This window comes from Rhizobium sp. CNPSo 3670 (assembly GCF_057784555.1).
Genome location: NZ_JBXSOL010000028.1, coordinates 1 through 57671, shown reverse-complemented (window position 1 = coordinate 57671; position 57671 = coordinate 1). Strand labels below are relative to the sequence as shown.

The window sequence follows — 57671 nt, the reverse complement described above, 5'->3', positions numbered from 1 at the left end:
TCCGGATCGTGATTGAGCGTCGCGGCAATGTCTTTAGTCCAGGCGGAGACGGCCGGCACGCGAGAGCGGTCGACGCGATAGGCGAATTTCTTCGCCACGTCGACGATTTCGCCCAGCAGCCCGGCTTCCAGCGTGGTCGGTTCAAGGCCAAGGTCGAGGAACTTTTCGTTCCGGACGATCAGCTCGTTTTCGGCAGCCTCCTTGCGCGGGTTCGGCAGCCAGGCAATCTTGGCGCCGCTCATCCTGGCGATCATCTCGGCCAGGTCGCGCACCCGGTGGGTTTCCGTCATTTGATTGAAGATCTCAACGCGGGCGCCGCGGGCGGGCGGGTTCTTCAGCGCCAGCTCGATACAGCGCACCGAATCCTGGATGTGGATGAAGGCGCGGGTTTGCCCACCGGTGCCATGCACCGTCAGCGGATAACCGATCGCTGCCTGAATGAGGAAACGGTTCAGCACCGTGCCGTAATCGCCGTCGTAATCGAAACGGTTGATCAGCTGCGCGTGGCGGCGCGTCTGCTCGGTATGCGTGCCCCAGACGATGCCTTGGTGCAGGTCGGTGATCCGCAAGCCGTCGTTCTTGGCGTAGAATTGGAAGAGAAGCTGATCCAGGCACTTGGTCATGTGGTAGATCGAGCCCGGATTAGAGGGGTAGAGAATCTCCTGGCTGACCGTTTCGCCGTCCACGGTTTCAACGCCGACCGGCAGATAGCCTTCGGGGATGGCTGCACCGACCGTCGAATAGCCATAGACGCCCATAGTGCCGAGATGGATGAGGTGGGCGTCGAGATTGAGATCGGTCAGCGCGTTCAGGAGGTTGTGCGTGGCACTGACATTGTTGTTGACCGTGTAGTTCTTGTGGCGGTCGCTCTTCATCGAATAGGGCGCGGCCCGCTGTTCGGCAAAATGGATGATCGCGTCCGGCCGGTGTTCCGAAAGCCATTTCTTCAGAAGTTCGTAATCCCTAGCGAGATCGATCAGATTGAAGTGGATACGGCGTCCGGTTTCTGCGTGCCAGATGCGCGTGCGCTCCTGGATCGAATCCATCGGGGTGAGCGACTGCACGCCGAGTTCGGTGTCTATCCAGCGGCGCGAGAGATTGTCGAGGATATGGATGTCGTGACCGGCATCGGAAAGGTGGAGCGAGGTGGGCCAACCAATGAAACCGTCTCCGCCCATAACCGCAATCTTCATCGCATCATCTCCTGATCGGTCGCTATTATCGGGAATAGTTAGGAATTATGACAGTCATTCAATGCCTGCCGGCGGCGCATTCAATGCCGGACGGCCCAACATTCAATGCTTGCCTGCCGGCAAGCGTTGCGCCAAAGAGGGCACCTCACTTTGGAGAAAATTATGACCGAACGCCCTTTTTCCATTTCGGGAGAGCTGACGGAGGCCGGGCATCGCCTCGTTCAGCGGGTCTATTATGAAGATACGGATTTCTCCGGCCTCGTCTATCACGCCCGTTACCTGCATTTCCTCGAGCGCGGCCGCACCGATTATCTGCGCTGCCTCGGCGTCGAGCAGCGCGAGCTCGTCAGCGCCGATGAAGAAGGCCTCGTCTTCGTCGTCCACCGCATGGAGATCGACTTCAAGAGCCCCGCGCGCATGGATGACGTGCTGACGATCCTGACGCATACTGAAAAGGCCGGAGGCGCCAAGATGGTGCTCAACCAGCAGATCCGGTCAGGCGAAACTCTGCTGATTGCAGCCAAGGTGATCATCGCCGTCATCAACGCCAAGGGGCGGCCGCGGCGGCTGCCGGAAACACTGGCGGCAAAGTTCCTGGAAGGCAGCCGGCCGCTGTAGTTCCGAATCGGCCTTGTCAAAACTTGAACTTTATGTGAAGGAATTCCCGCGCCGCAGGATGAGCGCTCTTTCGGCAGCCGGACCATGCTCCGGTCAAGTAATCCATGGAACAAAACATTCCGAACACAGGCTTGCTGTCATCGTCCGGCACTAACGATCTATTAACCATAATAGTGTCTTACTGGGAAAGTCGGAGTTTGTGCGGTGCACGCCTTCCTTTGACCAAATTTGACGGCAAGAAGGCGGAAGAAGAGCTTGGAAGCTTGACCAGGGCTTTGGGCGGCGGTCCCGGACACTTCTTGCGAGATCATTTTGTGCCGCCCGGTCCAGCGCCGGGCGTTTGGATTCGGGGATTTTGGATCAATGGAACAAGTAGGATTGGCAGCAGCCACGACGGACGTCAGCCTCTGGTCGCTTTTCATGCAGGCCGGCATCGTCGTCAAGCTCGTCATGCTCGGGCTCATCGCGGCCTCGGTCTGGACGTGGGCGATCGTTATCGACAAGTATCTGGCCTATGGCCGCGCACGGCGCCAGTTCGATAAGTTCGAGCAGGTTTTCTGGTCGGGCCAGTCGCTGGAAGAGCTCTATCGTTCGCTGTCCGAACGCAACAATACCGGCCTGGCGTCGATTTTCGTCGCGGCCATGCGCGAATGGAAGAAGTCCTTCGAACGCGGCGCCCGCTCGCCGATCGGCCTGCAGATGCGTATCGACCGCGCCATGGACGTGACGCTCGCCCGTGAAACCGAATATCTCGGCGCCCGTTTGGGATCACTCGCCACCATCGGTTCAGCCGGCCCGTTCATCGGCCTCTTCGGCACGGTCGTCGGCATCATGACCTCGTTCCAGGCGATCGCTGGCTCGAAATCGACGAACCTCGCGGTGGTCGCACCCGGTATCGCTGAAGCATTGCTCGCCACCGCGATCGGCCTCGTCGCCGCTATTCCGGCCGTCATCGCCTACAACAAGTTCTCTGCCGATGCCGGCAAGCTCTCGGCGCGCATGGAGGGTTTCGCGGACGAATTCTCCGCCATCCTTTCGCGCCAGATCGACGAGAAGCTGCAGCCCCGCGCTGCCGCGCAGTAACCAACGGAGTATTCTCACATGGGTATGGCTGTTGGAGGCAATGGCGGCGGAGGCGGCGGACGCCGCCGTCGCGGCGGTCGGAACAAGGCCGTGATCTCCGAAATCAACGTGACGCCGCTTGTCGACGTCATGCTCGTGCTTTTGATCATCTTCATGGTCGCGGCACCGATGATGACCGTCGGCGTGCCGATTGACCTGCCGGAAACGCAGGCCAAGGCGCTGAATTCCGAGACGCAGCCGATCACGATTTCAGTCAAGAACAACGGCGAAGTCTACCTGCAGGAAACTCCGATCCCGGCCGCCGAGATCGCCGCCAAGCTCGAGGCGATCGCGACCACCGGCTACAATGAACGCATCTTCGTGCGCGGCGACGCAACGGCGCCTTATGGTGTCATCGCCGACGTCATGGCTCGCATCCAGGGGGCCGGTTTCAAGAATATCGGCCTCGTGACGCAGCAGAAGAAGGACCAATAGCGTTCAAGATGAAGACCAGCGTCGTCACATCTGCTGTTCTGCATTGCCTGGTGCTCACCTGGGCGATGGCGTCGCTGAGTGCGCCAGAGTCCTTCAAGGTCGAGGATTTCGAGGCGATGCCGGTCGATCTCGTGCCGGTGGAATCGATCACCCAGATGCAGCAGGGCGACAAGAAAGCTCCGAAGAAGGAGACGTCAGCGCCCGTGCCGACGACACGGCCGCCGATCGCGCAGCCGGCCGAGAATGCCGGCGACAACAATGTCGACCTGAAGACGCCGCCGGTTCCGAACGCGAAGCCGAGCAATACGGAAGCTGCGGCGGCGAATTCGAGCGAGAAACCACAGCCGAAGACCGATCCCAAGCCGAACGACGTCAAGGAAGTCAACAAAGAAGAGACTGAGGTCGAGCAGCCGAAGGAGGTCGCCTCTATTCCGCCGCCGAAGCCTGCCGAAATGACGCCGCCGAAGCCGGAGGAAAAGCCGCCGGAAGAGCAGGCCAAGCCTGAAGAGCCGCCGAAGCCGGATGCGGAAGCGCTACCGGATAAGGTGCCGACGCCTGTTGTCAAGCCGCAGGTAAAGCCGCCCGAGCCGCAGAAGGCTGCGGAAAAACTGCCGGAAAAGCCTGCGGACGAGCCGAAGACCGCCGAAAAGCCGACGGACAAGAAGAAGGCCGACAAGAAGCAGGAAATCGCTAAATCGGCTTCGTCGATGAAGAGCGACTTCAATGCGGATGAGATTTCCGCCTTGCTGAACAAAACCGACCCTTCCGCCGGCGGCGCCAAGCGCTCGACGCAGGAGGCATCGCTGGGAGCCAAGAAGAGCAATGGCGGTTCCAAGCTCTCCATGAGCGAGATGGACGCCCTGAAGAGCGCCATCGCCGGCAACTGGACTGTCATTCCCGGCATGGAAGGCATGAGCGACGTTCGCATCAAGGTCCACATGAACCTCGACCAGGATGGCAATATTGTCGGCGAGCCGGAGGTCGAGGCAGTCGGTGGTGATAACGAGTCGACGCGCCGGGCGCTCGCCGGCGGCGCCTATCGCGCCATCATGAAATCGGCACCTTTCTCCTCCCTTCCAAAAGACAAATACGATGCCTGGAGCGAAGTCGTCGTTAACTTCGACCCGAGTGATCTGGGAATTTAAATGCTGAAAGGCTTTTACTCCATGAACAAATGTTCTTTCTTCCGCGCGATCGCCGTCGCTGCCGGTCTCATGACCATTGCTGCGTTCGCGACACCGGCGAATGCGCTGGTCGAGATTAACATCAACAAGGGCAACGTCCAGCCATTGCCGATTGCTGTGACGGACTTCCTGCAGGGCGATATGGGCGCGCAGGTCTCGCAGGTGATTGCAGCCGACCTGCAGCGTTCCGGCCTCTTCGCGCCGATCAACAAGAGTGCCTTCATTGAGAAGATTTCCAATCCCGATGCCGCGCCGCGGTTCGAAGATTGGAAGGTCATCAACGCCCAGGCGCTGGTAACCGGACGTGTCACGCAGGAAGCGGATGGCCGCCTTCGCGCCGAATTCCGTCTCTGGGACACGTTCGCTGGCCAGCAGATGACCGGCCAGCAGTTCTACACGCAGCCGGAGAACTGGCGCCGTGTTGCCCACATCATTGCCGATGCAATCTATAAGCAGATCACCGGCGAAGAGGGCTATTTTGACACCCGCGTGGTCTTCGTCTCCGAATCCGGCACCAAGCAGCAGCGCAAGCGGCAGCTGGCGATCATGGATCAGGACGGCTTCAACGTGCGGACGCTGACCGACGGCAGCGATCTCGTGTTGACGCCGCGCTTCTCGCCGAGCCGGCAGGAAGTCACCTACATGTCCTTTGCCAACCAGCAGCCGCGCGTCTACCTGCTGCAGCTCGAAACCGGGCAGCGTGAAGTCGTTGGCAACTTTCCCGGCATGACCTTCTCGCCGCGTTTTTCGCCTGATGGCCAGAAGGTGATCATGAGCCTCCAGCAGGAAGGCAATTCCAACATCTATACGATGGACCTGCGCTCGCGCACGACTACGCGGCTGACCTCGACGGCGGCGATCGACACCTCGCCCTCCTATTCGCCTGACGGTGCCCGCATCAGCTTCGAAAGCGACCGAGGCGGCAAGCCGCAGATCTACGTGATGAACGCCGATGGCTCGGGCCAGACCCGCATTTCCTTCGGTGACGGCTCCTATTCGACGCCGGTCTGGTCGCCGCGCGGCGATCTCATCGCCTTCACCAAACAGTCCGGCGGCAAGTTCTCGATCGGCGTGATGAAGCCAGATGGCTCGGGCGAGCGCATCCTGACGTCCGGCTTCCACAATGAAGGCCCGACCTGGGCGCCGAACGGCCGTGTGCTGATGTTCTTCCGCCAAGCGGCAGGCGCGGGTGGCCCGCAACTCTATTCGATTGATCTGACTGGTTATAACGAGCAGCTGGTCAAGACGCCGAGCTATGCTTCCGACCCGGCCTGGTCGCCGCTGCTGGAGTAGCGAGTGCATCACCGCCTTTATGTCGCCTCAAAGTCGTGGAAACCGGGCGACACGGGACAAATCAGTAAACTGTTAACCATAATCTTTGAGGGGCGGTTAACCGAGTGCGGTTACTGTCCGGAAACCCTGATGAACTCGCAAGGAGACCGGCCATGAGCCGAATTCATACCCCGGCAATGAGCCGTATGCAGAATTTCGCCCGCAACCCTGTCATGATCGCGCTTCTGGCCGGTCTCGCGCTTGCAAGCTGCGCGAACAAGAAGAACGGCGGCATGCCGAACAGCGCCGGCGACATGGGTCTCGGCGCAGGCGCCGCGACGCCGGGCTCGACCCAGGACTTCACGGTCAATGTCGGTGACCGCATCTTCTTCGATACCGACTCCACGTCGATCCGCGCCGATGCCGCTCAGACGCTCGACCGTCAGGCACAGTGGCTCGGTCGTTACCCGAACTACCAGATCACCGTTGAAGGCCATGCCGACGAACGCGGCACCCGCGAATACAACCTCGCACTCGGCGCCCGTCGCGCTGCTGCCACCAAGGACTACCTCGCTTCGCGCGGCGTTCCGGCACAGCGCATGAAGACGATCTCCTACGGCAAGGAACGTCCGGTCGCCGTCTGCGACGATATTTCCTGCTGGTCGCAGAACCGCCGCGCGGTCACCGTGCTCGGCGGCGCCGGCATGTAATCTTCGGGATATAATTCGTTTTCGCAAAGGCGGTCCCGCAGCGGGCCGCCTTTCTTTTTGACCACACTTTGGCCAGACTCCGTTGCTTTTTGACAGCAATTGGAAAAATCTCCTGTTCGTGCCTCATGGCGCGAAGAATCACTGGGACAGGACGATACATATGAAGAAACTTGTCGTGGCAGGCATGCTGTGCCTGGCGGCTATCACCGGGAGCGAACGGACGGCTTATTCGGCCTCGTTCTTCGGGCTGCATCTCGGCGGCCGATCCGCGGAACAGCAGCCGGCCCCGCCCGTCGTCAAGGTGCAGAGCGGAGACGCGGAAATCCGCGTACAGCAGCTCGAAGAGCAGATGCGGCAGCTGAATGGCCGAATCGAGGAGATGAGCTTTCAGCTTCTGCAGATGCAGGAGACGATCCGAAAGCAGCAGGAAGACAATGAATTCCGCTTCCAGCAGCTCGAAAAAAACGGTAGCGGTGGCGGCGCCAAGGCTCCGGTCAAAAAGAGCGAGACCGATCCCGCTCCGGCAGCGTCCGGCAGCGACGACGTCGCCAGAGTGATTCAAGCACCGCAGGGGGCCGAAACGGCTCCCTCCACCGATGTGCCTGCCAATACCGGCCTGGGCCAGCCGCCGAAGCAGCTCGGCTCGATCGAGTTCGACCAGAACGGCAATGCGATCGGCGGAAGCGTCGATGAAAAAGCCACCATCGGTTCCGGCCCGGTTCCCACTGCCAACAGCGGCACGCCGCAGCAGACGGCCTCGCTCGGCGGCGAGGCGGATCAGTATAAGTCAGCATATGGCCACGTGCTCTCGGGCGATTACGGCACGGCCGAGCAGGAATTCAATCAGTACATCGCCCGTTACCCGAGCAGCGCACGCGCGGCGGACGCCAATTTCTGGCTCGGCGAAGCGCTCTATTCGCAGGGCAAATATAACGAGGCGGCCAAGACTTTCCTCAACGCACATCAGAAATACGGCAGCTCAGAAAAGGCGCCGGAAATGCTGTTGAAGCTTGGCATGTCGCTTGCTGCCCTTGACAACAAGGAAACCGCCTGCGCGACCCTGCGCGAAGTCTCGAAGCGTTATCCGAAGGCGTCACGCGCCGTCATAAGCAAGGTTGCGAGCGAACAGAAACGCCTCGCCTGCTGAGGTCTTCCGGAATGTCTCCGGACGCCGCATCGCCTCGACAGGCGATCCGCCAGTTTCTCGCATCGCTTCGAAGTCCTGCGCGCATTCTCGTCGCGATCTCTGGCGGCAGCGATTCCACCGGCCTGCTTCTCCTCCTCGATGAAGTCGTGAAGGCCGCGCCCCATCTTGAAATTTCCCTTTGTGCCGCGACCGTCGACCACGCGCTGCGTGCCGGTTCCGCAGACGAGGCGCGAGAGGTCGCAGCCCTCTGTGCAGCCCTCGGCATTCCCCATATGAGCGCCACATGGCGGGGCGAAAAACCGAAAACCGGCATCATGGCCGCGGCACGCGAGGCCCGTTACAGCCTGCTAGCCCAGGCAGCCGAAGCGCTCGGCGCCAACCTCATCGTCACCGGCCATACGCTGGACGACCAGCGCGAAACGCTTGCCATGCGTGGCATGCGAACGGAGCAGGTTTCGACCGGTATTGCCGATGCCGTGCTTTTCGACCGGCGATTCTGGATTTTGCGCCCGCTTCTATTTTCCACTCGGATGGATATCCGCTCTTTCCTGCGGTCGCGGGGCGTGCGGTGGATCGACGATCCGAGCAATGAGGATACGAATTACGAGCGTGTGCGGATGCGCCGGCAACTTTTAGCCCATACATCTGTGGAGAAGGATATACGCGCCGCCTGGGCGGAGCGGCTCACTCTCTCGTCTCGAGCCGCCGAATGGCTGGATCGCCATTTCCAGCTTCACGGCGGCGTGCTTGGGCAGGTGATGCTTGGCGGGTTGCGGCAGGACCGTGCGGTCCTCGACTATACGCTCGGCCGCCTGACGGCGGTATTCGGCGGGCAGCAATTCGCGCCGGGCAGGGTGAAGATGGAACGTATTCTCGCATTCGCCGCCGGTAGCAGCGCGCCGGGACGGATGACCGCCGGCAGAGTGGTGTTCGATCTGAGGCGCGACGGGCTTTATCTGGCGCGCGAGCACCGAGGGATGGTGCCGCTGGTATTACAGCCGGGGGAGACTGGGGTTTGGGACGGCAGGTTCCGTGTTGAAAACCGGTTAGGAACGACCATGAGGGTGGAAGCTCAGGCCGCGCGCTCCTCCCTCCTTCCTGTGCCCGTCACAGGAATCCAGCCACCGCGCGTCGGCGCGGTGAATGACTCACCGATGCGTAACGAGTCTTCTGCGTCCAAGGGCTTGGGCGCGCTGGATCCCTGTGACGAGCACAGGAATGAGGAAGGGCGCGGCAGGGAGCTTCCCACATCCGCATGGAAACGCGCAATCGCGTCGGCGCCTGCCTTATCCTCAGATGGAGCCTATTTATCTCCAGAATCCGCTTCAATGGTTGAACTGACGCCTTATTTCGCACCCTTCGACCGCTTTTTGACACGATTTGATTTCATCTTTGCCGACAGGCTTTCGGCGGTTTTCGCGATGGCGCCCTATGCGGGGCTGCCTTTAAGAAGTATTGACGGAAAAACCATCTGACTTGGGGGATTGCCTTGGCAATAGCGCGGGGCAACCCTATGTTAGAACCTAATAAGACGGTCGCCACGAGGCGGCTGTTGCAGTGCTGGGGAGTTCAATGAACCCTAACTTACGTAATTTCGCATTGTGGGCGATCATCGCGCTTTTGCTGATCGCCCTTTTCAGCATGTTTCAGACGGCGCCGGCGCAGACGGGCTCCCGCGATATCCCTTATTCGCAGTTTCTGCGTGAGGTTGATGCGGGCCGTGTGAAGGAAGTCGTGGTCACGGGCAACCGGGTTTCCGGAAGCTATGTTGAAAATGGCTCCACCTTCCAGACCTATTCGCCTGTCATCGACGACAGCCTGCTCGATCGCCTGCAGCAGAAGAATGTGCTGGTCTCCGCCCGTCCCGAAACGGATGGTTCTTCGGGTTTTTTGAGCTATCTCGGCACGTTGTTGCCGATGCTTCTCATTCTCGGCGTCTGGCTGTTTTTCATGCGGCAGATGCAGGGCGGCTCGCGCGGCGCGATGGGTTTCGGCAAATCCAAGGCCAAGCTCCTGACGGAAGCGCATGGCCGCGTTACCTTTGAAGACGTCGCCGGCGTCGACGAGGCCAAGCAGGATCTCGAGGAAATCGTCGAATTCCTGCGTGATCCGCAGAAGTTCCAGCGTCTCGGCGGCAAGATCCCGCGCGGTGTGCTGCTGGTCGGCCCTCCTGGCACCGGTAAGACGCTGCTCGCCCGCTCGGTCGCCGGCGAAGCCAACGTGCCCTTCTTCACCATTTCCGGTTCCGACTTCGTCGAGATGTTCGTCGGCGTCGGTGCAAGCCGTGTGCGCGACATGTTCGAGCAGGCGAAGAAGAATGCGCCCTGCATCATCTTCATCGACGAAATCGATGCCGTCGGCCGCCATCGCGGCGCCGGTCTCGGCGGCGGCAATGATGAACGCGAGCAGACGCTGAACCAGTTGCTCGTCGAAATGGACGGCTTCGAGGCGAATGAAGGCGTGATCCTGATCGCTGCCACCAACCGCCCTGACGTTCTCGATCCCGCGCTGCTGCGCCCCGGCCGTTTCGACCGCCAGGTCGTCGTGCCGAATCCCGACATCGTCGGCCGTGAGCGCATTCTCAAAGTGCATGCCCGCAACGTTCCGCTGGCGCCGAATGTCGATCTGAAGGTTCTCGCCCGCGGCACGCCCGGTTTCTCCGGCGCCGATCTGATGAACCTCGTCAACGAAGCCGCCCTGATGGCTGCCCGTCGCAACAAGCGCGTCGTCACCATGCAGGAGTTCGAGGACGCCAAGGACAAGATCATGATGGGCGCCGAGCGCCGTTCCTCGGCAATGACCGAAGCGGAGAAGAAGCTGACCGCCTATCACGAGGCCGGCCACGCCATCACCGCGCTGAACGTTGCTGTTGCCGATCCCTTGCACAAGGCGACGATCATTCCCCGCGGCCGTGCGCTCGGCATGGTCATGCAGCTTCCCGAGGGCGATCGCTACTCGATGAGCTACAAATGGATGGTCTCGCGCCTCTGCATCATGATGGGCGGGCGCGTCGCCGAGGAGCTCACCTTCGGCAAGGAGAACATAACATCGGGCGCCTCCTCCGACATCGAGCAGGCGACCAAGCTTGCCCGCGCCATGGTCACGCAGTGGGGCTTCTCCGACCAGCTCGGTCAGGTCGCCTATGGCGAGAACCAGCAGGAAGTCTTCCTCGGTCACTCGGTTTCGCAGTCGAAGAATGTTTCGGAAGCGACCGCGCAGAAGATCGACAATGAAGTGCGACGCCTGATCGACGAAGCCTACGACCAGGCCCGCACGATCCTAACGGAAAAGCACGATGAGTTTGTCGCGCTTGCCGAAGGCCTGCTTGAGTACGAGACGCTGACCGGCGATGAGATCAAGGCGCTGATCCGGGGCGAGAAGCCCTCCCGCGACCTCGGCGACGATTCTCCGCCGAGCCGCGGATCGGCCGTTCCGAAGGCTGGGGTGCGGCCAGCCACCAAGGGCGATGAGCCCGAAGGCGGCCTTGAACCGCAGCCGCATTGAGCTGCGACACGATCTCGAAAAAGGCCGGATTTCCGCGATGGGAGATCCGGCCTTTTTCATTGGTAACGGGATATAATCATTTTTCTCGCTAATTTACGTGCCGATTGCCACAATTTGTGGCATTCCGCTGAAGAGAAGCAAGCATGAATCACGCTCCTGGACTGACGACAATCCATTGAAGCCGGATTTGCTTGGAACGATGCGCTGCCTTGAATGGCGCGCCAAAGCGCAGGAGTGCAGATGAAAAGACGCTATTTCGGTACGGACGGTATTCGCGGTCAATCCAACGTCTTCCCGATGACGCCGGATCTTGCCATGCGGGTCGGCATCGCCGCCGGCACGATCTTCCGCCGGGGCAACCACCGTCATCGCGTCGTCATCGGTAAGGATACGCGCCTTTCCGGCTATATGCTTGAGAATGCGATGGTGGCAGGCTTTACGGCTGCGGGCCTCGACGCCTTCATTCTAGGCCCGATCCCGACGCCTGCCGTCGCCATGCTGACGCGTTCGCTGCGCTGCGATATCGGCGTAATGATCTCTGCTTCGCACAATCCTTATGAAGATAACGGCATCAAGCTGTTTGGTCCCGACGGTTACAAGCTGTCGGACGACATCGAGGCCGAGATCGAGGACCTGCTCGAAAAGGACCTGAACGCGCAGCTTGCCAAATCCGACGATATCGGCCGGGCCAAGCGCGTCGACGGCGTGCATGACCGTTATATCGAACATGCTAAGCGCACGCTGCCGCGCGACGTGACGCTGCAGGGACTGAGGGTGGCGATCGATTGCGCCAATGGTGCTGCCTACAAGGTGGCGCCCGCCGTGCTCTGGGAACTCGGCGCCGATGTCGTCACCATCGGCAACGAACCGAACGGCACCAATATCAATCTCAATTGCGGTTCCACCAGCCCCGTCGCATTGCAGAAGAAAGTCGACGAGGTTCGCGCCGATATCGGCATCGCGCTCGACGGCGACGCGGACCGCGTCATCATTATCGATGAGAACGGTTCGATCGTCGACGGCGACCAGCTGATGGCCGTCATCGCCGAGAGCTGGGCCGAGAGCCAGCAACTGCGCGGTAACGGCATCGTCGCCACCGTCATGTCCAATCTCGGCCTCGAGCGTTTCCTCGACGAACGCGGCATGGCGCTTGCCCGCACGAAGGTCGGCGACCGCTACGTTGTCGAGCATATGCGCCAGCACAATTACAATGTCGGCGGCGAGCAATCGGGCCATATCGTGCTTTCGGATTACGGGACGACGGGGGACGGTCTGGTCGCGGCGCTGCAGATCCTTGCCGCGGTCAAGCGCACCGGCCGCACTGTCAGTGAGGTCTGCCGCCGCTTCGAGCCGGTGCCGCAGCTCCTGCGCAATGTCCGCATCAGCGGTGGCAAGCCGCTGGAGGATATTCAGGTGCAGAAGGCGATCGCCGATGCCGAAGCCGAGCTCGCCAGAAACGGCCGCCTCGTCATCCGGCCTTCCGGCACCGAGCCGCTGATCCGCGTCATGGCCGAGGGCGACGACCGCGCCCAGATCGAGCGTATCGTCAACGAGCTGATCGGCACGATCTCCAATGTCCGGACCGCTGCCTGACCCTGCAAGAACAGACGATCAAAAGGCCGGTGCGTGAGCGCCGGCTTTTTTGTTGCGTACGCGGGTGGCATGTATCTCTGCGCAAATCATTTCACGACGCGGTCGATCTTCTGTTTCATGCGGCCGAGATGCTTGAAATCAAAGTAAACAAGCTTGGTTAAGCAGCTTTTAACGTTTCCCATTCATTATCCATGCAAAGCGTATCAGATTGGCAGCGACGGAGCTTGCCGACGCAACGGGATTTTGGAGTGGAATCCATGAAAAGAAGCTTATCCGGCATCTTCGCCGCATTTTTGATAGCGACAAATGCCTATTCTGCGGATCTCGCCCCTGCCGAGCCCATTCCGGAGCAGCCGCCGGAGGTGACCGTCAGCGAAGCGACCGGGTGGTATCTGCGCGGCGATGTCGGTTATGCTTTCACAGATCTGCGCGGCGCGCGCTATTTCCAAGGCAGCAACGCCACGGAGGTCAATTTTGACGACGCCGATCTCGATGACGCATGGACGGTTGGTGGCGGTGTCGGTTACCAGATCAACAGCTATCTGCGCACCGATCTGACTTTCGACTATCTCACCCAGGCGGATTTCAAGGGCTCGACATCCGGGCAGTGCGGCTTCCCGCTGGTGGATTGCACCTCGAGCGACCGCTCTTCGCTGACCGCCTATACGCTACTGGCCAACGCCTATGTCGATCTCGGCACCTACGGCTATGTGACGCCCTATGTCGGCGCCGGTATCGGCGGTTCTTACGTCAAGTGGAAAAACCTGCGCAACGTCGCCTGCGCCGATGACGGCAGCTTCTGCGACGATGAGGTGACCCATGGCGGCAAGGGCAACTGGCGCTTCACCTATGCGCTTATGGCCGGCGCCTCGATCGATGTGACCTGCAACATCAAGGCCGACGTCGGTTACCGCTATCTGCATATCGACGGCGGCAATATGTTCGGCTACGCCGATAATGGCGGCCCGGGCCGCGACAGGGGCCTCAACGCCCATGAAGCCCGCGTGGGCGCCCGCTACCTCTTCGGTGGCTGCGCTCAGCCGGTCGCCTACGAGCCGCCGGCAATCCCGCTGCAGCAGCCGGTCTACAAGTAGGCCGATCAACAATCGCATCAGAAAGCCGCCCTCGCGCCGGGCGGCTTTTTCATTTTTTCGCCACCCTGCCTGCGTCAAAATATCTACAGCTTGCGACACTTCGATCTTGACTATGACGCTTCCGATCCATACACACGGCGGCGGGACACCCTTCCCCAACGAAGGGCTTTCTATCTGAGAGGATAGCATCATGGCGAAGACCGCAAAGCCGGACATCCGTCCGCACAATACCCATTTTTCTTCTGGCCCCTGCTCGAAGCGCCCCGGTTGGTCGCTCGAAGCCCTTTCCGACGCGGCCCTCGGCCGTTCGCACCGCGCGAAGGTCGGCAAGTCCAAGCTCAAGCAGGCCATCGACCTTACCCGTGAAATTCTCGAAGTGCCGGCGGATTACCGGATCGGCATCGTGCCGGCTTCCGACACCGGTGCCGTCGAAATGGCGCTCTGGTCGCTGCTCGGCGAACGCGGCGTCGACATGCTCGCCTGGGAGAGCTTCGGCGCCGGCTGGGTCACCGATGTGGTCAAACAGCTGAAGCTCAAGGATGTGCGCAAGCTCGAAGCGGGCTACGGCGAGCTTCCCGATCTATCCGCCGTCGATTTCGACCGCGACGTCGTCTTCACCTGGAACGGCACGACCTCGGGCGTGCGCGTGCCGAATGCCGATTTCATTCCTGCGGACCGCAAGGGTCTGACGATCTGCGACGCCACCTCGGCCGCTTTTGCCCAGGAGCTCGATTTCGCCAAGCTCGACGTCGTCACCTTCTCCTGGCAGAAGGTGCTGGGCGGTGAGGGCGCCCATGGCGTCATCATTCTCTCGCCGCGGGCCGTCGAGCGTCTCACCACCTACACGCCCGCCTGGCCGCTGCCGAAGATCTTCCGCATGACCTCGGGCGGCAAGCTGACCGAAGGCATCTTCCAGGGCGAGACGATCAATACGCCTTCGATGCTCTGCGTCGAGGACTATATCGATGCGCTGCTCTGGGCCAAGGAGATCGGCGGTCTCCAGACGCTGATTGCTCGTGCCGACGCCAATGCCAAGGTCATCCACGATTTCGTCGCGGCGAACGACTGGATCGCCAATCTCGCCGTCAAGGCGGAAACGGCCTCCAACACCTCCGTCTGCCTGAAGATCGTCGACAAGGACATCACCGCGCTCGATGACGACAGCCAGGCGAATTTCGCCAAGGGCCTCGTCGGGCTCCTGGAAAAGGAAGGTGTCGCCTATGACATCGGCCATTACCGCGACGCGCCGTCAGGCCTGCGCATCTGGGCCGGCGCCACGATCGAGGCATCCGACATGCAGAAGCTGATGCCCTGGCTTTCCTGGGCTTTCGAAACCCAGAAGGCGCAGCTCGCTCAGGCCGCTGCCTGACGTGATCGCATCCGGCCCCGCTATAGGGCGGAGCCCCTGATTTCAATCATCGCTGAACACTTTTGAAGGAGGCCACAATGGCACCTCGCGTTCTCGTATCCGACGAATTGTCGGAAACCGCTGTCCAGATCTTCCGCGACCGTGGCGTCGAAGTCGATTTCGAGCCGCAGCTCGGTAAAGACAAAGATCGTCTGCTCGAAGTCATCGGCAAATATGACGGCCTTGCCATCCGCTCCGCCACCAAAGTGACGGAAAAGATCATCGCAGGGGCGACGAATCTCAAGGTCATCGGCCGCGCCGGCATCGGCGTCGACAATGTCGATATCCCGGCCGCCTCGCGCCGCGGTATCATCGTCATGAACACGCCCTTCGGCAATTCCATCACCACGGCCGAACACGCAATCGCGCTGATGTTCGCCGTCGCCCGCCAGCTGCCTGCGGCCGATACCTCGACGCAGGCCGGCAAGTGGGAAAAGTCGAAATTCATGGGCGTCGAAATCACCGGCAAGACGCTCGGCGTCATCGGCGCCGGCAATATCGGCTCGATCGTCTGCGCCCGCGCTATCGGCCTGAAAATGCATGTCGTCGCCTATGACCCGTTCCTGTCCAAGGAGCGCGCCGAGGAGATGGGCGTCACCAAGGTCGAGCTCGACGAGCTTTTCGCCCGCGCCGATTTCATCACGCTGCACGTGCCGATGACCGACAAGACGCGCGGCATCCTCAACAAGGAAGCGCTGGCCAAGACCAAGCCCGGCGTGCGCATCATCAACTGCGCCCGCGGCGGCCTCGTCGATGAGGCAGCCCTTGCCGAAGCCATCAAATCAGGCCACGTCGCCGGCGCTGCCTTCGATGTCTTCGAGGTCGAGCCCGCCAAGGAAAGCCCGCTCTTCGGCCTGCCGAACGTCGTCTGCACGCCGCATCTCGGCGCTTCGACGACCGAAGCGCAGGAAAACGTCGCCCTGCAGGTCGCCGAACAGATGTCGGATTACCTCGTCAACGGTGCCGTCTCCAACGCCATCAACATGCCGTCGATCACCGCGGAAGAGGCGCCGATCCTGAAGCCGTTCATCCGGCTTGCCGACGTTCTCGGCGCCTTTGTCGGCCAGGTCACCGAAGAGCCAATCAAGGAAATCGAAATCCTCTATGACGGCGTCACCGCCAACATGAACACGCGGGCGCTGACGAGCGCGGTGCTTGCCGGCCTGATCCGTCCGCAGGTCGCCGACGTCAACATGGTTTCCGCGCCGATCATGATCAAGGAAAAGGGCATCGTGCTCTCCGAGGTCAAGCGCGACAAGACGGGCGTCTTCGACGGCTATATCAAGCTGACGGTGACGACCGAAAGTATGACGCGCTCCGTCGCCGGCACGGTGTTTTCGGATGGCAAGCCGCGCTTCATTCAGATCAAGGGCATCAATCTCGATGCCGATGTCGGCTCGCACATGATCTACATCACCAATACCGACGTCCCCGGCATGATCGGCTTCATCGGTACGACGCTCGGCACTGCCGGCGTCAACATCGCCAACTTCCAGCTTGGCCGCGACAAGCAGGGTGGCGACGCCATTGCGCTGCTCTATGTCGACGGCGAGGTGGATGATGGCGTCCTCGCGCAGCTGACGGCGCATCAGGCGATCCGGCAGGCAAAGCTGCTGACCTTCAACATCGACTAAAGCGCGTCGCGGCGCGACCTGCTCTGGTTTCCTCCTCCCAAGGAAAACATGGAAAAGCCGGTGCCGGAAACGGCGCCGAGTTTTCTACGTTGGGGAAAGATGATTTTCAGTGGTGCCGGCGTTTGCGGCGGACCATCTTGCCGAAGCGGGCTCTGTCGTCCTCGGCCTTCGTGCGGTGAAGGAAGGCGAGTCTGCTTCCGTCAAAACCCTGGAAGAACTCGTCCCAGGAGATCTCCTCCCGTGAGTCCGCCGAGAAATCGACGCGAACAGTTTCGCTATCCCTCGCATCCTTGATCCGGGCGGGATGACCGCCGCGCGCCTCGATCCAATCTCTGATCCTGCTGTAATCTGTCGTCGTGCCGAACCTGGCCATCAAACCCTCCGCAGCATTCGATTGCGACATTGATTACTTGCAACGCATGATCGACGGAATAGTTCCATAGGGTGATAATTAATTGTCAGTTGATGCTCAAGCATGCGTTATTTTGAGTTAATTCATATGGGCTGAAATGGAGGATGATGTGAAACGCTATTCATTCTCGATAATCGGACTGGCGATCGTGTCTGTTGCCATGGCCAATCCAGGCATCGCATTCGCCTGCAACAAGCTGATCGGCACCTGAGCCGCACCCCGCTTCCAAGGCGTGACTTCGGCCGCGCCTTCCTTTGTGACGCGATTGCGAAACGATCGGCTCCCCTTGCGTCCTGCTGCAATCCTTTCTATATCGGTCGCTTACCCAGAAGGCGGCCGATCCCGCCTGAGATCAGCAATCCGCCGCAATTGCAGCGCAAGGGCGGGTTATGAGCGCGCAGAATTTGGCACCACCGTTGAACACACTGGATTTTGATAAGAAGCCGGAAGAGACCCGCGTTGTCGTCGCCATGTCGGGCGGCGTCGATTCCTCGGTCGTGGCCGGCCTTCTCAAGCAGCAGGGTTACGATGTGCTTGGCATCACGCTGCAGCTCTACGATCACGGCGCCGCTGTTCACCGTGCCGGCTCCTGCTGCGCCGGCCAGGATATCGACGACGCCCGCCGTGTCTGCGAAACGCTCGGCATTCCGCATTATGTGCTCGACTACGAGAAGCGCTTTCGCGAAACGGTGATCAATCCTTTCGCGGAAAGCTATGTAGCCGGCGAAACGCCGATCCCCTGCGTTTCCTGCAACCAGACCGTCAAGTTCGCCGACCTTCTGGCAACGGCGAAGGAGCTCGGCGCCGACGCGCTGGCGACCGGCCACTATATCCGTTCGCGACCGAACCCCTCGTCTGAACATCCCGGCCGCCGCGCGCTATTCCGTCCGGCCGATGCCGACCGCGACCAGAGCTATTTCCTGTTCGCCACGACGCAGGAGCAGATCGACTATCTCCGCTTTCCCCTGGGCGGCCTGCCGAAGGCCGAGACCCGCCGACTTGCCGAAGAAATGGGCCTCGTCGTCGCGAAGAAGGCCGACAGCCAGGACATCTGCTTCGTGCCGCAGGGCAAATATTCCGACATCATCACCAAACTGAAGCCGAATGCGGCGCTCGCCGGCGAAATCGTCCATCTCGACGGCCGCGTGCTGGGACACCATGAAGGCATCCTGCATTTCACCATCGGCCAGCGCCGCGGCATCGGCATCGCCACGGGCGAGCCACTCTACGTCGTCTATCTCGATGCCCGCTCGCGCCGCGTCATCGTCGGTCCAAAAGAGGCGCTGGAAACGCACCGCGTCTATTTGCGCGACGTCAATTGGCTGGGCGACGTCCCGCTCGCAGAAGCCGCTGCCGGCGAAGGTTTCGCCTGCTACGCCAAGGTCCGTTCGACGCGGGCACCGGCGCCTGCCGTACTGCATATCGATGCGACAGGCACCTATGTCGATCTGACCGTCGGCGAGGCGGGCATCGCGCCGGGGCAAGCCTGCGCGCTTTATTCGGCGCCCGGCGACGACGCCCGCGTCTTCGGTGGCGGTTTTATCGAACGCTCCGAACGCGAACCTTCGGCCGAAGCCTCGCTGAAGGCTCTGCTGGCCGGCCCCGTCGCCGCCTGAAACCCATCGGAAACGACGGGCGGTAAAGCTCAGCGTTTTTCTCCATCCTGCGCTTGACACAGAGCCGAAGCGCACCTTATAAGCCGCTCATCCCACGAGCCCGCAGCGCTTCGCGAGCAGGTATCGTTTGACCAGTGGCGGAGTAGCTCAGTAGGTCAGAGCAGAGGAATCATAATCCTTGTGTCGGGGGTTCAAATCCCTCCTCCGCTACCATCTCTTTGTTAAAGAATTTGTGTTCCTTGCGGCTCGATATTGAGCGGCATCACGCGGGCGCGGTAGCACATTCCAGCTCCAAACGCTGCGGCAGGCGAACAAAACAGTTCAGGCTCAACGCTACGCCCAAGAACAGTTATCTGTAGAGCGCTAAATGCAACAGCGGCATTTTCATCGCGTAGAGATGGGATGCGGCAGCGATGATAGCAGCCCATACGGCCAGTGAGAACATCACCGCCGCTAACTTAACCCCTACTGACTGCATCATTTCCTCCATCCGAGTATGATCGTGCTCCTCCGCACGATCGAAGGCTAGCAGGGTGGAGGTCGATCAGCTATCGCAAGAAATCGCTACTAGAAAAGCCGCTCGGTAAGCTGGGAAAGCCTTCGGGAACCCGACGCCTCCCCCATTCTCAAACGACAAAGTAAAAATTGTCGTATTGCGCGCCATAATAATCAGGCCCGCTCGTTTCGGTGATGACGGGTTCGGTGTCGAGTATGAGATAGTCGATCAGCCCATAGGCGCTGAGATCAATCACTTGCGGGTCATGAATGCTGTCGGCGGCCACGTCGACCGTGACCAAGAACACGGTATCGCCGTTCAGCCTGCCTTCGATCGTCAGAACGTTGTCGTAGTCTGATGTGCCGTTTGCCACGCTGAATTGCTCGATCTGAAAGGTGCCGCCATCTGCGGCCTGGATGGGCGTCCAGAATACGCCGCCCGAGAGATAGTGATTGCCATCAGCTTCCTTTTGTATCGTTGCATCATCGCCATCGTGCCAGGCGCCCCAATCGAAGCCCTTGTAGCCTGTGGGGAAATCGTGTTTGCCGACATCCTCGAAATTGACGAAGATGTCGCCGCGCTCCGGCAGGTCAACAGCGATATTGAGCAAGCCGAAGTCGGTAGCGCCTCTACCGTCCGAAATCTTGAAACTGAACTGGTCGAGGAGTTGATCTCCCGGGCCGAGCGCTGATACCACCGGATTGGAGGGATCGAGTTCATAGGTGTAATAGCCGTTGGAATAGACGGTCAGCGTGCCGTACTTTCCCTCGATCGTCGTCGTGGCCGGTCCATCCGGATTGGGCGGTTGCGGAATTCGCTGCCCGTTCACGAAGTTGAGACGCACAAGATCTCCGTCGGCATCCATGTAACTGGTGTTGTCCAGAATGTTGCCGTCAATCGGCTTGTCGACATCGAAAATAGGCTGGTATACGTCACCTGCGATCGGCTTGTGGTTTGCCATTTCCACCTCCCGTCTGAAGTATTGTTTGAATATGCAACCCTTTCGGGTGCTTGGCAACGAAATTGACGGAGCGTCAGATCAATTCAGCTGTCAAACCTAACAGGCGCAATTTTCTGCAGCTCAAATATCCAAGTAGAGGCGTCGGCTTCGACGTCTGCCAGTCTGATGATGACGTGATCCCGACGATATACTGCATTGATTGCTTCAATGCAGGCCGCCCACTCCGAGCAAGCTTTCTACTGCTTCGTGATCCTTCGACAAGTCCGACGGCGTTCCGGTCCAGGCCACCCTGCCGCGTTCGAGAATGATGACCCGATCGGCGAAATCGAGCGCGCTCTGAATGCGTTGTTCGACCAGAAGGATCGTCATGTCGCCTGATTTGGCGAGTTCTGTGAAGGCCGCCATCAGTTCCTCGCAGATCACGGGGGCCAGGCCCTCCAACGGTTCGTCGAGCAACAGCACGGACGGGCGTCCGAGAATGGTGCGGGCTGTTGAAAGCATCTGCTGCTCGCCGCCGGAGAGCTGGTTGCCGAGGTTTCGGCGGCGCTCCTTCAGGCGCGGGAACATGGCATAGGCTTCCTCCAGCGCCGTCTTCGGCCGCGCCTTCAGACCGACGAAAAGGTTCTCTTCGACCGTCAACGTCGGAAAGACGCAGCGTGTCTGAGGCACATAGCCGAGACCCCTATGGGCGCGCATTGCGCTCGGTGCTGCGGTGACATCCGAACCACCGAGGTGGATCTGGCCTTGATACCGCCTGGTCTGGCCGGCAAGCGTTGCCAGCAGCGTGGTCTTGCCCATGCCGTTACGGCCGAGCACGGCAAGACGGGCGCCCGCCGGCACGGTGAAGGAGATGCCTTCGAGCACCCGCGTCGGCCCGTATCCGGCCGACAGGTTTTCAACCTCAAGCGACAGGGCTGGCATTGGCATAGCTCCCGAGATAGGCCTCGCGCACGCGGGCATCCTTGGTGACATCGGCCGGCAGGCCGTCGAAGATGATCGCGCCGGCCGCCAGCACGATGACGCGCTTGGCAAAACGGAAGACGAGGTCCATGTCGTGTTCGATCATCAGGACGGCGAGATCGGCGGGAAGGTCGGCCAGCGCCTGTTCGATGCGGCCGGTATCGCTTTGCGGCACGCCGGCCGCAGGCTCGTCGAGCAGCAGCACCTTCGGCCTCAGCGCCAGCGCCACGGCGATTTCGAGGAGCCGCTGCTGGCCATAGGCGATCTCGCTGACTCTGCGATGCATCAGCGAGGCCAGCCCGAGTTTACCCAGGAGATCGTCGACCTCCGCCATGACGTCGGGCATGGCGAGGAAATTCCCAAACATCTTGCGGGTCTTTCCGTCACGCTGAAGGAGGGCGAGCCCCACATGTTCGGCGGGCGTCATATCCTGAAAGAGCCGCGTCACCTGAAAGGATCGGACGAGGCCGCGTCTGACCCTGCCGATCGCATCCACCTTCGTCACCGCCTCGCCGCCGAGGCGAACCTCGCCGGAATCGGGGGAGAGATTGCCGGTGACGAGGTTGACGAAGGTGGTCTTGCCGGCGCCGTTCGGGCCGATCAGCGCGATGCGGTCGCCTGGCGCCATTGCCAGCGAGACATCATTGGTGACGGCAAGGCCGCCGAAGGCTTTCCTGAGATTGGTTACTTCGAAGACCGGGCTCATGCGCGCGTCTCCTTCCGGCGGCCGATGAAGGCAGCGGCCGTTCCGTAGAGGCCTTTCGGCGCAAACAGCACGACGGCGATCAGCAGGGCGCCGACCATGGTCAGCCAGTGAAAGGGATTGGCCGCCGAGACATAATCTTCGAAGAGCATGAAGATGACGGTGCCGGAGAGCGCGCCGAAGAGGGAGCCGGTGCCGCCGAGCACGAGCATGACAAGCGCTTCGGCCGATTGCGTGAAGGACAGGCTGTCGAGCCCGACGACCTGGGTCGAGATCGCATTCAGCGCGCCGCCGACGCCGGCAACGGCGCCTGAGATCACGTACATCTTGATGAGAGCGGCCTTCGGCGAGCCGCCCATGGCGCGGATGCGCAGCGGGTCTTGCCGGATGCCGCGGCAGAGCATGCCGAAGGGTGAGCGAACCAGCAATCGCAGCAGCACGAAGACGATGACGAGCAGTGTCGTTCCGAAGAAGAAGGCGGTATGGCCGTAGAGATCGAATTCGAAAATGCCGAATATCGGGTCCGGCGCAATGCCGGAAAGCCCGTCGCTGCCTCCCGTCCAGGCGGAAGCCTTGTTGGCAAATTCATGGAAGAGGTGGACGAGCGCAATCGACAGCACGAGTTGCGGCAGCCCATGCGCGCGCAGGATGATCGCGCCGCAGAGCAGCCCGGCAACCGCGCCTCCTGATATGCCTGCAAGCATCATCAGCAGCGGATCGTTGATGCCGTAATGCGCCGACAAAATTCCGGCGGCATAGGCGCCTGAGCCGAACAGCGCGGCATGGCCGAGCGTTGCGACACCGCAATAACCGGTCACGAGATCGAGCGACAGGACGAGCAGGGCGATCGTGATCATCCGCGTCAGAAGCGCCAGATTGTCCGGAAAGGCGAAATAGCCGACCGCGGCGATGGCCGTGATCACCGCTACTCCGAGAAGATCGGCATTCACTGCGCGCCGATGCCGGAGGCGTTCGGTTTCGTTGTTCATGACGAGCGTCATCTTATTTCATCCTTCCGGCAAGGCCGCGCGGGAAGACGCAGATGATGGCGATCACGGCGAGATAGAAGAAGAATTCCCCGAATTCCGGCATCAGATAGCGTCCCGTCGTATCGATGGCGCCAAGCAGCAGGCAGGCAATCAGCGCGCCCGGAATGGAGCCGGCGCCGCCGACGGAGACGACGACGAGGAAGGTCACCATATAGCGCAGCGCGTAGTAAGGTTCGACCGGCAGCAGTTCGGCGCCGACCACACCGCCGAAGGCGGCAAGCCCGACGGCAACGGCAAAGCTCACCGCATAGATGATCTCGGTGCGCACGCCGAGTGCGGCAGCCATCGCCGCATCGTCGACGGAGGCGCGCAGCTTGACCCCGAAGCTCGTTCGCTCGATCGCGAACCACAGGGCGAGCGCAACGGCGAGACCGCAGAAGATGACGAAAAGCCGGTGCACGGGAATGGTGCGGAATCCGAGATCGGCCGATCCCTGCAAGGCGCCGGCAAGCGGTATCGTCTTCAGCGTCGGTCCCATCACGTAGTTCGCGATGCCGATGACGCAGAAAGTGATGCCGATTGTCATCAGCACCTGGGTCAGTTCAGGGGCGCCATAGATCCGGCGGTAGAGAAAACGCTCGAGCGGAATTGCGATGATGATCGTGACGACGACGGCCGCGACGACTGCGACAGCATAACTAAGACCGAGGTCACGGGCGGCATAGGAGGCGATGTAGCCTCCGATCATGGCAAAGGCGCCATGCGCCAGGTTGACGACACGCATCAGCCCCATGGTCACGGAAAGGCCGATCGAGATCACGAAGAGCGCCATGCCATAGGCAAAGGCGTCGACGGCGATGCTGAAGACTGTCTGCATGAAAATACCTTACTTCGATGCGGCGGGCGCGATGCGCGAGCCCGCCGCCGGTCCGGATGCCGCAATCTTATTTGGCCGCCGCGAGGCCCGGATCGCCCTGTTTTTCGAAGGTCTGGATCTCCTTGTTGATGTAGGTCCCGTCATCGGCCTTGGCGACTTCGCGCAGATAGATGTTCTGGGTGATGTGACGGCTTTCCGGATCGATCGAGACCGGGCCGCGCGGGCTCACCCAGGCAAGGCCCTTGACCGCGTCGACGGCCTTCTCTGCATCCTGCTTGCCACCCGTCGCCTCGATCATCTTGTAGATGACATACATGCCGTCATAGGCGCTGACCGAGGGGAAGGAGAGTTCAGCCTTGTTGCCGATCGCCTTGGCGGCAGCCTCGACAAAAGCCTTGTTCTCTGGCGAGTCGTGCGACACGGCATAGTGGAAGGTCGTCTGGATGCCGAGTGCGGCGTCGCCAAGCGCCGGCAGATCGGATTCCTGCGTCAGATCCCCCGGCGCAAAGAACTTGATGCCGGCGGCCTTCAGGCCATTCTCGTTATAGGCCTTGACGAAGCCGAGCGTCGTCGGGCCCGATGGCAAGAAGGCGAAGACGCCCTCGGCGCCGGAATCCTTGATCCGCTGCATGATCGGGCTGAAGTCGTTAGTGGCAAGCGGCATGCGGATGGCCTCGACCACTTGGCCGCCGGCCTTTTCGAAGCCGGCCTTGAAGGCATTCTCGGCGTCGATGCCGGGGCCGTAATCGCTGACGACCGAGATCACCTTCTTGACGCCTGCGTCGAAAGCGACCTTGGCGATCGGCGTCGAGGTTTGCCACGTCGTAAAGGAGGTGCGCACCACGAGCGGGCTCTTGGTCACGATCGCCGAAGTGGCGGCGTTCATGATAATCATCGGCACGTTGCCCTGCTTCAGAATCGGCGTCACCGCCATGGCGTCGGGGGTGAAATAGAAGCCGGCGAGATACTGGACCTTTTCCTTGACGATCAGTTCCTGCGCCAGCGCCTTGGATTGGGCCGGGTCGGCCTGCGGCACGTCGCGGTAGACGATCTCGACCGCGTCGCTGCCGACCTTGTTGCCGTTGACAGCCATATAGGCTTCGATGCCGGCCTTGAAGTTCTTGCCCTGGAGCGCGAAGGGACCGGAGAACGGCCCGATGACGCCGACCTTGATCGTGTCGGCATAGGCGCTGGTGCCCATAACAATTGCCGCAGCGGCGGCCAGAAACAGCTTCCTCATTTTTCTCTCTCCCTTTTCGGCGTACTCCAGCGCCGTATTGAATTTCTGGTTAGCTTGTCATGCGAAATGGTGATGTAAAATGAAATAAATCCCCAAACACATGATTTGCCGGTTATGGTTCTGCGTGGTCATGACCACTCGTTGTTCGCTGCGTCTATGCGCGACTTTCAGCTCGATCTTCGTGTCAGAACGGCAATCCCACGTAGTTTTCCGCGAGCACCGTCGAGGCCGCACGGGAATGTGTGAGATAGTCGAGTTCGGCTTCCTGGATCTTCTGATCGAAATCGCCGGTATCGGGAAATCGGTGCATTATGGTCGTCATCCACCAGGAAAACCGCACGGCTTTCCAGACGCGGGCGAGCGCCGTCTGCGAATAGGCGTCGATGCCGCTGTCGGAGCCTTCGCGGTAATGCTCGAGCAGCCCGCAGAACAGGTAATGGACATCGCTAGCTGCAAGGTTCAGCCCCTTGGCGCCGGTTGGCGGCACGATATGGGCGGCGTCGCCGACGAGAAAGAGCCGTCCGAAACGCATGGGCTCGGCGACGAAGGAGCGCAACGGAGCGATCGATTTTTCGAAGGATGGGGCGGTCGTCAATGCTTCGGCGTGATGGGCCGGCAGGCGCCGTCTCAGCTCGTCCCAGAAGCGCTCGTCGCTCCAGTCTTCGATCTTCGCGTCAAGCGGGCACTGGATATAGTAGCGGCTGCGCGTGGCCGAGCGCATCGAACAGAGCGCGAAGCCCCTCGGGTGGTTGGCGTAGATCAGTTCATGGCTGACCGGCGCCACGTCGGCGAGTAGGCCGAGCCAGCCGAAGGGATAGACCTTCTCGAAACTTCGGATCGCCCGTTCGGGAACGGCTCTGCGGCTTATTCCATGAAAGCCGTCGCAGCCGGCGATGAAATCGCAATCGATGCGGTGGCCGATACCATCCTTCGTGTAGGTAACGAAGGGCGAGCCACCGTCGAAATCATGCGGAGCCACATCGGCGGCATCATAGATCGAAAGGGCGCCACAAGCTTCCCGCCGCTGCATGAGATCGCGCGTCACCTCGGTTTGTCCGTAAACGGTCACGCGCCTGCCGCCGGTCAATTCGTGAAGATCGATGCGATGGTCGCGGCCGTCGAAGGCTAGCGAGAAGCCGTCATGCGGCAAGCCTTCGGCATGCAATCTTCTTCCAGCTTTGGCCTCGTCCAACAGCCCGACAGTGCCTTCCTCCAGCACGCCGGCACGGACGCGGCCGAGGATATAGTTCTTGCTCACGCGGTCGATGATGACGTTGTCAATTCCAGCTTCGGTCAGAAGCTGACCGAGGAGAAGGCCGGATGGCCCCGAACCGATGATGGCGACCTTAGTTCGCAAATGCTTCCTCCCTCGCATTTTTGCGTTTTGTCAGATTCTGCCGTGCCGCCATTGCCGCAACAATGGACATTCCGACCGAAAAATTGCACTTATCGAACATTGGCACAGGAGAGAGCCGATGAGCAGGCATATACCGACCTACGAGCTCTATGGCGAAAATACCGGGCGATCTCCGGAATTCTGGTTGCATTGCGAAACAATTCGCTCCCGCAGCAGCCTGCATCAATGGGAAATTCGGCTTCACCGCCACGAGAGCTTCTTTCAGATATTGTACATCGAAGCCGGTTCGGGCGATGCGATCTTCGGCAACAGGAACCACGCCATCTGCCCGCCTGCGATCATCACGGTTCCCCCTGGGCTCAATCACGGCTTTCGCTTCTCACGTGATATCGACGGCCTGGTGATCACTATATTGAGGTCCCATCTTAGCCACCCGCCAGGCGAGCGAAGCCAGCTGGGCGAGTGGCTGGCGATGCCGCTTCTGACGCCGCTTGCTCCCGATAACGCCGAGGCTGCCTATGTCATGCAGACGCTGAGGCGGCTCGGCGACGAATTCGAAAACCGCCGCGGTGGCCGCAACGAGGTGTTGGCTGCCTATGTCGGGCTGGCGTTGCGGCTGACGGCGCGGATTTCGCATGAAGGAAATGCACAGGAGCTTCCGTCAAACGAGAACGAGCGGCGGATGGAGATGCTGGACGAACTGATCCAGCAGCATTTTCGATCGCACAGGCCGGCGTCCTTCTACGCCAGGGAACTCGGCATTTCGTCGACGCATCTCACCCGTATCGTTCGCTCCATGACGGGAAACACCCCGCATGAGCTGATCGCCAGGAAATTGATCGAAGAGGCGAAGCGCCAGCTCGTCTTTACCATCGGCAGCGTTCAGGAGATCGGATTTCGCCTTGGCTTTGCTGATCCCGCTTATTTCTCGCGCTTCTTCCTGAAATATACTGGCGAAACGCCGCGGGTCTGGCGGATGAACGAAAAAGCTCAGCTTGAACGGGCATAGGGTCCGGCATTCGGTCATCCGACATCGCGTGCGTCAGTCGCAGATGTCTCACGCGGCCGGCCACATCCAGTTCCGCACCTCCGGCATGTCCTCGCCATGTTCCCTGACGTAATCATGATGTTCCGCGAGCTTGCCGCGGAAGGCGGCGAGCGTGTCCTTCGCCTTCTCCTTCAGGCCCGGCACGCGCTCGATGGCTTCGATGGCGAGATGGTAGCGGTCGAGTTCGTTAAGGACGGTCATGTCGAAAGGCGTGGTCGTCGTTCCCTCCTCGACGAAGCCGCGGACGTGGATGTTTTCGTGGTTGGCGCGCTTATAAGTCAGGCGATGAATGAGATAGGGATAGCCGTGATAGGCGAAAATGACCGGCTTGTCGGCGGTGAAGATCGCGTCGAAGGCCTCGTCGGCAAGGCCGTGCGGATGCTGGTCTCTGGATTGCAGCGCCAAGAGGTCGACAACATTGACGGTGCGGATCTTCAGCTCGGGAATGGCCTTGCGCAGAAGATCGACGGCGGCGAGCGTTTCCATCGTCGGGACATCGCCGGCGCAGGCCATGACGAGATCAGGCGAGATCGTGTCCTCCTCGTTGCTTGCCCAGTGCCAGATGCCGATGCCGGTCTCGCAATGTTTCACCGCCTCGTCCATCGACAGCCATTGCGGCTCCGGCTGCTTGCCAGCGACGATGACGTTGACGCGGTTATAGGTGCGGAGGCAATGATCGCCGACCCAGAGCAGGCTGTTGGCGTCCGGCGGCAGGTAGATGCGGACGATATCGGCCTTCTTGTTGGCGACGAGATCGACGAAACCAGGATCCTGATGGCTGAATCCGTTATGGTCCTGTCGCCAGACATGCGAGGTCAGCAGGTAGTTCAGCGATGAGATCGGCTTTCGCCATTCGAGCTCGCGCGTCACCTTCAGCCATTTGGCGTGCTGGTTGAACATGGAATCGATGATGTGGATGAAGGCCTCGTAACAGGAAAAGAGGCCGTGCCGGCCAGTCAGGAGATAACCTTCCAGCCAGCCTTGGCAGAGATGTTCGGAGAGCACCTCCATGACACGCCCATCGCGAGAGAGGTGGACATCATAGGGTTCGATGTCCTCCATCCAGACACGGTCGGTGACGTCGAAGACGCTGCCGAGGCGATTCGATTCCGTCTCGTCGGGGCCGAAGATGCGGAAGTTTGCCGCCTTGGCGTTGAGCTTCATCGTGTCACGCAGGTAATGGCCAAGGATCTCCGTCGATTGGGCGACAACGCTGCCGCGCTTGCCGATGTCGACTGCATAATCCCGAATATCGGGCACGGCCAATTCCTTGCGCAGCAGGCCGCCATTGGCATGTGGATTGGCGCCCATGCGGCGTTTGCCGACGGGCGCCAGCGCCCGCAGGTCGGCTTTCAGCCGGCCGTCGCCATCGAACAGATCTTCGGGATCGTAGCTTTGCATCCAGTCCTCGAGAATCTTGCGGTGGTCGTCATTCCCGCGGCAGTTGGAGACCGGCACCTGGTGGGCTCGCCAGAAATCTTCCACCTTCTCGCCGTCGACCTCCTTTGGGCCTGTCCAACCCTTGGGGCTGCGCAGCACAATCATTGGCCAGCGCGGGCAGCCGGCTGTGCTCTTGCCGCTGCGGGCTTGCTCCTGGATCTCGCGGATGCGCTCGAAGACCCGGTCCAGCGTCGCAGCCATTTGTTGGTGCATATCGCGCGGCTCATGGCCGGTGACGAAAAGCGGCTCGTAGCCGTAGCCTTCGAAGAGACGTCGGAGGTCGTCGTCACCCGCCCGGCCTAAAATGGTCGGATTGGCGATCTTATAGCCGTTCAGATGCAGGATCGGCAGAACGGCGCCGTCGCGGGCGGGATTGAGGAACTTGTTGGAATGCCAGCTGGCGGCGAGCGGCCCGGTTTCGGCCTCACCGTCGCCGACGATGCAGGCGACGGTGAGGTCGGGATTGTCGAAGGCGGCGCCATAGGCATGGACGAGGGCGTAGCCGAGTTCGCCGCCCTCATGGATCGACCCCGGTGTTTCCGGCGCCGCATGGCTCGGAATGCCGCCGGGAAAGGAAAATTGGCGGAAGAGTTTGCGCATCCCCTCGGCGTCTTCGGAAATATCGGGATAGATTTCGCTGTAGGTCCCTTCGAGATAGGTGTTGGCGACCATGCCCGGCCCACCGTGGCCGGGGCCGCATATGTAGATGATGTCGAGATCGCGGGCTCGGATGAGGCGGTTCAGATGCGCATAGATGAAGTTGAGGCCGGGCGTCGTGCCCCAGTGGCCGAGCAGACGGGGCTTGATGTGCTCTGACTTCAGCGGCTCGCGCAGCAGCGGATTGGCAAGCAGGTAGATCTGGCCGACCGAGAGATAGTTGGCGGCCCGCCAGTAGCGGTCGATCAGGGTGAGTTCAGCATCGGTCAGGGCGGCGGCGGTCGAGACATGGTTTTCCATTGGCTTCTCCCGTTCGAAAACACGTTCAACGTCAGTTCTAGCCATTAGCGCCGGCGCGCCATTGATCTGGATCAGCGGGCGCGAAGAACGGACAGCGCTTCATCGGCGATCACCTGTTCTTCGTCCGTGGCAATGACATGGGCGACAATGCGGCTTTCCCTGGTGCTGATCGTGAAACCATTGGCGGCATTGGCCTTCTCGTCGATCGAAAGGCCAAGCCAGGACAGGCGCTTCGCCACGCCGGCGCGGATTTCCGGCTGATGCTCGCCAATGCCGGCGGTGAAGACGACGGTATCGAGGCCGCCGAGGGTTACCGCCATGCGGCCGAACTCGCCGGCAATGCGCAGCATGAACAGATCAATCGCCTGGCGCGCTTGCGGCCGGCCGTCCTTCAACAGATCGCGCGTGTCGGCGCTGATGCCGGAGACGCCGAGCAGGCCTGAGCGGTGATAGAGCAGATCCTCGATCTCACCCAGGGATCGTTTTCTCTCTCCTGCCAGGTGCAGGATCACGCCGGGATCGAGGCAGCCCGGGCGTGTCGCCATCGGGATGCCGTCGAGGGTCGAAAAGCCCATGCTGCAATCGCGGCTGATGCCGTCTTCCATCGCACAGAGGCTGGCGCCGCTGCCGAGATGGGCGACCACAGCCCTTGCCGTATGCGGCGCCTTGCGAGCGAGTTCACTGGCGATGAACTTATAAGAAAGCCCGTGGAAGCCGTAACGCTTGATGCCCTCCTCATGCAGGGAACGGGGTATGGCGAGGCGGCGAACGAGATCGTCCTGCGTGGCATGGAAGGCCGTGTCGAAGGAGGCTGTCTGGACAAGATGCGGCTTCAGGTGACGGAGCGCGCGGATGAAGCGCAGCGCTTGCGGTTGGTGCAGGGGAGCGAGCGGGATCAGCGCTTCGATCCCATTGGTGGCGGCGTCATCAAGCGCGACGGCGCTCGTGAAGCGCTCGCCGCCATGGACGACGCGGTGGCCGGCTACGGCCGCCGCCGCCATATCGAAATGATCGGCGAGACGCGTGAAGGTCTCGTCGATGACCCCGTGCAGATCGTCCGTCACCGCCGCCTTCAGCGACATATCGAATGTCTGCGATTCCTTGGTCAGGACAAGCGAGAGCGGCTCGGCGCGGAGATCGATGACGCCCTTTCCGAGGTGTCGTGCCTCGGCACCATCAATCGAGAAGACGCCGACCTTCACGGTCGATGAGCCGGCGTTGAAGGTCAGGAGGAGGTCAGTGGATGACATGTCTTCAGAGACTCCGCACAGCCGTCACGATGACCGAACTTAGCGCCGAAACTCCCGCCGGAAAGGCATGGCCGCCCGAGCGCCACATGTTGACGGTGCGTGGCAGCCTTGGGGCAGTTTTGTCGAATTACGCGAGGGTCAGGCGGTTGACGCCAGATTGGCGTTGCGATCGCGGATGAAGATGCTCGCCTCGGCGGCGGGCATCGCCTTACCGAAAAGATAGCCTTGGCCGATGTCGCAGCCGAGCTGCAGCAGGAAGGCAAGCTGGCCATGCTCCTCGACACCTTCTGCAGTCGTCTTGATGTTCAGGCTTCTGCTGAGGCCAAGCATGGCGCGGACGATTTTTTCCTGCCGTTCGTCATCGCGATAGGTGGCGATGAAGCTCTTGTCGATCTTGATCTTGTCGAAGCGGTAGCGGGCGAGCTGGGCAAGGCTCGAATAGCCCGTGCCGAAATCGTCGAGAGCGATCTGGATGCCGGCCGCATGCAGCTCTTCGAGAATGATGGCGGCGATAGCGGGATCCTGGATCAGCGCGTTTTCGGTGATCTCAATCTCCAAGCGTTGCGGCGGCAGCCGACTTGCTGAAAGGACCTTGAGGATGCGGGAGGCCAGCAGCCTGTCTTCCATCTGCACCGGCGACACATTGAAGGACAACGTGACATGCGCTGGCCAAGTGAGCGCATCGCCGCAGGCCTGCGCAAGGAGATCCTCGAACAGGGCGGTGATCATCCCGGTTTCCTCGGCAATGTCGATGAAAACAGGCGGCGGAATATTGATACCATCCTCGCCGACCCAGCGCGCGAGGGCTTCGAAACCGCAAAGCTGGCCGGTTTTCAAATCAATCAAAGGTTGATAGAAAGGCATGATCGCCTTGTCGGCGATTGCCGCGCGCAGCCTGCTTTCCAGAGAGGCACGTTCCGTTACCTTGTCCTGCATCGAAGCTTCGAAGACGAGATAATGGTTGGGGCCGCGTGATTTGGCCTCATACATGGCGAGATCCGCACGGTGGGCGGCGTCTTCCAGCGGCTCGCTGCCCTCAAGCCAGCGATCGTAGCCGACGCTGGCGCCGACTTCGACGGCAAAGCCATCGATATGGATCGGCCGGGTGACTGCCTGGATCAGCAACTTGGCGAAACGCTCCTCGCGCTCTGCCGTCAGGGAAAAGGCGACGATGATGAATTCGTCACCGCCGAAGCGGTAAACGCAATCCGCGTTGCCAAGCGCGCAGATGCGTCTGGCAACTTCGACCAGCAACACGTCGCCGCCCTTGTGGCCGACGAGATCGTTGACTTTTTTGAAGCCGTCGAGGTCGACGGAGAAGATCGTGACGTTGTCGTCCCATTCCTCGATCTCGCCCTCGTCGCTTCCGACCGGCCGTGAGAGGATTTTGCGCTCGAAGGCGTAGCGGTTCGGCAGCTTGGTCAGATGGTCGTGGGTTGCCGTCCAATCGGCCTTTGCCTGTTCGGTGGCGCGCAGCTCCATTTCCTTGCGCAGGTCGGCGATGCGCAGCACCGAATAGATGAAGCTCATCGCGCCAGCGATGCCGAGAGCCAGCACGAGCTTATCCGCCCCGTACTCGCCGAAACCGGTCATGAAGGAGACGAGGCGGTCGTCGAAGTGCAGCACCGTGCCGAGGATCCAGAGGGTTACTCCGAAAACCACAACCGACACGCATTGCCTTCCGGCCCTGCTTCGGAAAAACGCAGGCATTATCGCATTCTCCATCTCCACCCTCTGCCGGACTATCAGGAAAATCTGAAATGTTCGTTGAAACCATAAGGCGAATTGTTGGAGGTGGCAGCCCGTCCGTTGCGGTGCTGTCGGGACGTCGGCTGCGCTACGGCGTTTCGCTGGTGCTGCTTCGAAGACTAGAGATTGTCCGGATTCAAGACGAGGGGAGCCTCACGAAAGAACGAGGGCGAGCGTGCTGTCGCATCGCTCGCCCTGTCTCGCTCTTCAGGCGGTGACGATCAGCAGCGGAACGCTGACGACCAGACCGACCATAACTAAGGTGAACGTCACGACCCTCATCAAGCGCAGGCGCCGCGTACGCTCCCCACTCCAATCATATGCCATAGCTTCCGTCTCCTTGGGACAAGGAAGTAGTCCCGGTCAGACCCGGTTCAATAGAGATGACGCGATTTGCTTGCGTAAGGCTGGATAGTATGAGGGATGTCTAATTCTCTAGAGGCGCAGCGACCAGCGCTGTCCATTGCTGGTCATCCGAACGACCACCAGCGGCTCGACGTCGACGAGCCAGAAGGAGGGGAGGGGAGCCTGAAGCACATGCGCAATCGCTGTTCTTATAATCGATGCGTGGGTGACGGCTATCACATGACCGCCGAGCGTGGATTGTTCATCCATCCAGCCGGCGACGCGCGTCCGCAGACCGAGAAAACTGTCGCCGCCATGTGGGGCGGCTTCCGGATCGCTCATCCAAGCCATGAGGTTCTCCGGCTCTTCGGTGCCGATTGCCGCAATCGGCCTGCCGGCCCAGCGGCCATTGTCGCAGTCGGCAAGCCGCTGTTCTATTTGAGCGTCGAGACCGAGGGCTGTAGCGGTCTGGCGGGCACGCAAAGCCGGGCTAGTGACGATCCGGTCGGCCCGAGGCAGGGCGGTCATCCGGCCGGCTTCTTCAGCGGCCTTGTCTTCCAGCGGCTCATCCAGCGGGAACAGGGCCTTGCGGCTTGCCGCCGTGGCGCCGTGACAGATCCAGGTGAGGCGGGTATTCACGGTTGTTCCGATCATCGCAATATGGTGGGGACGACCCTTCGACGGCGTCTCGAAGTTTCGTTGACAGTCTCTTCGGCGTCCAGATATAACCGTGCTGTTGCGGGTTTGGAAGCCGGTGGAAATCCGGCGCGGTCGCGCCACTGTGACCAGCGTGTCGAAGTTCTTTACGCTGGAAGTCAGACCCTGCCGCACAACACTCTTTCGACTGAACGCGTCATTCCGGAGGGATACATGTCTGACACCACTTTCGCGCCCGTTGCGGCACCGGCGCCAATCCCTGTAGGGGAAATCCTGCCCTGGGCGGTTTTCGGCGGCCTGCTGATGCTCATCGTTCTTTATTTCGTCGGCACCGAGGAAGGCGCGATGGCGCTGTTCAACGGCATGTATGTGCACGAATTCGTGCATGACGGCCGCCATCTGCTCGGCTTTCCCTGCCACTAAAGCGCATCGCGATCTTTCAGATTCGCTTCTCGCGCTTTAGGTCTTTGTTTACACATGTCGTTGTCGCAAAACCGCTGCACACTTTTGCGCGACATGCTTAGGGGGAATACTGACATGGTTGGAAAGCTTCTGCTTCGCGGCATGCTCGCGGGCCTGATTGCTGGCATCCTCGTTTTCGCTTTCGCCCATATCTTCGGCGAGCCGCTGGTTGATGCGGCAATCGCCTTCGAGGAGGCGAGCGCTGAGGCGGCGGGCGAAGCTGCCGAACCTGAAATCGTCAGCCGGGCCACGCAGGCTGGTCTCGGCCTTTTCACCGGCGTCATGGCCTACAGTATCGCCGTCGGCGGGCTCTTTTCGCTCGCCTTCGCCTTCGTACATGGCCGCTTCAGCAGCCTCTCGGCGCGCGGCACCTCGGCCGTCATCGCCATTGCCGCCTTCGTGGCAGTGGTGCTTGTTCCCGGAATCAAATATCCGGCCACCCCCCCGGCGGTCGGCAATCCCGAAACGATCGGCGTCAGGACCGAGCTGTTCTTCCTGATGATTGTCGTTTCGCTCGCCTCGCTGGTTGCCGCGATCGCGCTGTCGCGCCGCCTTGGCGAGCGCTTCGGTCTCTGGAACGGCGCGATCATCGCCGGCATCGCCTATCTCGTCTTCATCGGCTTCGTGCTTTATCTGTTGCCGCCGATCAACGAGGTGCCCGAGAATTTCTCGGCGATGGTACTCTGGCGGTTCCGCACCACCTCGCTCGGCATGCATGCAATCCTTTGGGCAACGCTCGGTCTGGTTTTCGGAGCGCTGGCAGAAAGGGGTCTTGCCGCCAAGAGTGGACTGCGGCCGGCGTTCCGGTGATGCGGCATATCGGAAGGTTTGCCTTTCTCGGTCTCATCGCGAGCCTGTTGCCAATGTTTATCGGAAATGCTTTCGGCCATGGGAGCAGCTCTGGCGGCTCCGATACCGGGCTCGATATTCCGGCAATTTCCCACGGCGAGATGGCGATCATTTCGGAGTATCGCAGCAGCATCAGCATGCTGGCGTCACGGGCTGCCGATACGAACGAATCGTTCCGGCGTGTCCTGAACTACGCCGAAATCCAGTATTCCTATTGCGTCTGGGGTCGGATGCCCGGCAGCGTGACGGACGAGGAGAGCCCGTTCAACGAATGCGCCCATGCCTATCTCGCGGCGACGAAAGCCGTGCTGCTGGCGATGCGTGAGATGCCGCGGGAGGCAACCGCGGCGGGCGAAATCATCTCGGCCATCGACGCCGAGATGGCGGGTCGCGGGCTTGCCTTTATTACCTGCCAGTTCAGCGGCGAGGCATTCAATACCGCCAATATCGTCAAGCCGAGCTGGAGCAAGGTGCCGCTGCATCCTGCCAGCATGGCGTCTCTGACGGCGTTGGCCGCCATGTTGGGGCTTGCCATCCTGACGCTTCGCCGTTTCCTGCGGCCGAAGGCTCAGTCGTCGGAATAGCGCTGCTCGCGCCACGGATCGCCATACATATGGTAGCCGTTCTTTTCCCAGAAGCCGGCCTCGTCGGCGGCGAGCAACTCGATGCGGCGCAGCCATTTGGCGCTTTTCCAGAAATAAAGATGCGGCACGACGAGGCGCATTGGGCCGCCGTGCTCCGGTGTCAGCGGCAGGCCTTCCCAGGAGGTCGCCAGGATCGCATCCTCGGCGGCGAAATCGGCGAGCGGCAGATTGGTGGTGTAGCCGTCATAGCTCGTCAGCATCACGTAGGCTGCTTCCGGTTTCGGCATGGCGCGATCGAGCAGATCGCGCGTCGATACGCCCTTCCATGTGTTGTCGTAGCGCGACCAGGTGGTGACGCAGTGGATGTCGCTCACCCCAGTGCTCTGCTCCATCGCCTGGAAATCGGCCCAGGTGAGGGTGAGAGGCGTTTCGACCAGACCACGCACTTCAAGCCGCCAGCTCTCGGTTGAGATGACCGGCTGCTGGCCGAGATCGAGCACCGGCCAATTCTTGACGAGGTGCTGGCCGGGCGGCAGGCGCTCGGTCTCGGGCCTGCTGATGCGCCCGGTCAGGAACTTGCCCTCTGACGCCCAGCGGCGCTTGGAGTTGGTGAGTTTGCTGTCGGCGGGCGTTTGGTCGTCGCTCATGAATGGGTTTCCTTGCGGTGCAGCAATAGGACATCCGTCCCTGCCGAGTGTCAAGTTCCGGTGAGCCCTTGGAAATCCTCGCTTGCCTCATTAAACTGAGCCGTCGGGCATGCCTTGCTGGGGAGTGAAGGCAGAAAGGGAGGAGCCGGATCTGTCTTCGAAATATCGTGCCATCGCGGCGCTGCTGGTGGTGCCGTTTGTGATCTTCGCCTTCTTCACCTATGGAAGCGCGATTGCGACGCGCGCCTATATGCAGGAGGCTTCCGCTCAGGCGGGAACGGCGCTGCGCCTTGCCGTCTCGGCGCTCAGCGGCCACCTCAACCGCTACGAGGCGCTGCCGGCGCTGATCGCCGATCACGACGATATCAAGGAACTGGTGAGCGCGCCCAACGATATGGCGCTGCGTGATGCGGCCAATCTCTATCTCAAGGAGATCAACGGGCTTTTAAAATCCTCCGACATCTATGTGGTGAAGCCGGACGGGGAGACGATCGCGGCGAGCAATTACGATGGACCGGGGAGCTTCGTCGGCCAGAATTTCAATTACCGGCCCTATTTCCAGGAGGCGATCGAAGGCCGGCAGGCGCGGTTTTACGCACTTGGCACCACATCGCTAAAGCGAGGATATTATTTTTCGGCTCCGATCAGGGTCGGTGCGGACATTCGCGGCGTCATCGTCTTCAAGGTCGATATCGACATGATCGAATCCTCCTGGAGCGGTGGCGAATACAAGATCTTCGTCTCCGATCCCGAGGGCATCATCTTCATGTCCGGCAGCCCGGAATGGCTCTATGGCGCGATCCTGCCGCTGACCGCCGATCGTATTGCCCGCACCGAGGCGTCGCGGCGATACGCCAATGCGAAACTGACGGCGCTGCCGGTGACGCGCCATCGCTTCGAGCCGCATGATCTGATGACGCTTGCGAGTGATCGGGGCGCAAGCGAGTATCTGGTGCTGTCGCATTACATGCCGGCCGAGGACTGGACGGTGAATGTGCTGATGGAGACAAGCTCCATCCGCGCTCAGGCGCGCACCGCGCTTGTCGCCGTCTTTCTCATCCTTTGCATCGCCGGCCTTGCTGTCGCGGTCATTCGCCAGCGGCGGGCGCGACTTGCCGAGCGCATGCAGATGCAGGCCGAAGCGCGGGGTGAGCTCGAGCGGCGGGTGGAGGAGCGCACGGCGGATCTTGCCCGCGTCAACAGCCGCATCGAGGAGGAGATCGCCGAGCGGCGGCTGACCGAGCAGCAGCTTCGCCAGACCCAGGCCGATCTCATCCAGGCGGGCAAACTCGCTGGGCTCGGGCAGATGTCGGCTGCCCTTTCGCATGAATTCAATCAGCCGCTCGCCGCCGCCAAGACCTACACGGACAGTGCCTCGGTGCTGATCGATCGAGGCCGGACGGAGGAGGCGCGCGACAATATAAGGCGGATCGGCGGGTTGATCGACCGCATGGCCGCAATCAGCCGGCACCTGCGCAATTTTGCCCGCAAGCCGAACGAGAAGCTCGGGCCCGTTTCACTCGACGAGGCGATGCGCGATACACTCGAGATCATCGCCTGGCGGCTGAAGGCGGCGGACGCCGAGCTCCGGCTCGATCTCGGAACGCACCCGCCGGTGGTGCGCGCCGGCTCGGTGCGGCTGCAGCAGGTGCTGGTGAATGTGATCTCCAACGCGGCCGATGCGGTGGAGGGGTTGGAAGACAGGCGCATTGAGGTTTCGGCTTTCGAGGAGGCCGGCAAGGTAGTGCTGACGGTGCGCGATCACGGACCGGGCGTGTCGGCGGCCATCGCCGAGCGCATCTTCGATCCCTTCTTCACGACCAAGGGTGTCGGCAAGGGGCTCGGCTTGGGGCTTTCGATCTCCTACAACATCGTTAAGGATTTCGGCGGCAGCCTGACGGCGGCCAATCATTCCGAAGGGGGCGCGGTGTTCCGCATCGAGCTGCAATCGGCGGCAGGGCTGATTCCGGAGGCGGCGGAATGAATGATGCGAAGATCCTGCTCGTCGACGACGAGGAAGAATTGCGCCGCTCGACGGCGCAGGCGCTGGAACTCTCCGGCTTCAGCGTCGAGACCTTTTCGAGCGGCGAACATGTGCTGGAACTGATTGGCTACAGTTTTCCCGGCGTCGTCGTCAGCGATATCCGAATGCCCGGCATTGATGGAATGACTTTGATGCAGAAGATCCGTGAGATCGATCAGGAGGTGCCCGTGATCCTCGTCACCGGCCACGGCGATGTACAGCTCGCGGTCAAGGCGATGCGCGAAGGCGCCTATGATTTCATCGAGAAGCCGTTCACGCCTGAAATGCTCGCCGGCGTCATTCGCCGAGCGATGGAGCGGCGCGGGCTGGTGCTCGAAAACCGACTGCTGAAGGCGGTTGCCGGCAAACGCGACGACATCGAGGCGCGGCTGCCGGGGCGCACGCAGGTGATGGTGGATCTGCGCTATCGCATCCGCGCGATCGGCGCCAGCGATGCCGATACGCTGATCGTCGGTGATACCGGGGCGGGCAAGGAGGTCGTGGCCCGCGCACTTCACGATATCAGCGCCCGGGCGAGCCGGCCGTTCATTGCGATCAACTGCGCCGCGCTGCCGGCGAACCTGATCGAGAGCGAGCTCTTCGGCCACGAGCCTGGCGCCTTCCCGGGCGCGGTCAGGCCGCGTTACGGGAAGTTCGAACATGGGCGCGGCGGCACCATCCTGCTCGACGAGATCGGCTCCATGCCCTTCGATCTGCAGGCGAAGTTCTTGCGGGTGCTGCAGGAGCGGGTGATCTCCAGGCTCGGATCGAACGAGGTCGTGCCGCTTGACGTGCGCTTCATCGCGACGAGCAAAGTAGACCTAGAGGCGGAGGTAGCCGCTGGCCGCTTTCGCGCCGATCTTTTTTACCGACTGAACGTCGCGACGCTGCATGTGCCGTCGCTGTCGCAGCGGCGGGCGGACATTCCGCTGCTTTTCCTGCAACTGATGCGCGAAGCGGCCGCCCGCTACGGCCGCGACGAGGTGGCCGTGCCGCCGGAGGTGATCTCCGACATCGCCCAGCGCGACTGGCCCGGCAATGTGCGGGAACTGAGGAATGCCGCCGACCGTCTGGTCCTGGGTCTCGACAATAGCGGACGGCATACCGAGGAGGCAATCGGACTTGCAGAGCGGGTCGCCGAATTCGAGCGAGGGATTATTGCCAGCGCGCTGGTGGCGCATGGGGGCAGCCTCAGGCCTGTTTATGAATCCCTCGGCATCTCCCGCAAGACCCTTTACGAAAAGATGCAGAAATACGGCCTCGACAAGCGGATGCTGACGACCGAAAGCTGATCCTGGTTTGCGTCGTGCATTCTCCGGGACAATGGTGCTCCAGCCCTGGAACGTTGCGCGTTGGGTGGAAATCCACCCATCGCCTATGCCGTTTGTTTCCAAATCGACCCATGCTGCATTGCACTGCCGCAGAATCATCTTGCGGAAGCGACGGTAATGATTGCGGCGCGATTTCTCTCGGCGGCAAATAGGTCATCCCCGGCGCGGAGGATGTGTTGGCGGGGTTGCTGTTTCATCAGGGAGGAAACGATGAAAATCCTGAAGGCCGTGCTCGGCCTGACCGCGGCTGCCGCGGTCTCTCTTCTCGCCGGCGTCGCTTCGGCGCAGACCTACCCCGAACGCACCATCACCATGGTCGTCCCCTTTGCGGCGGGTGGCCCCACCGACACCGTTGCGCGCCTTGTGGCGGAATCCATGTCGAAGGATCTCGGCCAGCAGATCGTCGTTGAAAATGTCGGCGGCGCCGGCGGCACGCTCGGCGCCGGCCGGGTGGCGAGCGCCGATCCCGATGGTTACACCATCCTGCTGCACCATATCGGCATGGCGACCAGCGCCACGCTCTATCGCAAGCTCGCCTACGACACGCTCGGCGCCTTCGAATATGTCGGCCTTGTCACAGAGGTGCCGATGACGATCGTCGCACGCAAGGATTTCGAGCCGAGCGATCTCAAGGGACTGATCGACTACGTCAAGGCCAACAAGGACAAGGTGACGGTCGCCAATGCCGGCATCGGTGCGGCTTCGCATCTCTGCGGCATGATGTTCATGAGCGCCATCCAGACGCCACTCACGACCGTACCCTATAAAGGAACCGGCCCTGCGATGACGGATCTGCTCGGCGGCCAGGTCGATATCATGTGCGACCAGACCACCAACACGACGAAACAGATTAAGGGCGGCACGATCAAGGCCTATGCGGTGACCTCGCCGAAGCGTCTCGAGGTGTTGAAGGATGTACCGACGGCTGTCGAAGCCGGCCTGCCGGGCTTCGAAGTGGGCATCTGGCACGGGATCTACACACCGAAGGGTACGCCGGCCGCGATCAACGAGCGCCTGTCCAAGTCGCTGCAGCTGGCGCTGAAGGATCCGAATGTCAGCGCCCGCTTCGCCGAACTCGGCACGGCGCCGTCTTCCGATGCGGATGCAACGCCTGCTGCTTTGAAAGCCAAGCTCGAAAGCGAGATAGCCCGCTGGAAGCCGGTGATCGAGGCTGCCGGCGAATATGCGGACTAGTGAGGGATGTGCCAGGAATAGCCCCTCACCCTAACCCTCTCCCCTAAACGGGGAGAGGGGACTTGCCATGGGAGACGTGGCGGAGGACGGAGAGGCTGCGGCATGTTCCCTTCTCCCCGCGAGCGGGGAGACGGTGCCCGCAGGCGGATGAGGGGCCATCGCGACAGTGACGGCATCACGTGAACCATCTCCAACTTCAGGAGACACCATGAAATCTATCAGTCTCGATAGCACCAATGCGATCTGCGGTGCGCTTTTCGTGGCGATCGGCGCTTTCTTTGCCTATCAGTCGGTCGGGCTCGACCTCGGCACGGCATTGCGCATGGGCCCCGGCTATTTTCCGTTTATCCTTGCCTGCGCGCTGATACTTCTCGGCGCGATCATCTTCATTCAGGCGCTGCGTGTGGAGGGGGAGCCGGTCGATCCGTTCGCCTGGCGCGGTATGCTCTTCATTCTGCCGGCTCCCGTCTTCTTCGGATTGACGGTGCGCGGGCTCGGATTTGCGCCGGCGCTGTTCTTCACCGCCTTCATCGCCTGCTTTGCGTCGCGCAAGATGAATCTGGTGTTCGCGGTCATCCTGTCGCTGCTGCTGACGGTCTTTTCGGTCGCCGTTTTCAGCTATGGCCTCGGACTGCCGTTCGAGCGTTTCGGCCCCTGGGTCCGGTTCTAGGAGGCGGCGATGGATCTTTTCAGCAATCTCGCGCTCGGCTTTGCCACGGCGGCAACGCTCGATAATCTCCTCTTCTGCCTAATTGGCGTGCTGCTCGGCACGCTTATCGGCGTACTGCCCGGTATCGGAGCCACGGCGACGATCGCCATGCTTTTGCCGATCACCTTCCAGCTCGAGCCGGTTTCCTCACTCATCATGCTCGCCGGCATCTACTACGGCGCGCAGTATGGCGGCTCGACAACGGCGATCCTCATCAACATGCCGGGCGAATCCTCCTCGGCCGTCACCGCGATCGACGGCTATCAGATGGCGCGCAAGGGCAGGGCGGGGGCGGCGCTGGCGATCGCGGCGCTAGGCTCGTTCTTCGCCGGTACGGTCTCGACCTTCCTCGTTGCGGTCTTCGCGCCGCCGCTGACCGACATCGCGCTGCAATTCGGATCGGCTGAATATTTCTCACTGATGATCGTCGGCCTCGTTTCCTCGATTGCGCTGGCGCATGGCTCGGTCGTCAAGGCGCTGGCGATGGTGGCGCTCGGGCTGCTGCTCGGCCTCGTCGGCACCGATATCTATACCGGCACACCGCGTTTCACGCTCGGCATCCGTGAATATGCCGACGGGCTGAATTTCGTGGCGCTCGCCGTCGGCGTCTTCGGCGTCGCTGAAATCCTGCGTAATCTCGAGGGAGAGTCGACACGAACGGTGCTGATGGCCAAGGTATCGGGCCTCTTGCCTTCGCGCCAGGAATTCAAGGAGATGGTCGCGCCCATCATTCGCGGCACCGCCATCGGCTCCGCGCTCGGCATCCTGCCGGGTGGCGGGGCGATCCTCGCTTCCTTCGCCTCTTATACGGTGGAAAAGCGCTTGTCGAAGACGCCGAAGGAATTTGGCCAGGGCGCGGTTGCCGGCGTTGCAGGCCCGGAATCGGCCAATAATGCCGGAGCGCAGACCTCATTCATTCCGTTGCTGACGCTCGGCATTCCGGCCAATCCGGTGATGGCGCTGATGATCGGCGCCATGATCATCCAGGGCATCGTGCCAGGCCCGAACGTCGCCACCGAGCAGCCGGCGCTGTTCTGGGGCATCATCGCCTCGATGTGGATCGGCAATCTGATGCTCGTCATCCTCAATCTGCCGCTGATCGGGCTCTGGGTGAAGCTGCTGACGGTGCCTTATTACGTACTCTTCCCCATCATCATGGCCTTCTGCTCGATTGGGGTCTACAGCGTCAATTCCAACGTTTACGATCTCTATGCCGTCGCCTTCTTCGGCCTCATCGGCTATGTGCTGGCCAAGCTGCGCTGCGAGCCGGCGCCGCTGCTGCTCGGCTTCGTGCTCGGGCCGCTGCTGGAAGAGAACCTCAGACGCGCCATGATCCTGTCGCGCGGTGACCCCAGCACCTTCATCACGCGGCCGATCAGCGCCACGCTTCTGGCTATCGCGGTCGCCGTGCTCATCGTCGTCTTCCTGCCGAGCGTCAGGAAGAAGCGCGAGGAGGTATTCGTCGAAGAAGCTTGAGGGTTGAACTCGCGAGCTGTTTGATGAAAAACGAATGATCTGACGCGGGCGCCGTTCGGGCGCCCGTTTCACATGGAGGGATATCCAGCCCATGAGTATTCCTGCCCGGATCAGGGACGATCTGCCGTTCCTCACCGCCTTGCGCCGCGATCTGCACGCCCATCCCGAACTCGGTTTCGAGGAGGAGCGCACCGCCGGTATCGCCGCAAAGGTTCTTGAGGAGGCCGGCATCGCCGTGCATCGCGGGCTTGCCGGCACCGGCGTGGTTGGCACGCTGCAGGTCGGCAATGACACGCGCAGGATCGGGTTGAGAGCCGATATGGATGCGCTCGCCATGCCTGAGATGGCGGAGCGGCCCTATAAATCGACAGTGCCTGGTAAGATGCATGCCTGCGGCCATGATGGCCATACGGCAATGCTGCTCGGCGCCGCGCGGTATCTGGCGGCGACGCGGAATTTTTCCGGCACCGTGCATTTTCTCTTCCAGCCGGCCGAAGAAGGCCGCGGCGGGGCGAAGCGCATGGTCGAGGAGGGGCTCTTCCGGCTTTTTCCCTGCGATGCCGTCTATGGCCTGCACAATATGCCGGGGCTTGCGGTCCACGAGATCGCCGTGGTCGAGGGACCGCAGCTCGCCTCCTCCGACAGCTGGCGCATCACCTTTCGCGGGGTCGGCACGCACGGGGCCAAGCCGCATCTCGGCCGCGATCCGATCACGGCAGCCGGTACTTTCCTATCATCGCTGCAGACGATCGTCGGCCGCGTGGTCGACCCACTGCAGCCGGCGGTCGTCAGCGCCTGCTTCCTGCAGACGGGCGATGCCAAGGCGTTGAACGTCATTCCCGATATTGTGGAGATCGGCGGAACGGCACGGGCCTATTCGCCTGAGGTGCGTGACCAGCTGGAGGCAGAGATCGCCCGGTTGGCGAGTGGGACGGCTGCGATGTACGGCGTATCGGCCGACTATCGTTTTGAGCGGCGCATACCACCTGTCTTCAATGATGCGGATGCGACATCACGGGCGCTTGCCGCCGCCGGCATCGTCTTTGGTGAAAAAGTGCGGAGGAGTTTTCCGCCATCGACGGCCGGAGATGACTTTGCCTTCTTCGCGCAGAACGCGCCGGGCTGTTATGTCTGGCTGGGCAATGGACCGGCGGTTGACGGTGCGCTGCACCACAACACGGCTTATGATTTCAACGATGAGGCGCTTGGATACGGGGCGGCTTACTGGGTGGCGTTGGTGGAGGGGGAGTTGAAGGTTTAAGCGATGTCCATTGCTCCGTTTTCGCTGTTTTGCGGCGCTGTGGCAGTCACGCACGACTTTTCGGAACTGAGGCGTCGTTCCACACTAGTTGACGGGCCAGACAAATAGCAGCGCCGGCACGCTGACGAGAATAATCAACGCCGACAGCGGCAAGCCGAGCCGCGGATAATCGGAAAACTTGTAACCGCCAGGACCGAAGACGAGCGTGTTGCACTGATGGCCGACAGGCGTGAGGAAGTCGCAACCCGCGCCAATGGCCACCGCCATCAGGAAGGCTTCCGGTTTGAAGCCTAGACCCGTTGCAAAGCCTGCGGCGATCGGTGCCATGACAAGGACCGTTGCAGCGTTGTTGAGGAAGGGAGTAACGGCCATGGCGGTCACCAAGATCAGGCCGAGCGCACCCCATGCCGGCAGGTTCATCGCCGCCCCACTCAGCCAGCCGGCAATCAGATCGCTGCCGCCGGAGGTGCGCAAGGAGTCGGAGACGGGAATAAGGGCCGCGAGCATCACGAGGATCGGTCCATCAACCGATTTATAGACATCGGCAAGTGGAACAGCTCGAAAAACGACCATGCCCAGGGCGGCCGCGAAGAAGGCCACCGGAATCGGCGCGAGGCCGGCCGCGGTCGTTGCCATCGCGAGCGCCAGGATAAGAAGCGGAATGAAGGCGCGGCGGCGGGTGCCGAGCAGCACCTCGCGCTGTGCGAGTGGCAGCAGGCCGAAATCCTGCAGAAGGGCAGTCAGGCTTTTCCGGTTGCCTTGCAGAAGGAGCACATCACCGGTGCTGATGGTCAAGTTTCCAAGACGTTCCTTGAGGCGTTCACCGCGCCGGCTAATCGCCAAAAGGTTGACGCCGCGCGTGTAGGAAAGCGCCAATTCTTTGGCCGAAAGGCCAGCGAGGGATGATTCCTGACTAACGATTGCCTCAAGCGAAATGATGTCTGCTTCCGGATGGCCGCCTTCCGCCAGAGGCTTGCCGGAAAGCTTCAATTTCCCCTGGGATACAATGCGGTCCATCGCTGCCGATGGACCTTCCAGCATGATAATATCCTCAGTGCGAAGCGTGAGATCAGGGAATGCAGCCATTCGGGTACCACCCCGCAGCACAGCCGTGGCTATGACCTCACCATCACCGAGCTTCAGGAGATCGCTCAAAGCCTGCTCAACCAGAGTTGACTGGTCTGTGATCGCGACTTCGCTGGTGTAATTCTTGATTTCGATTGCATCTTCAATCGAGCTGTTCTGCTTGGTGCGGCTTGGCACCAGCCAGTGGAAGAACAAGAGGAAGGTGATGCCAACAATCGTGAGAACACCACCTGTCGGCGTGAAGTCAAACATGGTGAAGGAGGTCCCCGTCATCTCCTCCCGCAATCGTGAAACGACGATGTTGGGCGAGGTGCCAATCTGCGTCATCAATCCGCCAAGTAAAGCGGCAAACGACATCGGCATCAGGTATTTTGAAGGAGAGGCGCCGGATTTTTTCGCGAACTTGAAGGCGACCGGCATCATGATAGCAAGCGCGCCGATATTTTTAATGAAAGCAGAAAGCATCGCCACCGCAATCATCAAGAGCGCAAGCTGCGTGTAAAACGTGTCCAGATTCGGGAAAAATCTCTTGATTGCCGAATCCACAATGCCTGACCGCGCTACGCCTGCGCTGACGACCAGTGCGCTGCCAACGATAATGACGATGTCATCCGAAAATCCGGAAAACGCTTTTTCCGGCGGCACAATGCCGGTCGCGACTGCCAGTACAAGCGCACAACACGCGACAACATCATAGCGGAAGCGATCCCATATAAAGACCGCCATCATGAGCCCGATGACAGAAAAGGCGATTATCTGTTGTGTTGTCATACGGCCCTGGGAAGAGGCTGGGATGTTGCGGACAGCCGAGCTGAAAATGATATTCAGAAACGCTGTAACGTTGTGCAAGTTCCTCGGCACCAACTCCGGGGCTCGAACCTCTGGATCTGCGGAGATACTCTCGGTTTTACGAGAAAAACCTCAACCTCCGATAAGGTTTTCCCCGGCGGCACCTCACCCATTTTGGTGATGGAACTAAACTGCTCAGCCGTGGTTCGGCGAGCTTTCACGGTTTCGAAGCATAAGGGAAATCCTTTGAACGAGCTGCATCACGAATTCCAGCTACGAAGAGATTTTCTGCCGAGAGCCGAGGAGGACCAGTGGCCTCAACCTGAGCCTGCGGCATTGTCGGTGCACAGTCCACCGGACCTGCAAAGATCGCTGTCGCCCCGCCCATTAGTGGTTGATCTTGACGGCACGCTGGTGCGGTCCGACCTGCTAATTGAGGCGGCCTTCTCGGAGCTTAGCCGTCGGCCCCATTCGATCGTCGATTTCATCAGGTCGCTTTCCGCCGGAAAGGCATGTCTGAAGCACCGCCTGTCTCAGCCAGCGGACTTCGATCCATCCATCCTTCCTTATGACGCGGAAGTGCTGAAGGTCATCAAGACCGCACGGGAGGAGGGGCGTTCGGTTTATCTCGCTTCTGCAACCCACGAGCGCCTGGTTTGCGCGGTTGCAGACCACCTCGGCCTCTTCACCGGCTGGTTTGCAACAAGCGAGACGATGAATTGTGTCGCCGAGCTAAAGGCGGCAAAACTCGTCGCCGCCTTCGGAGAGGGTGGCTTCGACTATATCGGCAACGACTCGGCCGACTTGGCAGTCTGGCGCCACGCCGCAAAGTCTTATGCCATAAGGACATCGGCGGCAGTTGCGCGAGCGCTTTCGTACCAATGCGAGAACGTCGAGCATCTGAGCCACGACAAACCGACATGGCGGATTTGGGCGCGTTCGTTGCGAGTGCATCAATACGTCAAGAACGCGTTGGTATTTGTCCCGCTGCTGACAAATCAACTCTTTGAACTCCATAGCCTTGCGAATGCCTGCTTGGCTTTGGTGGCTTTTTCGCTCTGTGCCTCGGGCGTTTATCTCCTGAACGACTTGGTCGATCTGCAGGACGACCGCCGCCATAAAACCAAATGCCGCAGACCCCTTGCCTGTGGCGAGATACCGCTGTCGCGCGCCGTTCTGGCAATCCCGATCCTGCTTTTGCTGGCGCTAACGGTCGCCGCCATGGTTTCATCCGTCTTTGTGCTCGTGCTGGCGGGATATTTCGCCTTGACCACCGCCTATTCTTTCTTCCTCAAGCGGAAGATGATCCTGGACGTGGTGGCTCTCGCCTCCCTTTACACCACACGGGTGATCGGCGGCGCTGCCGCCGTCTTGGTGTGGCCATCTCCCTGGCTGCTTGCCTTCATGATGAGCTGGTTTCTCTCGCTCGCTTTGGTGAAGCGATACACCGAGCTCATTTCGCGACGCGCCGCGCACCTGCCGGACTCCAGAAACCGCGATTACAGGAAGGCGGATATCGGTATGGTGGGTGCCCTGGCAGCTGGAGCAGGAATGAACGCGCTGACGTTATTTGCCCTCTATGCCGCAAGCGACAGTGCCCAAGACATCTACACTAGGCCAGCTTTGCTGTGGTTGGCCGGGCCGATCCTTGCCTGCTGGATTGCCCGCATCCTCATGCTCGCCCATCGGGGGCAGATGCATGACGATCCAGTCGTCTTCGCGATGAAGGACAAGGTCAGCCTTGCCACGCTCGGCGTTGCCGGCGCACTTGTCATCGCCGCGATGTGAGGTGGTCGCATGGGTCGTCAGTCTTCAGAGCGAAGCACTTCTGCCAGCCTCGCAACCCGCTACCTCGCCTTTGCCATGCTCTCCACGGCCGCCAATTTCGCGGTCCAGGCTAGTGTCATGCAGCTGGCCCCGTCGCCGAGCCTCATGCCATCTATGCTCGCAGGGACTGCTGCCGGCTTCGGCTTGAAATACGTCCTCGACAAAAGATGGATCTTCTTCGACGGCTACACGTCATACGGCGACGAGATGCTCAAGGTGGCGCTTTACGGCCTGTTCAGTGTCCTGACGACGCTCATATTCTGGGGGTTTGAAATTGCTTTTTGGACGGTCTGGAAGACGGACCTCGCAAAATACACCGGCGGAGCGCTCGGCTTGGCGATCGGCTACATCTCCAAATACGCATTGGACCGGAAATTCGTCTTCAAACCAGAGGAGGCGTGACAAACTCATGGAGGGCTGGGGACGCTATCCGCACCATGAGAGCGAGGCAATCGACTGCCGGCTGCCGGAGGCGCTTGCAGGCACCGTGGCGGCTCGCGTGGGACTGATCGGGCGCGGAAATGGGCGCTCGTATGGTGACGCGGCGATCGGCGAACACTCCACCTTAATGTGCCGTGGGCTGAGCCGGATGCGGAGCTTCGATCCCACCAATGCGACGCTGACCGTGGAAGGGGGCGTAATGCTCTCGGACATTCTGCGCTCGTTTGTCCCGAGAGGCTATTTTCCGCCTGTGGTACCGGGCACCAAATTTGTCACGGTCGGCGGGATGATCGCCTCCGACGTGCACGGCAAGAACCATCATCGCGACGGCGGGTTCGGTGACCATGTCAGCGAGCTCAAGCTGGTGGTCGCCGGCGGAGAGATCCTCACCTGTAGCCGCACGCGCAACCCTGAGCTTTTCTTCGCGACGGTCGGTGGCATGGGCATGACCGGGATTATCGCGGAAGCGACCTTCCGCTTGAGACCGATCGAATCCGGCTGGATCGCGCAAAAGACGATCGTCACGAAAAACCTTGGCGAGGCGTTGAAGGCGCTGCAGCAGACCGAGGATGCCACTTATTCGGTCGCCTGGATCGATTGCCTTTTGCAAGGCGCTTCCCTTGGACGCTCGCTGATTTTCGCCGGCGAACACGCGTCGCTGGACGAGGTCGGCGGCATGCCGAAGGCCGATCGTTTTGCAGCGAAAAACGAGGGGAGGTTTTCACTGCCATTCGATCTGCCGCAATGGGCGCTCAACAAAACAAGCGTAGCAGCCTTCAACGAGCTTTATTTCAGGGCGGGAGCGCGAAAGGCAGCCAAGACGTCGCTGGTCCACTGGGATAAATACTTCTTTCCACTGGACGGTATCCTCGAATGGAACCGGCTGTATGGCAGGAGGGGCTTTCTGCAGCATCAGTGCGTGGTTCCTGCCGAGGATGCGCTGGCAGTCCTGAGTGGCATTCTCGAGCGCTTTGCGCGCTCGGGAAAAGGCTCCTTTCTTGCCGTTCTGAAGAAGCTGGGCCGCGGGAGCGGGCTGCTGTCCTTTCCTGCCCCGGGCTACACGCTCGCACTCGACCTTCCCGTCACGCAGGAAGTGTTCCGGCTGCTCGACGAAATCGACGAGCTGGTTGTCAAGGCAGGGGGGCGGCTCTATCTCGCCAAGGATGCACGACAGTCACGTCACACATTCGAGGCCGGTTACCCTCGGTTGGCTGCGTTCAAAGAGCTACGCAAAATAACGGGCGCCGATCGTCGCTTTAATTCCCGCTTGGCAAAGAGGCTCGGCATATGACGGGGATCTGCAAGACATTGCTCCTGATAGGCGGGACGTCGGATATCGGTCGCGCGACGGCGCTGATCTATGCGGAGGCCGGATGGAATGTGCTTCTCACCGGACGAAAGCTCTCCGCCGTACAGCGCGAAGCCGACGACATCAGCGCGCGGACCGGCGCTAATGTCCTGGTTCACGAACTCGATATCCTCGCCACGAGCCACTTCGAAGATTTTGTAGGCCTCGTTTCGCCTCTGCCCGACACGGTGGTCTGCGTTGTCGGCGAACTGGGCGAGCAGTCTCGCGCTGAACGGCAGCTCGAGCACGCCGCCATGATCATGCGGACGAACTTCGAAGGACCAGCTTTGCTTCTTGGCCTTCTGGCAGAACGTTTTGCGGCAAGGGGATCAGGTACCATCGTCGGCATAAGCTCCGTCGCCGGAGATCGCGGACGCGCGTCCAACTATGTCTATGGCGCCGCAAAAGCCGGGTTGACCGCCTACTTGTCCGGCCTGCGAAACCGGCTGTCCGGGTCCGGCGTGCGGGTGCTCACCGTGAAGCCGGGGTTCGTTCGGACACGCATGACGCATGGCATGAAGCTGCCGCCGCTTCTCACAGCCGAACCTCGGGAGGTCGCGCAGAAGATCTTTACTGTCGCGGAGGGAGGCAGAGGCGGGGACGTCGTCTATGTCAGACGCATATGGCGGCCGCTCATGACGGCGATCCAGTTAATCCCGGAACCGATCTTCAAGAGGTTGCGGCTGTGACGGAACCAGGCAATCACGCCGCTTACGCGGCCATCGGAAGGAGCGCAGGTGCCAGCAGGCGACCGGCGGCGAGGATACGGCGGTTGCTGTCGGCCGAAGGCGCAATCATTCTAACAGCATTGGCCTGCGCGGCCATGCTTGCCCTGCCCGGGAGGACCATCAACGCCGCCTTTATCAATGACGTGCTGGTCTTTATCGACGGTGCGCACCGCATCACGTTCGGTCAGGTGCCGAATCGCGATTTCCACACGGCGCTCGGGCCACTCGTCTTTTATCTTCCGGCGGCTGGATATCAACTGACGGGGAATTTCGGCGCTGCCATACCGGTCGGAATGGCTATTGTTGTCGTCGCCTTCATCCCGGCGATGATCCGCATCCTCGTGTCCCGCCTCAGCCTGTCATTGGCGGCCGCGCTCGGCATATTCCTCATTCTCATCCTCGCGGCGCCGATCAATCTCGGCAGTTCCATCTGGTATCCTTCCTTCGCGATGTTTTACAACCGCATCGGTTGGGTCGCGCTTGGCCTGCTGCTGGTGATGTATCTGACGCCGCAGCCCGCGCGCGATGCCGCCGATGCTCTTGCCGCCGTCTTTCTTCTGCTCGTCTCATTCTACACCAAGGCGACCTACGGGCTTGCTGGAACCGCCTTTCTCGTGATCATCCTATTGGATCGGCAGCAGCGCCGCTGGGTCGTGACCGCCCTGCTGCTGACGGGGCTGGCAATGATCGCCATCGAGTTTTTCTGGCGCGGAACCGCTCAGCACATTGAGGATCTGCGGGCGGCGGCGCGTGTCAGCGGCGGCCATGACCTCGGCAGCATCCTGAAGAACCTACGTGAGAACCTTTCCGACCTCGTCGTATTTGCGACCTTCGCTTTGATCGCCATCTGGCAAACCCGCAGCTTCCGCGATTTTCTCTTCTCCGGGTTCTGCGTAGGCGCTGGCTTGGCGATCATCAACCAGAACGCCCACAGCTGGGGCATCATCACGCTCTACTGCGGTGCAGTCGTTCTGGCGCAGAAAGCCGCGTGGCTTCAGCAAGGCGATGAAGGGGGAAGGGCGGGAGGTTTGGCTCTTCCTGCCACGGCTCTGCCGCTGCTTGCGACCTTATTCCTGTTGCCGCCGATCGTACACCACGCCGCAGCTCTCATTCTGCATACATCGCTTGCGGCTGAGAAAGCCGGGCAATCTCTCGGGCTGCCGCGTTTCGACGATGTTCGGGAGATCGATCCGCCCGGCGGCGAGCCTGACTTCATAAGGCGTTATCTCGACGACATCATCACCGGGGGAAGTCTGCTGCAGGCATTGCCGGTACCGCCGGAGCGCATTTTCGTGCTTGATTTCGCCAATCCTTTTTCAGCGGGGCTCGGCATTCGTCCGCCTACCGGTGACTCCGCATGGTTTCACTGGAACCGCAATATCAACGAGAAAGCCTTCATCCCACCGGAAGTGCTCTTTGCGGATGTAAAGTTCGTCATGGTGCCAAAAACAGGAATCAACAGCCTGCCGCTGCAGGCGCTGTACGGCCCGTTTCTTTCGGCTCGGTTCGAGGTCGTTCAGAAAACATCCGAGTGGACGATCTATCAGTGGCGCCAGGCGAAGTCGCAAAGCGAGGTGCAGTGACTGAGACGGAAAGGTCGGTGGAAACGGCAGACGCCGCATCGCCCCTGGCGTCACGGTTGAGCCGGCCGTGGGTTGTCATCGTCGGCATGGGTTTCGTTCTCGCCGCCCTTCTCGCTTTGCCTGGCCGAACGGCGACGACCAAGTACGTCAACGACCTCTTCGTTTTCCTGGATGGTGCTCATCGCATCGTGCGTGGCCAGGTGCCGAATGTGGATTTCCATTCGTCGCTCGGGCCGCTGACATTTTATATTCCCGCTGCCGGCTATGGCTTGTCGGGCAATCTGGGCGGCGCGATGCCGTCTGGAATGGCGATAGTGGTCCTCCTGCTTGCTGCCATTGCCGCGGAAATCGTGAGCGGCCGGATGCATAAGGCGTTCGGACTTCCGCTTGCGCTGTTCCTGCTCCTGATAGTTGCGGCTCCCGCGAATCCGGGCGAGCGGATAGGGGAGCTAACTTTTGCCATGTTCTACAACCGGATTGGATGGGCGTCGCTCGGCTTTTTGTTGGTGATGTATCTGCCTCGATTGCCGGCCGCCGGGAGTCGCAAAGCAGTCGATGCGGCATGCGCCAGTTTCCTTGTGTTGCTGATGCTCTACACCAAAATCACCTATGGGGTCGTAGGGCTTGGCTTCCTATTGTTCATGCTTTTCGATCGTCGCCAGATCGGTTGGGTGAGGTTGGCGCTGGGGATGATCGCCTTCAGCGTCATCGCGATTGAAATCGTCTGGCGCGGCGGGTTCAACTACCTTGCTGACCTTGGCCTTTCAGCAAAGAACAGCGGCGGCGTTCTGACGTTGACCGCACTCGGTCATTTGATACGGAACAATCTCGCCGACCTTCTTGTCTATCTGACAGTCGTGCTCATCGTTCTCAACCTGACGCCGAGCTATCGGCATCTGCTCTTCGTTGCCTTCTGCGGCACGACCGGAATCCTCTTGATTGGGCAGAATTTCCAGACCGTCGGTATTCTGACTCTGGGTGCAAGCGCAGCCATCATCACGGAAAGCCTCTTTCGCGCCAAGCCACTCTCCCGATTCGGGAAAGCGCGGTTCGCGCTGCCGCTACTCGTGGGGTTCCTGCTATTGCCCGCCGCCGTCGGCAACGCTGCATCATTCGCAATTCACGCCTATTACGCTGCCGGCGGCCGAGGCAAAGCGATCCCGCTGCCGGCGTTTTCCGAGATCAGGCTCGTTGAGATGTGGAGCGCCGGCCAATACGAATATTTTGAGGAATACAACAGGACACTGGTGGACGCTTCGGCCATCCTGTCGCAACTCATGTCTGGTGACGAGCGCGTCTCGGTTCTCGATTTCGTCAATCCCTTCTCCGCCGGCCTGGGGCTGACGCCGCCCGCGGGCGACAGCGTCTGGTATCATTGGGGGCGAACTCTTGGGCCGTATGATCATCTGGCCGCGGAAGAGATGTTCGGCGACGTCGATCTTATCCTCGATCCGAAATGGCCGATCGAGATCTGGACGGGCAACGGGCTGCGCGATCTTTATGCCCACTATATCGCCCGCCACTATGCGCTGGTGCGGGAGACGGCCGATTGGCGCATTTACCGCAGAAAGGCTTCCTGAGCCGGCGCAGCCTGTTTTTTCACCTCCGCGGCGATCAAGGCCGATGATCATCAGTACGAGCGCGCAGGCGCAAATCGACCCTGCGCTGCCAAACGGGTAGCAGGAAAAGCGTGTAGTGGATTCATCCGAGCGGCGAAGCCAGCGGGATGCCAACAGCACGAAGCCACTCACTGCGACGACCGCCAGGAACAGGAATGCCGAAATTAGTGGATTTTGGCGCCGTATGCTCCAGTTCTGTGTGCTCGCCGCGGCCTCGTCATCAGCATGTCGCGGAGTGGCCCTGCTGCGTCATCGCAATCCGATTGCTCCGTCTGTCTTTGACGCTTGCTAACTCTCCCTTGATGCGGATGTCCCGGCCGGTCTGCAGCAGCGCGGCCGGGCGGCCGTCCCGACTTACGACAGCTTCCTGATGGTGCTGTAAATGATGTTACGGTTGGCACCGAACCAGACTGTCTTCTCAACCGTGTTTTCCGCCGCACTACTATTGGCAATACGCCACATGTCGGCCTCGGAACGGTGGAGGAGCTCCCAGTTCATGTAGGATTCCATGTATCCGTCATCCGCCATCTCATCGGAGAAGTTGGCAAATAGAAAGACGCCGCCCGGTTTCAGCATTTCCATGCAAATCTGCGTGAGCCGGATTGCTACTTTATCGGCAAGGTAATCGTACAGCCCTGCTGCGTAGATCAGATCGAAGGTGCCAAGCTGATGTTTGCGCGCGAGCAAACCGCGCACCGATCCGTCGATAGGCTCGACAGAAGTCCCATGGAATTGGCTCGCGATCGAACCAATACTTTGCGGATCCTGATCAAGAGCAACCCAGCGCTTAAGGCGGCCTTCTGCAAGCGCCTTTGATGCCTCTGCTTCGCGAAGGTGACCCGCGGCGATTGCCAGAACCTCGGTGTCCGATCCCCTTCGCGCAGCGGTGTCATCAACGTAGCGGGTCAGAATGTCGCGACGTTCCCTGACCGCTACCGGGCCGGGCGCATTGATCGTGTATTCAAAGATATCCAGGCCGAGAAGCGTGGATCTGGCAACTTCTTCGGCGACCGCCGGATGCCCATAAATAAAGTCTATAAGACTGGCGTCACCGGAATAGCCGCGAGGTTTTTCAAAGGACCAACGAGTGAACGGGCACTGCTGCAGAATCTTTGCCGAGGGATGGGCCTGAATGAATGGAATGAGCTTTTGCCATACAGCAGTACCGAATTTTTGGCGGACGTCATGAAGCTGGCCGATCAACCACCTGACTGCACCAGGCAGGTCTTTCCCGGCGCTGAACCGCTGCATTGCAATGTTGATGAGAATCGCAAACTCGGCCTCTGCCGTCCGCAGGAGGTCCGTTTCATTATCGTGGTGAGGTGAGGGGAACTTTTTGCTGACTGACTGCGGTGTAATCAAGCTTTGGCCATCAAGAGAAAAGAGGGGCTGAGCCACGGAAACCTCATTGGGGATAATGATTTAAACATTGAGTAAAATCTTCATCATTCTCATGAAGGTCAAGCGTCAAGGTTGGGGCGCAGTCGAAGTGCACGTCTTAATTTTAGAAAATATTAGTGAACCCGACAGATACTCTGCCCGCCGGAAGCTCGGTGCAGCGTTATCGGTTGATGTGGAGTCTGCGGGGGGCTATCCAGCGTTAGCTGGCAGTCTGCGTAGGGCAATGCTGCATTATTTTGGGTGGCAGGGGCATGATGCACGTGTTAGCCGAGACCGCAGTCGCCACCATAGGGCCGACGCTATCGTCAGAACAGTTGCGTCGCCTGTACAAGCAGAAGAGCGAGAGCGGCCGAAAGACCGCTACGCGCAGCGGCCTCTGGATAGCGGTGGCTGCTTACCTTGCATACTCTTTCACTGACTACCTTTTTATTGGCGATGTCGTCCGGTACACGATCGCCGGCCGATTGGCGGTTGGCGTCGGTGCGATATGCATGCTGGAGCTCTTGCTCTACCGCAAAGCAAAGGCCGATACGGTCGATATGGCGGCGGCGACGTCCGTGCTAGCGGCTTATTTAGTCTGGCTTCTGACGGCACAGATGACCACGGTCAGAGACGCCTTCTCATATTACATGGTTTTTGGCTCGATCTTCATGATGAGCGTCAACTTGTTCTTCAGTTTCCGGTTTCCGCTAGCTCTTGCGGCCTCCGTAACGAACATGCTCATCTTCATCGGCGCCCTCTGTTTATTCGCGCCGATGCTGCTTCTTCATAAGCTGATCCTGGGTGCGTTCTGCATATCCTGCTTCATTTTTACCTCTTACGTGAACCTTCAGCTCAACAGAGAGCGCTATAAAGTTTTCCTGAATGCTCTTGAAGCGAGTTTGCAGCAAGCCGCCGCCGAGGAAAGGGGCAAGGCGCTTTTGCACCTCTCCAACACCGACTCGCTGACCGGCCTGGAAAATCGCCGGGCGATCGACCAACAGCTGCGTGATTATTGGCAACGATGGCAGGACCATAGGGCGCCCTTTGCCGTGCTGCTCATCGATGTCGATTATTTCAAACATTACAACGACTGCTATGGCCATCAAGAAGGCGACCGATGCCTTGTCGCTGTCTCGCAGCTTCTCCAAAGTGTGGCCTCGTCCTGGGACGCCATCATCGGACGATACGGGGGTGAGGAATTCATCCTCATCACACCAATGCTGAATTCGGAAAGAGCGACCGAACTCGCAGAAGCGATTTGTGCTGCCGTTCGAGATCTGGCTTGGCCACATGAGCACAGGCGAGACGGGACCACCGTCATCACGGTGAGTGTCGGCGTGTCCTATACCAGGGGTGAAACCAAACAGGTCGACAAGGTCATCCATGAAGCTGATCGCGCGCTTTATGCCGCCAAGGCATCGGGTCGCAACACTCTCGTGGTCTTCGATCCCGAAGACCCGCAGAGGAGCGATGACAGCGAGGATATAGCCGCGACCTTGAAAATCGCGATTGAACACGGCCTTGTCTCCCTCGTCTATCAGCCGATTCGCAACATTCAGACAGGCAAGACGGACGGCGTTGAAGCTTTGATGCGTTTGAGGATGTTGGACGGGACGCAGGTGTCACCTGCTATGTTTATTCCTGTTGCGGAAAGGACAGGTTCGATCGTTGAACTCGGCCGGTGGGCAATTCGCACCGTTTGCCGAGACCTGTTGGCGACCGGCTTGGTGCAAGTTGCCAGCGTCAACGTTTCGCCGATTGAGCTCAAGATGCCGGGTTTCGCCAGCTATGTCGCCGCGACGCTCGCAGAATTCGGCGTGACGGGCGCTCGGCTTGCTTTCGAAATTACCGAAGGCGTTGAGCTGGAAATCGACCAGACCGTGGTTCGTTGCATCAGCGACCTGAGGAGGTTGGGCGCTCAAGTCTGGCTGGACGACTTCGGCACAGGCTTCGCCGGGCTCTCGTGGCTTCGCCTGATCGAATTCGACACTGTCAAGATCGATCGATCCTTCCTCCATGATTGCCATACTGAAAAAGGCAAGAGGATGTTGCTTGACATCATCAGCCTGCTGCGCAATCTCGGCGTGAGGATACTCATTGAAGGCGTTGAGACCATTGAACATCAGCGGCTGATGCAGCAGTACGGAATCAACCAGATCCAAGGATATTACATCGGACGGCCCGCGCCGGCAGCCCAGCTTGAATCTGATAACGTGCTGCCTTTCGGCCTGGTCAGGACTCATTGATTCGAAACGTCCATTCGGAATGGGCAATGAGTTTTGTTGGTCACGGCGGCAGGCGCCCGTAGGCGTATTGCACGGCACTCCCGCTCGCTTTTGATCCGTGCGTCCCTGCCTAGA

The 57671-nt window shown here is 60.6% G+C and carries 48 protein-coding genes, 1 tRNA gene and 1 riboswitch (1 of these 50 running past the window's edge); of the genes, 32 read left to right on the top strand and 17 right to left on the bottom strand.

Annotated features, from left to right (window positions below; all coding sequences use genetic code 11):
* Positions 1-1193: the 5' portion of an NAD-dependent epimerase/dehydratase family protein gene (locus tag AC13QO_RS24065; RefSeq protein ID WP_285192652.1), read on the bottom strand. 28 nt of this gene lie to the left of the window's left edge; the window shows 1193 of its 1221 coding nt (coding positions 1-1193); its start codon is at positions 1191-1193; its stop codon lies beyond the left edge, outside the window.
* 162 nt (positions 1194-1355) lie between these two features.
* Here AC13QO_RS24065 and ybgC point away from each other — a divergent pair, with 162 nt between their 5' ends.
* The 13 genes from ybgC (at position 1356) to serA (ending at position 16914) form a co-directional block, all read left to right on the top strand.
* Positions 1356-1811, top strand: coding sequence for a tol-pal system-associated acyl-CoA thioesterase (ybgC, locus tag AC13QO_RS24060; protein ID WP_085779323.1), 456 nt, complete (start codon positions 1356-1358; stop codon positions 1809-1811).
* A 363-nt stretch (positions 1812-2174) separates the two neighbouring features.
* Positions 2175-2894 (top strand): protein TolQ, encoded by a 720-nt coding sequence (gene tolQ, locus AC13QO_RS24055; RefSeq protein ID WP_004671617.1) that lies wholly within the window; start codon positions 2175-2177, stop codon positions 2892-2894.
* A gap of 18 nt (positions 2895-2912) precedes the next feature.
* A complete protein-coding gene (gene tolR / locus AC13QO_RS24050; protein WP_488542066.1) occupies positions 2913-3368 on the top strand; it encodes a protein TolR in 456 nt (151 codons plus the stop codon).
* 8 nt (positions 3369-3376) lie between these two features.
* The gene (locus AC13QO_RS24045; protein ID WP_488542065.1) at positions 3377-4513 is read left to right on the top strand and encodes a cell envelope integrity TolA family protein; all 1137 of its coding nucleotides are present in this window, start codon (positions 3377-3379) and stop codon (positions 4511-4513) included.
* Positions 4514-4534: 21 nt separating this feature from the next.
* Positions 4535-5845: a Tol-Pal system beta propeller repeat protein TolB gene (gene tolB / locus AC13QO_RS24040; RefSeq protein WP_221157189.1), complete on the top strand. Its 1311-nt coding sequence runs from the start codon at positions 4535-4537 to the stop codon at positions 5843-5845.
* A gap of 152 nt (positions 5846-5997) precedes the next feature.
* Entirely contained in the window at positions 5998-6534 is a 537-nt protein-coding gene (gene pal / locus AC13QO_RS24035; protein ID WP_011426686.1) for a peptidoglycan-associated lipoprotein Pal, read from the top strand.
* 160 nt (positions 6535-6694) lie between these two features.
* Entirely contained in the window at positions 6695-7681 is a 987-nt protein-coding gene (gene ybgF, locus AC13QO_RS24030; protein WP_488542064.1) for a tol-pal system protein YbgF, read from the top strand.
* Between the two features lie 11 nt (positions 7682-7692).
* On the top strand, positions 7693-9156 hold the full coding sequence (gene tilS, locus AC13QO_RS24025; protein WP_488542063.1) for a tRNA lysidine(34) synthetase TilS: 1464 nt from the start codon (positions 7693-7695) through the stop codon (positions 9154-9156).
* A 97-nt stretch (positions 9157-9253) separates the two neighbouring features.
* Positions 9254-11185 (top strand): ATP-dependent zinc metalloprotease FtsH, encoded by a 1932-nt coding sequence (ftsH, locus tag AC13QO_RS24020; RefSeq protein WP_085779317.1) that lies wholly within the window; start codon positions 9254-9256, stop codon positions 11183-11185.
* 240 nt (positions 11186-11425) lie between these two features.
* The gene (gene glmM, locus AC13QO_RS24015) at positions 11426-12778 is read left to right on the top strand and encodes a phosphoglucosamine mutase (protein WP_011426682.1); all 1353 of its coding nucleotides are present in this window, start codon (positions 11426-11428) and stop codon (positions 12776-12778) included.
* A 257-nt stretch (positions 12779-13035) separates the two neighbouring features.
* Positions 13036-13872, top strand: coding sequence for an outer membrane protein (locus AC13QO_RS24010; protein WP_285192657.1), 837 nt, complete (start codon positions 13036-13038; stop codon positions 13870-13872).
* Between the two features lie 190 nt (positions 13873-14062).
* Positions 14063-15241 (top strand): phosphoserine transaminase, encoded by a 1179-nt coding sequence (locus tag AC13QO_RS24005; protein ID WP_285192658.1) that lies wholly within the window; start codon positions 14063-14065, stop codon positions 15239-15241.
* A 77-nt stretch (positions 15242-15318) separates the two neighbouring features.
* Positions 15319-16914, top strand: a complete 1596-nt coding sequence (serA, locus tag AC13QO_RS24000; RefSeq protein WP_488542062.1) for a phosphoglycerate dehydrogenase — start codon at positions 15319-15321, stop codon at positions 16912-16914.
* 106 nt (positions 16915-17020) lie between these two features.
* On the opposite strand, the gene AC13QO_RS23995 is transcribed toward serA, so the two are convergent.
* Complete coding sequence (locus tag AC13QO_RS23995; RefSeq protein ID WP_488542061.1) at positions 17021-17287, bottom strand: hypothetical protein; 267 nt, start codon at positions 17285-17287, stop codon at positions 17021-17023.
* Positions 17288-17742: 455 nt separating this feature from the next.
* On the opposite strand from AC13QO_RS23995, the gene mnmA reads away from it, so the two are divergent.
* Positions 17743-18942 (top strand): tRNA 2-thiouridine(34) synthase MnmA, encoded by a 1200-nt coding sequence (gene mnmA / locus AC13QO_RS23990; protein WP_488542060.1) that lies wholly within the window; start codon positions 17743-17745, stop codon positions 18940-18942.
* Positions 18943-19078: 136 nt separating this feature from the next.
* Positions 19079-19155: transfer RNA gene (locus AC13QO_RS23985), tRNA-Met, on the top strand.
* 136 nt (positions 19156-19291) lie between these two features.
* Here AC13QO_RS23985 and AC13QO_RS23980 read toward each other — a convergent pair.
* From AC13QO_RS23980 to pobA, 8 genes are all read right to left on the bottom strand, one after another.
* On the bottom strand, positions 19292-19423 hold the full coding sequence (locus tag AC13QO_RS23980; RefSeq protein ID WP_281064501.1) for a hypothetical protein: 132 nt from the start codon (positions 19421-19423) through the stop codon (positions 19292-19294).
* A gap of 145 nt (positions 19424-19568) precedes the next feature.
* Positions 19569-20399, bottom strand: coding sequence for a VCBS domain-containing protein (locus AC13QO_RS23975; protein WP_488542059.1), 831 nt, complete (start codon positions 20397-20399; stop codon positions 19569-19571).
* A 204-nt stretch (positions 20400-20603) separates the two neighbouring features.
* Complete coding sequence (locus tag AC13QO_RS23970; protein WP_488542058.1) at positions 20604-21320, bottom strand: ABC transporter ATP-binding protein; 717 nt, start codon at positions 21318-21320, stop codon at positions 20604-20606.
* Entirely contained in the window at positions 21301-22065 is a 765-nt protein-coding gene (locus AC13QO_RS23965; protein ID WP_488542057.1) for an ABC transporter ATP-binding protein, read from the bottom strand. The genes AC13QO_RS23970 and AC13QO_RS23965 overlap by 20 nt, the downstream gene beginning before the upstream one ends.
* Positions 22062-23063 carry a branched-chain amino acid ABC transporter permease gene (locus AC13QO_RS23960; RefSeq protein WP_488542056.1) on the bottom strand — a complete coding sequence of 334 codons (1002 nt, stop codon included), beginning with the start codon at positions 23061-23063 and terminating at the stop codon, positions 22062-22064. The genes AC13QO_RS23965 and AC13QO_RS23960 overlap by 4 nt, the downstream gene beginning before the upstream one ends.
* A gap of 1 nt (position 23064) precedes the next feature.
* The gene (locus AC13QO_RS23955) at positions 23065-23928 is read right to left on the bottom strand and encodes a branched-chain amino acid ABC transporter permease (protein ID WP_097597358.1); all 864 of its coding nucleotides are present in this window, start codon (positions 23926-23928) and stop codon (positions 23065-23067) included.
* A gap of 67 nt (positions 23929-23995) precedes the next feature.
* The gene (locus AC13QO_RS23950) at positions 23996-25168 is read right to left on the bottom strand and encodes an ABC transporter substrate-binding protein (protein ID WP_488542055.1); all 1173 of its coding nucleotides are present in this window, start codon (positions 25166-25168) and stop codon (positions 23996-23998) included.
* A gap of 184 nt (positions 25169-25352) precedes the next feature.
* Positions 25353-26525, bottom strand: a complete 1173-nt coding sequence (gene pobA / locus AC13QO_RS23945; protein WP_488542054.1) for a 4-hydroxybenzoate 3-monooxygenase — start codon at positions 26523-26525, stop codon at positions 25353-25355.
* A 118-nt stretch (positions 26526-26643) separates the two neighbouring features.
* On the opposite strand from pobA, the gene AC13QO_RS23940 reads away from it, so the two are divergent.
* Positions 26644-27534: a helix-turn-helix domain-containing protein gene (locus AC13QO_RS23940; protein WP_285192669.1), complete on the top strand. Its 891-nt coding sequence runs from the start codon at positions 26644-26646 to the stop codon at positions 27532-27534.
* Positions 27535-27582: 48 nt separating this feature from the next.
* Here AC13QO_RS23940 and AC13QO_RS23935 read toward each other — a convergent pair whose 3' ends face one another.
* From AC13QO_RS23935 to AC13QO_RS23920, 4 genes are all read right to left on the bottom strand, one after another.
* Positions 27583-29970, bottom strand: coding sequence for a phosphoketolase family protein (locus AC13QO_RS23935; protein ID WP_285192670.1), 2388 nt, complete (start codon positions 29968-29970; stop codon positions 27583-27585).
* A gap of 71 nt (positions 29971-30041) precedes the next feature.
* The gene (locus AC13QO_RS23930; protein ID WP_488542053.1) at positions 30042-31220 is read right to left on the bottom strand and encodes an acetate/propionate family kinase; all 1179 of its coding nucleotides are present in this window, start codon (positions 31218-31220) and stop codon (positions 30042-30044) included.
* A gap of 138 nt (positions 31221-31358) precedes the next feature.
* Entirely contained in the window at positions 31359-32930 is a 1572-nt protein-coding gene (locus tag AC13QO_RS23925) for a putative bifunctional diguanylate cyclase/phosphodiesterase (RefSeq protein WP_488542052.1), read from the bottom strand.
* A 474-nt stretch (positions 32931-33404) separates the two neighbouring features.
* Positions 33405-33953 carry a histidine phosphatase family protein gene (locus AC13QO_RS23920; protein WP_097597371.1) on the bottom strand — a complete coding sequence of 183 codons (549 nt, stop codon included), beginning with the start codon at positions 33951-33953 and terminating at the stop codon, positions 33405-33407.
* 78 nt (positions 33954-34031) lie between these two features.
* A riboswitch (adenosylcobalamin (AdoCbl) riboswitch) is annotated at positions 34032-34182 on the top strand.
* A 2-nt stretch (positions 34183-34184) separates the two neighbouring features.
* Here AC13QO_RS23920 and AC13QO_RS23915 point away from each other — a divergent pair.
* From AC13QO_RS23915 to AC13QO_RS23905, 3 genes are all read left to right on the top strand, one after another.
* A complete protein-coding gene (locus tag AC13QO_RS23915) occupies positions 34185-34394 on the top strand; it encodes a CbtB domain-containing protein (RefSeq protein ID WP_085779300.1) in 210 nt (69 codons plus the stop codon).
* 114 nt (positions 34395-34508) lie between these two features.
* Positions 34509-35243, top strand: a complete 735-nt coding sequence (locus tag AC13QO_RS23910) for a CbtA family protein (protein WP_488542051.1) — start codon at positions 34509-34511, stop codon at positions 35241-35243.
* A gap of 53 nt (positions 35244-35296) precedes the next feature.
* A complete protein-coding gene (locus AC13QO_RS23905; RefSeq protein WP_488542050.1) occupies positions 35297-35866 on the top strand; it encodes a hypothetical protein in 570 nt (189 codons plus the stop codon).
* Here the strand turns inward: AC13QO_RS23905 and AC13QO_RS23900 are convergent.
* A complete protein-coding gene (locus AC13QO_RS23900; protein ID WP_085779297.1) occupies positions 35851-36513 on the bottom strand; it encodes a sulfite oxidase-like oxidoreductase in 663 nt (220 codons plus the stop codon). The genes AC13QO_RS23905 and AC13QO_RS23900 overlap by 16 nt on opposite strands.
* Before the next feature lie 109 nt (positions 36514-36622).
* Here AC13QO_RS23900 and AC13QO_RS23895 point away from each other — a divergent pair, with 109 nt between their 5' ends.
* From AC13QO_RS23895 to AC13QO_RS23870, 6 genes are all read left to right on the top strand, one after another.
* A complete protein-coding gene (locus AC13QO_RS23895; RefSeq protein ID WP_488542049.1) occupies positions 36623-38497 on the top strand; it encodes a sensor histidine kinase in 1875 nt (624 codons plus the stop codon).
* Positions 38494-39828, top strand: a complete 1335-nt coding sequence (locus AC13QO_RS23890; protein WP_488542048.1) for a sigma-54-dependent transcriptional regulator — start codon at positions 38494-38496, stop codon at positions 39826-39828. Before AC13QO_RS23895 ends, AC13QO_RS23890 begins: the two co-directional genes overlap by 4 nt.
* A gap of 249 nt (positions 39829-40077) precedes the next feature.
* Positions 40078-41061 (top strand): tripartite tricarboxylate transporter substrate-binding protein, encoded by a 984-nt coding sequence (locus AC13QO_RS23885; protein ID WP_097597381.1) that lies wholly within the window; start codon positions 40078-40080, stop codon positions 41059-41061.
* Between the two features lie 208 nt (positions 41062-41269).
* Entirely contained in the window at positions 41270-41731 is a 462-nt protein-coding gene (locus tag AC13QO_RS23880) for a tripartite tricarboxylate transporter TctB family protein (protein WP_097597384.1), read from the top strand.
* A 9-nt stretch (positions 41732-41740) separates the two neighbouring features.
* On the top strand, positions 41741-43246 hold the full coding sequence (locus AC13QO_RS23875; protein ID WP_085779293.1) for a tripartite tricarboxylate transporter permease: 1506 nt from the start codon (positions 41741-41743) through the stop codon (positions 43244-43246).
* Positions 43247-43337: 91 nt separating this feature from the next.
* A complete protein-coding gene (locus AC13QO_RS23870; protein WP_488542047.1) occupies positions 43338-44507 on the top strand; it encodes a M20 aminoacylase family protein in 1170 nt (389 codons plus the stop codon).
* An 84-nt stretch (positions 44508-44591) separates the two neighbouring features.
* Here AC13QO_RS23870 and AC13QO_RS23865 read toward each other — a convergent pair whose 3' ends face one another.
* Positions 44592-46364: an SLC13 family permease gene (locus AC13QO_RS23865; RefSeq protein ID WP_488542046.1), complete on the bottom strand. Its 1773-nt coding sequence runs from the start codon at positions 46362-46364 to the stop codon at positions 44592-44594.
* Positions 46365-46628: 264 nt separating this feature from the next.
* Here AC13QO_RS23865 and AC13QO_RS23860 point away from each other — a divergent pair, with 264 nt between their 5' ends.
* The 6 genes from AC13QO_RS23860 (at position 46629) to AC13QO_RS23835 (ending at position 53889) form a co-directional block, all read left to right on the top strand.
* On the top strand, positions 46629-48170 hold the full coding sequence (locus tag AC13QO_RS23860) for a UbiA family prenyltransferase (protein ID WP_488542045.1): 1542 nt from the start codon (positions 46629-46631) through the stop codon (positions 48168-48170).
* Positions 48171-48179: 9 nt separating this feature from the next.
* Positions 48180-48611, top strand: coding sequence for a GtrA family protein (locus tag AC13QO_RS23855; RefSeq protein ID WP_430957892.1), 432 nt, complete (start codon positions 48180-48182; stop codon positions 48609-48611).
* Positions 48612-48618: 7 nt separating this feature from the next.
* Positions 48619-49941, top strand: coding sequence for an FAD-binding oxidoreductase (locus tag AC13QO_RS23850; RefSeq protein WP_488542044.1), 1323 nt, complete (start codon positions 48619-48621; stop codon positions 49939-49941).
* Complete coding sequence (locus AC13QO_RS23845; protein WP_488542043.1) at positions 49938-50687, top strand: SDR family oxidoreductase; 750 nt, start codon at positions 49938-49940, stop codon at positions 50685-50687. Before AC13QO_RS23850 ends, AC13QO_RS23845 begins: the two co-directional genes overlap by 4 nt.
* Complete coding sequence (locus AC13QO_RS23840) at positions 50621-52309, top strand: hypothetical protein (RefSeq protein WP_488542042.1); 1689 nt, start codon at positions 50621-50623, stop codon at positions 52307-52309. Before AC13QO_RS23845 ends, AC13QO_RS23840 begins: the two co-directional genes overlap by 67 nt.
* A gap of 86 nt (positions 52310-52395) precedes the next feature.
* A complete protein-coding gene (locus tag AC13QO_RS23835; protein ID WP_488542076.1) occupies positions 52396-53889 on the top strand; it encodes a hypothetical protein in 1494 nt (497 codons plus the stop codon).
* A gap of 393 nt (positions 53890-54282) precedes the next feature.
* Here AC13QO_RS23835 and AC13QO_RS23830 read toward each other — a convergent pair whose 3' ends face one another.
* Positions 54283-55326, bottom strand: a complete 1044-nt coding sequence (locus AC13QO_RS23830; protein ID WP_488542041.1) for a class I SAM-dependent methyltransferase — start codon at positions 55324-55326, stop codon at positions 54283-54285.
* Between the two features lie 254 nt (positions 55327-55580).
* Between AC13QO_RS23830 and AC13QO_RS23825 the strand changes: the two genes are divergently transcribed.
* The gene (locus tag AC13QO_RS23825) at positions 55581-57557 is read left to right on the top strand and encodes a putative bifunctional diguanylate cyclase/phosphodiesterase (RefSeq protein WP_488542040.1); all 1977 of its coding nucleotides are present in this window, start codon (positions 55581-55583) and stop codon (positions 57555-57557) included.
* Positions 57558-57671 lie beyond the last annotated feature (114 nt).

Excerpts from the sequence above, each read along its gene's own strand:
- ybgC (WP_085779323.1), top strand. The coding sequence starts at position 1,356 with ATGACCGAACGCCCTTTTTCCATTTCGGGAGAGCTGACGGAGGCCGGG.
- tolQ (WP_004671617.1), top strand. The coding sequence starts at position 2,175 with ATGGAACAAGTAGGATTGGCAGCAGCCACGACGGACGTCAGCCTCTGG.
- tolR (WP_488542066.1), top strand. The coding sequence starts at position 2,913 with ATGGGTATGGCTGTTGGAGGCAATGGCGGCGGAGGCGGCGGACGCCGC.
- AC13QO_RS24045 (WP_488542065.1), top strand. The coding sequence starts at position 3,377 with ATGAAGACCAGCGTCGTCACATCTGCTGTTCTGCATTGCCTGGTGCTC.
- tolB (WP_221157189.1), top strand. The coding sequence starts at position 4,535 with ATGAACAAATGTTCTTTCTTCCGCGCGATCGCCGTCGCTGCCGGTCTC.
- pal (WP_011426686.1), top strand. The coding sequence starts at position 5,998 with ATGAGCCGAATTCATACCCCGGCAATGAGCCGTATGCAGAATTTCGCC.
- ybgF (WP_488542064.1), top strand. The coding sequence starts at position 6,695 with ATGAAGAAACTTGTCGTGGCAGGCATGCTGTGCCTGGCGGCTATCACC.
- tilS (WP_488542063.1), top strand. The coding sequence starts at position 7,693 with ATGTCTCCGGACGCCGCATCGCCTCGACAGGCGATCCGCCAGTTTCTC.
- ftsH (WP_085779317.1), top strand. The coding sequence starts at position 9,254 with ATGAACCCTAACTTACGTAATTTCGCATTGTGGGCGATCATCGCGCTT.
- glmM (WP_011426682.1), top strand. The coding sequence starts at position 11,426 with ATGAAAAGACGCTATTTCGGTACGGACGGTATTCGCGGTCAATCCAAC.
- AC13QO_RS24010 (WP_285192657.1), top strand. The coding sequence starts at position 13,036 with ATGAAAAGAAGCTTATCCGGCATCTTCGCCGCATTTTTGATAGCGACA.
- AC13QO_RS24005 (WP_285192658.1), top strand. The coding sequence starts at position 14,063 with ATGGCGAAGACCGCAAAGCCGGACATCCGTCCGCACAATACCCATTTT.
- serA (WP_488542062.1), top strand. The coding sequence starts at position 15,319 with ATGGCACCTCGCGTTCTCGTATCCGACGAATTGTCGGAAACCGCTGTC.
- AC13QO_RS23995 (WP_488542061.1), bottom strand. The coding sequence starts at position 17,287 with ATGGCCAGGTTCGGCACGACGACAGATTACAGCAGGATCAGAGATTGG.
- AC13QO_RS23980 (WP_281064501.1), bottom strand. The coding sequence starts at position 19,423 with ATGATGCAGTCAGTAGGGGTTAAGTTAGCGGCGGTGATGTTCTCACTG.
- AC13QO_RS23975 (WP_488542059.1), bottom strand. The coding sequence starts at position 20,399 with ATGGCAAACCACAAGCCGATCGCAGGTGACGTATACCAGCCTATTTTC.
- AC13QO_RS23970 (WP_488542058.1), bottom strand. The coding sequence starts at position 21,320 with ATGCCAGCCCTGTCGCTTGAGGTTGAAAACCTGTCGGCCGGATACGGG.
- AC13QO_RS23965 (WP_488542057.1), bottom strand. The coding sequence starts at position 22,065 with ATGAGCCCGGTCTTCGAAGTAACCAATCTCAGGAAAGCCTTCGGCGGC.
- AC13QO_RS23960 (WP_488542056.1), bottom strand. The coding sequence starts at position 23,063 with ATGACGCTCGTCATGAACAACGAAACCGAACGCCTCCGGCATCGGCGC.
- AC13QO_RS23955 (WP_097597358.1), bottom strand. The coding sequence starts at position 23,928 with ATGCAGACAGTCTTCAGCATCGCCGTCGACGCCTTTGCCTATGGCATG.
- AC13QO_RS23950 (WP_488542055.1), bottom strand. The coding sequence starts at position 25,168 with ATGAGGAAGCTGTTTCTGGCCGCCGCTGCGGCAATTGTTATGGGCACC.
- AC13QO_RS23940 (WP_285192669.1), top strand. The coding sequence starts at position 26,644 with ATGAGCAGGCATATACCGACCTACGAGCTCTATGGCGAAAATACCGGG.
- AC13QO_RS23935 (WP_285192670.1), bottom strand. The coding sequence starts at position 29,970 with ATGGAAAACCATGTCTCGACCGCCGCCGCCCTGACCGATGCTGAACTC.
- AC13QO_RS23930 (WP_488542053.1), bottom strand. The coding sequence starts at position 31,220 with ATGTCATCCACTGACCTCCTCCTGACCTTCAACGCCGGCTCATCGACC.
- AC13QO_RS23925 (WP_488542052.1), bottom strand. The coding sequence starts at position 32,930 with ATGCCTGCGTTTTTCCGAAGCAGGGCCGGAAGGCAATGCGTGTCGGTT.
- AC13QO_RS23915 (WP_085779300.1), top strand. The coding sequence starts at position 34,185 with ATGTCTGACACCACTTTCGCGCCCGTTGCGGCACCGGCGCCAATCCCT.
- AC13QO_RS23910 (WP_488542051.1), top strand. The coding sequence starts at position 34,509 with ATGGTTGGAAAGCTTCTGCTTCGCGGCATGCTCGCGGGCCTGATTGCT.
- AC13QO_RS23905 (WP_488542050.1), top strand. The coding sequence starts at position 35,297 with ATGTTTATCGGAAATGCTTTCGGCCATGGGAGCAGCTCTGGCGGCTCC.
- AC13QO_RS23900 (WP_085779297.1), bottom strand. The coding sequence starts at position 36,513 with ATGAGCGACGACCAAACGCCCGCCGACAGCAAACTCACCAACTCCAAG.
- AC13QO_RS23895 (WP_488542049.1), top strand. The coding sequence starts at position 36,623 with ATGCCTTGCTGGGGAGTGAAGGCAGAAAGGGAGGAGCCGGATCTGTCT.
- AC13QO_RS23890 (WP_488542048.1), top strand. The coding sequence starts at position 38,494 with ATGAATGATGCGAAGATCCTGCTCGTCGACGACGAGGAAGAATTGCGC.
- AC13QO_RS23885 (WP_097597381.1), top strand. The coding sequence starts at position 40,078 with ATGAAAATCCTGAAGGCCGTGCTCGGCCTGACCGCGGCTGCCGCGGTC.
- AC13QO_RS23880 (WP_097597384.1), top strand. The coding sequence starts at position 41,270 with ATGAAATCTATCAGTCTCGATAGCACCAATGCGATCTGCGGTGCGCTT.
- AC13QO_RS23875 (WP_085779293.1), top strand. The coding sequence starts at position 41,741 with ATGGATCTTTTCAGCAATCTCGCGCTCGGCTTTGCCACGGCGGCAACG.
- AC13QO_RS23870 (WP_488542047.1), top strand. The coding sequence starts at position 43,338 with ATGAGTATTCCTGCCCGGATCAGGGACGATCTGCCGTTCCTCACCGCC.
- AC13QO_RS23865 (WP_488542046.1), bottom strand. The coding sequence starts at position 46,364 with ATGACAACACAACAGATAATCGCCTTTTCTGTCATCGGGCTCATGATG.
- AC13QO_RS23855 (WP_430957892.1), top strand. The coding sequence starts at position 48,180 with ATGGGTCGTCAGTCTTCAGAGCGAAGCACTTCTGCCAGCCTCGCAACC.
- AC13QO_RS23850 (WP_488542044.1), top strand. The coding sequence starts at position 48,619 with ATGGAGGGCTGGGGACGCTATCCGCACCATGAGAGCGAGGCAATCGAC.
- AC13QO_RS23845 (WP_488542043.1), top strand. The coding sequence starts at position 49,938 with ATGACGGGGATCTGCAAGACATTGCTCCTGATAGGCGGGACGTCGGAT.
- AC13QO_RS23840 (WP_488542042.1), top strand. The coding sequence starts at position 50,621 with ATGGCGGCCGCTCATGACGGCGATCCAGTTAATCCCGGAACCGATCTT.
- AC13QO_RS23835 (WP_488542076.1), top strand. The coding sequence starts at position 52,396 with ATGGGTTTCGTTCTCGCCGCCCTTCTCGCTTTGCCTGGCCGAACGGCG.
- AC13QO_RS23825 (WP_488542040.1), top strand. The coding sequence starts at position 55,581 with ATGATGCACGTGTTAGCCGAGACCGCAGTCGCCACCATAGGGCCGACG.